47 protein-coding genes are annotated in these 45,168 nt (G+C 42.3%); 22 read left to right on the forward strand and 25 right to left on the reverse strand.

Annotation, left to right across the window (positions count from 1 at the left end; all coding sequences use genetic code 11):
• Positions 1-321: 321 nt before the first annotated feature.
• The gene (locus A9Z07_RS07900) at positions 322-2,310 is read left to right on the forward strand and encodes a hypothetical protein (protein ID WP_069577876.1); all 1,989 of its coding nucleotides are present in this window, start codon (positions 322-324) and stop codon (positions 2,308-2,310) included.
• 231 nt (positions 2,311-2,541) lie between these two features.
• Here A9Z07_RS07900 and A9Z07_RS07905 read toward each other — a convergent pair whose 3' ends face one another.
• On the reverse strand, positions 2,542-2,877 hold the full coding sequence (locus A9Z07_RS07905) for a TIGR01244 family sulfur transferase (RefSeq protein WP_004774417.1): 336 nt from the start codon (positions 2,875-2,877) through the stop codon (positions 2,542-2,544).
• A gap of 122 nt (positions 2,878-2,999) precedes the next feature.
• Here A9Z07_RS07905 and A9Z07_RS07910 point away from each other — a divergent pair, with 122 nt between their 5' ends.
• From A9Z07_RS07910 to A9Z07_RS07925, 4 genes are all read left to right on the forward strand, one after another.
• Complete coding sequence (locus tag A9Z07_RS07910; protein ID WP_004774419.1) at positions 3,000-3,896, forward strand: alpha/beta hydrolase; 897 nt, start codon at positions 3,000-3,002, stop codon at positions 3,894-3,896.
• Positions 3,897-4,334, forward strand: coding sequence for a thioredoxin TrxC (gene trxC, locus A9Z07_RS07915; RefSeq protein WP_005255257.1), 438 nt, complete (start codon positions 3,897-3,899; stop codon positions 4,332-4,334).
• 1 nt (position 4,335) lies between these two features.
• Positions 4,336-4,758, forward strand: coding sequence for an acyl-CoA thioesterase (locus tag A9Z07_RS07920; protein ID WP_004774422.1), 423 nt, complete (start codon positions 4,336-4,338; stop codon positions 4,756-4,758).
• A 76-nt stretch (positions 4,759-4,834) separates the two neighbouring features.
• Positions 4,835-5,314 carry a GAF domain-containing protein gene (locus A9Z07_RS07925; RefSeq protein ID WP_069577877.1) on the forward strand — a complete coding sequence of 160 codons (480 nt, stop codon included), beginning with the start codon at positions 4,835-4,837 and terminating at the stop codon, positions 5,312-5,314.
• A 56-nt stretch (positions 5,315-5,370) separates the two neighbouring features.
• Here A9Z07_RS07925 and A9Z07_RS07930 read toward each other — a convergent pair whose 3' ends face one another.
• Both A9Z07_RS07930 and A9Z07_RS07935 read right to left on the reverse strand, forming a co-directional pair.
• Positions 5,371-5,865, reverse strand: coding sequence for a DUF4442 domain-containing protein (locus A9Z07_RS07930; protein WP_004774425.1), 495 nt, complete (start codon positions 5,863-5,865; stop codon positions 5,371-5,373).
• A 14-nt stretch (positions 5,866-5,879) separates the two neighbouring features.
• Positions 5,880-6,368, reverse strand: a complete 489-nt coding sequence (locus A9Z07_RS07935; RefSeq protein ID WP_004774427.1) for a YajQ family cyclic di-GMP-binding protein — start codon at positions 6,366-6,368, stop codon at positions 5,880-5,882.
• Positions 6,369-6,458: 90 nt separating this feature from the next.
• Between A9Z07_RS07935 and A9Z07_RS07940 the strand changes: the two genes are divergently transcribed.
• Positions 6,459-6,773, forward strand: coding sequence for a rhodanese-like domain-containing protein (locus A9Z07_RS07940; RefSeq protein WP_004774429.1), 315 nt, complete (start codon positions 6,459-6,461; stop codon positions 6,771-6,773).
• 76 nt (positions 6,774-6,849) lie between these two features.
• On the opposite strand, the gene mnmC is transcribed toward A9Z07_RS07940, so the two are convergent.
• The 4 genes from mnmC to A9Z07_RS07960 are packed head-to-tail and all read right to left on the reverse strand — an operon-like array spanning position 6,850 to position 10,181.
• Positions 6,850-8,760, reverse strand: coding sequence for an FAD-dependent 5-carboxymethylaminomethyl-2-thiouridine(34) oxidoreductase MnmC (gene mnmC / locus A9Z07_RS07945; protein ID WP_069577878.1), 1,911 nt, complete (start codon positions 8,758-8,760; stop codon positions 6,850-6,852).
• 17 nt (positions 8,761-8,777) lie between these two features.
• On the reverse strand, positions 8,778-9,239 hold the full coding sequence (locus A9Z07_RS07950) for a hypothetical protein (protein WP_069577879.1): 462 nt from the start codon (positions 9,237-9,239) through the stop codon (positions 8,778-8,780).
• 3 nt (positions 9,240-9,242) lie between these two features.
• Complete coding sequence (locus A9Z07_RS07955) at positions 9,243-9,545, reverse strand: YciI family protein (RefSeq protein ID WP_004774435.1); 303 nt, start codon at positions 9,543-9,545, stop codon at positions 9,243-9,245.
• A gap of 24 nt (positions 9,546-9,569) precedes the next feature.
• Complete coding sequence (locus A9Z07_RS07960; RefSeq protein WP_004774436.1) at positions 9,570-10,181, reverse strand: septation protein IspZ; 612 nt, start codon at positions 10,179-10,181, stop codon at positions 9,570-9,572.
• 45 nt (positions 10,182-10,226) lie between these two features.
• Here A9Z07_RS07960 and A9Z07_RS07965 point away from each other — a divergent pair, with 45 nt between their 5' ends.
• The gene (locus A9Z07_RS07965) at positions 10,227-11,078 is read left to right on the forward strand and encodes a PHP domain-containing protein (protein WP_069577880.1); all 852 of its coding nucleotides are present in this window, start codon (positions 10,227-10,229) and stop codon (positions 11,076-11,078) included.
• A 113-nt stretch (positions 11,079-11,191) separates the two neighbouring features.
• Here A9Z07_RS07965 and A9Z07_RS07970 read toward each other — a convergent pair whose 3' ends face one another.
• On the reverse strand, positions 11,192-12,103 hold the full coding sequence (locus A9Z07_RS07970; RefSeq protein ID WP_069577881.1) for a LysR family transcriptional regulator: 912 nt from the start codon (positions 12,101-12,103) through the stop codon (positions 11,192-11,194).
• Between the two features lie 101 nt (positions 12,104-12,204).
• On the opposite strand from A9Z07_RS07970, the gene A9Z07_RS07975 reads away from it, so the two are divergent.
• Entirely contained in the window at positions 12,205-13,251 is a 1,047-nt protein-coding gene (locus A9Z07_RS07975; protein ID WP_069577882.1) for an aldo/keto reductase, read from the forward strand.
• A 45-nt stretch (positions 13,252-13,296) separates the two neighbouring features.
• Here A9Z07_RS07975 and A9Z07_RS07980 read toward each other — a convergent pair whose 3' ends face one another.
• Together A9Z07_RS07980 and radC are read right to left on the reverse strand one after the other, a co-directional pair.
• Positions 13,297-14,208, reverse strand: coding sequence for a bestrophin family protein (locus tag A9Z07_RS07980; RefSeq protein WP_004774445.1), 912 nt, complete (start codon positions 14,206-14,208; stop codon positions 13,297-13,299).
• Positions 14,209-14,252: 44 nt separating this feature from the next.
• Positions 14,253-14,990 (reverse strand): RadC family protein, encoded by a 738-nt coding sequence (gene radC, locus A9Z07_RS07985; RefSeq protein ID WP_069577883.1) that lies wholly within the window; start codon positions 14,988-14,990, stop codon positions 14,253-14,255.
• Between the two features lie 181 nt (positions 14,991-15,171).
• Between radC and coaBC the strand changes: the two genes are divergently transcribed.
• The 6 genes from coaBC (at position 15,172) to A9Z07_RS08015 (ending at position 19,542) form a co-directional block, all read left to right on the forward strand.
• Positions 15,172-16,428 carry a bifunctional phosphopantothenoylcysteine decarboxylase/phosphopantothenate--cysteine ligase CoaBC gene (coaBC, locus tag A9Z07_RS07990; RefSeq protein WP_069577884.1) on the forward strand — a complete coding sequence of 419 codons (1,257 nt, stop codon included), beginning with the start codon at positions 15,172-15,174 and terminating at the stop codon, positions 16,426-16,428.
• A 155-nt stretch (positions 16,429-16,583) separates the two neighbouring features.
• Positions 16,584-16,961: a cytochrome b562 gene (locus A9Z07_RS07995; RefSeq protein WP_069577885.1), complete on the forward strand. Its 378-nt coding sequence runs from the start codon at positions 16,584-16,586 to the stop codon at positions 16,959-16,961.
• Between the two features lie 166 nt (positions 16,962-17,127).
• Positions 17,128-17,973 (forward strand): methylated-DNA--[protein]-cysteine S-methyltransferase, encoded by an 846-nt coding sequence (locus A9Z07_RS08000; RefSeq protein ID WP_069577898.1) that lies wholly within the window; start codon positions 17,128-17,130, stop codon positions 17,971-17,973.
• Positions 17,960-18,697 carry a 2OG-Fe(II) oxygenase gene (locus A9Z07_RS08005; protein ID WP_069577886.1) on the forward strand — a complete coding sequence of 246 codons (738 nt, stop codon included), beginning with the start codon at positions 17,960-17,962 and terminating at the stop codon, positions 18,695-18,697. Before A9Z07_RS08000 ends, A9Z07_RS08005 begins: the two co-directional genes overlap by 14 nt.
• Before the next feature lie 4 nt (positions 18,698-18,701).
• Positions 18,702-18,947, forward strand: coding sequence for an Ada metal-binding domain-containing protein (locus A9Z07_RS08010; protein ID WP_069577887.1), 246 nt, complete (start codon positions 18,702-18,704; stop codon positions 18,945-18,947).
• Positions 18,934-19,542, forward strand: coding sequence for an alpha-ketoglutarate-dependent dioxygenase AlkB family protein (locus A9Z07_RS08015; protein WP_069577888.1), 609 nt, complete (start codon positions 18,934-18,936; stop codon positions 19,540-19,542). Before A9Z07_RS08010 ends, A9Z07_RS08015 begins: the two co-directional genes overlap by 14 nt.
• 12 nt (positions 19,543-19,554) lie before the next feature.
• Here the strand turns inward: A9Z07_RS08015 and A9Z07_RS08020 are convergent, their stop codons facing one another.
• From A9Z07_RS08020 to rsgA, 5 genes are all read right to left on the reverse strand, one after another.
• Entirely contained in the window at positions 19,555-20,043 is a 489-nt protein-coding gene (locus tag A9Z07_RS08020; protein ID WP_069577889.1) for a hypothetical protein, read from the reverse strand.
• A 92-nt stretch (positions 20,044-20,135) separates the two neighbouring features.
• Positions 20,136-20,594 (reverse strand): protein-export chaperone SecB, encoded by a 459-nt coding sequence (gene secB / locus A9Z07_RS08025; protein WP_004655889.1) that lies wholly within the window; start codon positions 20,592-20,594, stop codon positions 20,136-20,138.
• 28 nt (positions 20,595-20,622) lie between these two features.
• The gene (gene grxC, locus A9Z07_RS08030) at positions 20,623-20,883 is read right to left on the reverse strand and encodes a glutaredoxin 3 (protein WP_004774456.1); all 261 of its coding nucleotides are present in this window, start codon (positions 20,881-20,883) and stop codon (positions 20,623-20,625) included.
• 11 nt (positions 20,884-20,894) lie between these two features.
• Positions 20,895-21,311, reverse strand: a complete 417-nt coding sequence (locus tag A9Z07_RS08035) for a rhodanese-like domain-containing protein (protein ID WP_004655885.1) — start codon at positions 21,309-21,311, stop codon at positions 20,895-20,897.
• Positions 21,312-21,407: 96 nt separating this feature from the next.
• Complete coding sequence (rsgA, locus tag A9Z07_RS08040; RefSeq protein ID WP_004774457.1) at positions 21,408-22,466, reverse strand: ribosome small subunit-dependent GTPase A; 1,059 nt, start codon at positions 22,464-22,466, stop codon at positions 21,408-21,410.
• 124 nt (positions 22,467-22,590) lie between these two features.
• Here rsgA and orn point away from each other — a divergent pair, with 124 nt between their 5' ends.
• From orn to A9Z07_RS08055, 3 genes are all read left to right on the forward strand, one after another.
• Positions 22,591-23,151: an oligoribonuclease gene (orn, locus tag A9Z07_RS08045; RefSeq protein WP_171258961.1), complete on the forward strand. Its 561-nt coding sequence runs from the start codon at positions 22,591-22,593 to the stop codon at positions 23,149-23,151.
• Between the two features lie 126 nt (positions 23,152-23,277).
• Positions 23,278-24,012 carry a Bax inhibitor-1/YccA family membrane protein gene (locus A9Z07_RS08050; protein ID WP_004774461.1) on the forward strand — a complete coding sequence of 245 codons (735 nt, stop codon included), beginning with the start codon at positions 23,278-23,280 and terminating at the stop codon, positions 24,010-24,012.
• Between the two features lie 142 nt (positions 24,013-24,154).
• Positions 24,155-24,958 (forward strand): enoyl-ACP reductase, encoded by an 804-nt coding sequence (locus A9Z07_RS08055; RefSeq protein WP_032810936.1) that lies wholly within the window; start codon positions 24,155-24,157, stop codon positions 24,956-24,958.
• 89 nt (positions 24,959-25,047) lie between these two features.
• On the opposite strand, the gene A9Z07_RS08060 is transcribed toward A9Z07_RS08055, so the two are convergent.
• On the reverse strand, positions 25,048-25,671 hold the full coding sequence (locus tag A9Z07_RS08060) for a hypothetical protein (RefSeq protein ID WP_005255229.1): 624 nt from the start codon (positions 25,669-25,671) through the stop codon (positions 25,048-25,050).
• Between the two features lie 326 nt (positions 25,672-25,997).
• Here A9Z07_RS08060 and A9Z07_RS08065 point away from each other — a divergent pair, with 326 nt between their 5' ends.
• A complete protein-coding gene (locus tag A9Z07_RS08065; RefSeq protein WP_004774468.1) occupies positions 25,998-26,414 on the forward strand; it encodes a hypothetical protein in 417 nt (138 codons plus the stop codon).
• 24 nt (positions 26,415-26,438) lie between these two features.
• Here the strand turns inward: A9Z07_RS08065 and A9Z07_RS08070 are convergent, their stop codons facing one another.
• From A9Z07_RS08070 to A9Z07_RS08105, 8 genes are all read right to left on the reverse strand, one after another.
• Positions 26,439-27,839, reverse strand: a complete 1,401-nt coding sequence (locus tag A9Z07_RS08070; protein WP_069577891.1) for an efflux transporter outer membrane subunit — start codon at positions 27,837-27,839, stop codon at positions 26,439-26,441.
• 11 nt (positions 27,840-27,850) lie between these two features.
• Positions 27,851-29,842, reverse strand: coding sequence for a MacB family efflux pump subunit (locus A9Z07_RS08075; RefSeq protein ID WP_004774472.1), 1,992 nt, complete (start codon positions 29,840-29,842; stop codon positions 27,851-27,853).
• 1 nt (position 29,843) lies between these two features.
• Positions 29,844-31,184 (reverse strand): MacA family efflux pump subunit, encoded by a 1,341-nt coding sequence (locus A9Z07_RS08080; protein WP_069577892.1) that lies wholly within the window; start codon positions 31,182-31,184, stop codon positions 29,844-29,846.
• A 108-nt stretch (positions 31,185-31,292) separates the two neighbouring features.
• Positions 31,293-32,123 carry an SIR2 family NAD-dependent protein deacylase gene (locus A9Z07_RS08085; RefSeq protein WP_069577893.1) on the reverse strand — a complete coding sequence of 277 codons (831 nt, stop codon included), beginning with the start codon at positions 32,121-32,123 and terminating at the stop codon, positions 31,293-31,295.
• A 42-nt stretch (positions 32,124-32,165) separates the two neighbouring features.
• On the reverse strand, positions 32,166-33,161 hold the full coding sequence (holA, locus tag A9Z07_RS08090) for a DNA polymerase III subunit delta (protein ID WP_069577894.1): 996 nt from the start codon (positions 33,159-33,161) through the stop codon (positions 32,166-32,168).
• A 9-nt stretch (positions 33,162-33,170) separates the two neighbouring features.
• Positions 33,171-33,680, reverse strand: coding sequence for an LPS assembly lipoprotein LptE (gene lptE, locus A9Z07_RS08095; RefSeq protein WP_047431615.1), 510 nt, complete (start codon positions 33,678-33,680; stop codon positions 33,171-33,173).
• Positions 33,681-33,773: 93 nt separating this feature from the next.
• Positions 33,774-36,413: a leucine--tRNA ligase gene (leuS, locus tag A9Z07_RS08100; RefSeq protein ID WP_069577895.1), complete on the reverse strand. Its 2,640-nt coding sequence runs from the start codon at positions 36,411-36,413 to the stop codon at positions 33,774-33,776.
• A 142-nt stretch (positions 36,414-36,555) separates the two neighbouring features.
• Complete coding sequence (locus A9Z07_RS08105; RefSeq protein ID WP_004774484.1) at positions 36,556-36,894, reverse strand: DUF4124 domain-containing protein; 339 nt, start codon at positions 36,892-36,894, stop codon at positions 36,556-36,558.
• Positions 36,895-37,402: 508 nt separating this feature from the next.
• Here A9Z07_RS08105 and A9Z07_RS08110 point away from each other — a divergent pair.
• The 4 genes from A9Z07_RS08110 to A9Z07_RS08125 all read left to right on the forward strand — a co-directional run bounded on the left by A9Z07_RS08110 (position 37,403) and on the right by A9Z07_RS08125 (position 43,765).
• Entirely contained in the window at positions 37,403-39,127 is a 1,725-nt protein-coding gene (locus A9Z07_RS08110; RefSeq protein ID WP_069577896.1) for an acetolactate synthase 3 large subunit, read from the forward strand.
• Entirely contained in the window at positions 39,127-39,618 is a 492-nt protein-coding gene (gene ilvN / locus A9Z07_RS08115; protein WP_004655854.1) for an acetolactate synthase small subunit, read from the forward strand. Before A9Z07_RS08110 ends, ilvN begins: the two co-directional genes overlap by 1 nt.
• A gap of 125 nt (positions 39,619-39,743) precedes the next feature.
• Positions 39,744-40,760 carry a ketol-acid reductoisomerase gene (ilvC, locus tag A9Z07_RS08120; protein WP_004774488.1) on the forward strand — a complete coding sequence of 339 codons (1,017 nt, stop codon included), beginning with the start codon at positions 39,744-39,746 and terminating at the stop codon, positions 40,758-40,760.
• A 938-nt stretch (positions 40,761-41,698) separates the two neighbouring features.
• Positions 41,699-43,765: a putative bifunctional diguanylate cyclase/phosphodiesterase gene (locus tag A9Z07_RS08125; RefSeq protein ID WP_005255210.1), complete on the forward strand. Its 2,067-nt coding sequence runs from the start codon at positions 41,699-41,701 to the stop codon at positions 43,763-43,765.
• Between the two features lie 59 nt (positions 43,766-43,824).
• Here A9Z07_RS08125 and A9Z07_RS08130 read toward each other — a convergent pair whose 3' ends face one another.
• The gene (locus A9Z07_RS08130; RefSeq protein WP_069577897.1) at positions 43,825-44,967 is read right to left on the reverse strand and encodes an alpha/beta fold hydrolase; all 1,143 of its coding nucleotides are present in this window, start codon (positions 44,965-44,967) and stop codon (positions 43,825-43,827) included.
• Between the last annotated feature and the right edge of the window lie 201 nt (positions 44,968-45,168).

A 45,168-nucleotide genomic window follows, 5' to 3' on the forward strand; every position in this document is an offset into this window, starting at 1 on the left:
CTTTTAAATTCAAACACCCCTAACCATATGGTTAGGGGTGTTTTTTATTGGTGTTTAAAAAAGTATTATAGATATCATTCTCTATAAATTTAAAATTACTTCTGATCTAACGATTAAATTTTTCTCGTTATTTTAATAGTTAAAAGTTTCAACAAAAATCTCGATTTCTAAGAATAGTTTGATTCGTTTCACTTTAATAATCTTTACTTGAAGATAAACTATATTTACATAAAAACCGTATTATGGTTACATTAGGCATATTTTTATAATGAAAAGTCTAATTCCATTTGGGGATTTGATTGGGGATAAAAAGGAATGATCATGAATAAAAAACAACTTACTTTAAAGTTGTCGGCGATTGCTGTCTCTGTTTTGTTAGCAAGTTGTGGTGGAGGCGGAGGTGGTTATTATGGTTCAAATGATAATAACTCTTCAGGTGGAAATGGCCAAACGCCAGTTACAGCAGTAAATATTACAAATATTACGTTATATGATGCCAATAACACCACGACAAATTCAATTACTGCAGCAGGTGTCACCGCTAAAGTCAAAGTGACTGATTCCTCAGGAAAGGGAATTAGTGGTGCGATTGTTACGTTTGGTGGGGAAGGCGTGACTTTGGGTACGACCAATGGTGCTGTCCTGACGAATGCAGAAGGTGAAGCTAGCATCTCTGTAAAACCGCAAGATTTAAATGCTACAGGTGCGTATCAAATTTCTGCGACGGCGAATTATAATGGTACATCTGCAACAACCAGTCCTTATAGTTTTGTACTCCAAGCTGCAAATATTGTTTTAGTTGGAATGACTGCTGCCACAACTCAATTAGAGTCAGGTGCATCAACCAATATTACTTTAAAGACACAAGATTCAAGTACCAAGGTCAACCAAAACAACGTTACTGTCAGCTTCAATGCTACTTGCGGTACCTTTGAACCAGCAAGTGTTGTGTCTTCGAATCAAGGGGATGTAACAACATCTTATAAAGCAATTGGGGCTGATGGGAAGTTGTGTGAAGGTGAGCAAACGATTCTTGCATCTGGTTCAAATATTCCTGAATCCAAAGTTACTGTGAATATCGCTGCCATTGAAGCCAATTCTTTAAAATATACAACATCAAGTCCAGTGACTTTGGGTATCAGAAGTAGCGGTACTGCTGCATCAGGCCAAATTGAATTTACTTTATATGCGAATGGTACGCCTGCTGCAAATAAAGATGTAAATATTGAATTGGTTCGTGCTCCAGAAGATTTAAGTTTTATCTCGTTAGGTAATCAAAATCCTAAAACTGTGAAAAGTGACCCAAATGGTAAGGTTATCGTAACTTTATATCCAGGAGACAAACCGGGGCCTGTTGAAATCAAAGCAACCTTAGTTTCTAACAGTGCTGTTTCAGCTTTGTCTAAAAATGTTTCTGTATCCACTGGACGCGCAACTCAAGATGGCTTCAGTTTATCTGTAAGTAAAAATGCCTTACAAAATAGGGTTGATGGTGATAGCGCAACGATTAATGTCATGTTAAGAGACCGTACGGGTAATCCTGTACCTAATGGAACCGTGGTGAGTTTTATTAGTGAAGGCGGTGTGGTGACGCCTAACTGTTCGACTAACGCTGGTCGTTGTGCAGTTACTTTATCTGTTCAAGACCCACGACCTTTAGATAATCGTGTTACTGTTTTGGCGTATGTTGAAGGGGATAAGAGTTTTACTGATTTAGATGGTGATAATCTTTACACGAAAGGTGTAGATAAGCTTCTTAGCAATATTGGTAGCTTCTTCCGCGATGATAATGAAAATAATCAATACGATAATGACTATGGTATTGGAGAGTTTCTTTACAATCGAAAAATTGTAGGCAACAAGACTGCATGTGCATCTTCAACCATCAGTCAGCCGAATATTGCTGATACTTGTGACGATAATTTAGATGCCATTCTACGTCAGCAGTTAATATTTGCATTTTCAGAAAATACAGCAACATTTACCAATATTAATGCAAGTGGTGATCTATTATCTTTCAGTTTATATGGAAATAGTATGCAAGGTGTTCCTATGCCTACAGGTTCTACGATAAGTGTTACACCAGAAGATAATACCAAAGATAATAATTTATCTTGTAGCGCTGAATTAGTACAAGGTAGCTCACCTGTAGCCAATGTATTTAATCTTTTAACACCGACAACTTTTAAAAATAGTACACAAGCTTTTTATGGCTATCGTTTGAAAGAATGTGCTAAAGGAGATACCTTTAAAATCTCAGTGGCGGCTCCTGATGGTAAAGTTTCAACAGTTTTTGCTACTTATAAATAAACGAAAATGTTTCCTATAAAACAGCATTTCGGTGCTGTTTTTTTATATCCCTGTTCCTACACTAACTGAGGCAGTCGGACGAACTTGCATTGAGCTACAAGCCGAGATGGCGAAAACACATAACAGGATAATAGCAAGTTTTGGCATGGTTCTTTATCTGATGAAAAAGAACCATCTTCTTATAAATAACAGCATTTAACTATTTTGATCAGGTAATTAAATGTAATGAATTTAATCGTCCAGCAAGTCCATTTGTTTTGCTAACTGATATAAATTATTCGAACGGTTACCTGTACGGCAGAACATTAAAATAGGTTTTGGCAATTCGTTATAATGATTTGCAAAAGTACGGACATCAAGTTCAGTAATCTGACCCGCCACGACAGGTTGATAAACGTAATCTAAACCTGCGCTGCGTGCAGATTCTTCGATTTGTGCACTGGTCGGTTGATCAGGTCCACCTTCCATATCTGGACGATTATTAATAATCGATTTGAAACCTTTTTCGACAACTTGGCCTACATGCTCTGGGCCGATTTGACCTGCAAAACCTATATTTTCTGACATCTTGTCACTCCAAAAACAAACAAAACATTTTATGCTCTATCATAGCATTAAGCTCTATCTTGAGTTTAAATGTCTATATTAAATAAACGATGATAACGAATAAGATACGCAATGGAGCGCGCATGCATACTTATACAGTTGAACCGTTGTATGTTCCTAGTGGTGATGAAACGATCGCTGCCGATTTCTATCTTCCCAAAACCAATATTAAGCCTGCTGTGATTGTCATGGCACATGGTTTTGCTGGATTGCGTCAGTTTAAACTGGTTCAGTATGCGCAGCGGTTTGCCCATGCAGGCTATGCCGTGATTTTATTCGACTATCGTTATTGGGGCGGAAGTACAGGAAAACCACGAGAGCTGGTGTCTTTAAGTGCACAATTGGATGACTGGAAAAGCATTGTTCAATATGCCTCAAACTGTAAATCGATTGATAGCCGCCGAATTATTTTATGGGGCACTTCACTCAGTGGTGGTTATGCCCTCAGTTTGGCAACGGACCTTAAAAATATTCAGGCAGTGATGGTGCAAGTGCCGTATGTGGATGGAGCGGAGACGGCAAAGTTGTATCCACTACAACGCTATCCTGAAGCATTAAAACGTTCTAGTCAGGACTATATGGGTTCCAAGATGGGAATGGCACCTAAGACCTTACCAGTAGTCGATCAATATAAACTTTGTTTCTTACCTACTTCAGATAGTTATTACGGTTATCATTCGATTGTAAATCCTGATTATTACTGGAGTGGTGAAGTTCCTGCGCGGGTATTTTTTAATTTAATGCGTTACCGGCCGATCCAGTTTGTACGTAAGATTAATATTCCCGTTTTATTTATTGCTGCGAAATATGACAGCTTGATTCCGATTGCATCCAGTCGTGAAGCTGCCACCAATATTGCGCCATTTGTGAGCTATCATGAATGGGAAATGAAGCATTTCGATATTTATCACGATTCTTGGTTTGAAAAAGCAGTCACAACCCAATTAGAATTTTTACATCAACATATCGGAGTGATGTAAATGATTATTGTCTGTGCATCATGTGGTGCAAAAAACCGTGTACCTGAAGAAAAATTGGCAGTTCATCCTAACTGTGGTCAATGTCATAAAGCCTTATTGCCTTTAGAACCTATTGAATTAAATGAACAAAACTTTAGCAATTTTATTAGCAATAGTGATTTACCTGTGCTGATTGACCTATGGGCGGAATGGTGTGGTCCATGTAAAATGATGGCACCACATTTTGCTCAGGTCGCAAAGCAAAATCCTTATGTGGTTTTTGCAAAAATTGATACTGAAGCAAATCCTCGTTTAAGTGCAGCTTTTAATGTCCGGAGTATCCCAACCTTGGTTCTTATGAATAAAACCACAGAAGTGGCGAGAATCAGCGGTGCATTACGTGCGCCTGAACTACAGCAGTGGTTAGACCAGCAATTACAGCAACATCAAGGAAATTAACATGAGCGAGCGCCCAAAGCATCCAGAGGGGATTTTATCTTTACAAAACATTGCCATGCCAGCCGATACTAACTGGAGCGGTGATGTTTTTGGAGGTTGGATTGTTTCTCAGATGGATTTAGCTGGAGCGATTCATGTTGAACGTTTTAGTAAAGGCCGTTGCGCCACGATAGCCATTAATCAAATGACTTTCCTTGTTCCTGTGAAGGTAGGGAATGTGATTAGTTGTTATACCAAAATTCTGAAAGTGGGCAGTAGTTCGGTACAGGTTCAAATTGAAGTGTGGAATAGTCACGACGATTCGCGTGAACCTGTGCGTATCACAGAAGGAGTCTTTACTTTTGTAGCGGTGGATGTAAATGGCAATAAACGTTTAATTACAGATGAAATTAAACAGTCCTTTTTAGCCTCACAGTCAGCTTAAGTAATCCTTTTTAAGGTCTACATTTATCAGAACAGGTTGATGTTTTAACACTACTTTTTTAATCGAGAATATACAGATGGCTGAAGAACTGGTTTTACAACAAGGCCATAAAGTTGAGCAATATCAAAATATCCTTCCACAGATTCAGGCCATTGTTGAGGATGAGTCGGATGTGATCGCCAATCTGGCCAATATCTGTGCTGCACTTAAACAGCAATTCGGCTGGTTCTGGATTGGCTTTTATCTGGTGAAAGGGAATGAGCTGGTATTAGGTCCATTTCAGGGTCCAATTGCCTGTACCCGTATTGCCAAAGGTCGTGGTGTGTGTGGTTCAGCATGGCAACAACAGCAAGTGATCGTAGTGCCTGATGTGGATCAGTTTCCAGGGCATATTGCCTGTAGCTCTGATTCTAAATCGGAAATTGTGTTACCCATCATGAAAAATGGTGAATGTGTTGGCGTGCTAGATATTGATAGTGATGAATTAAATCAGTTTGATGAGATTGACGCTGAATATCTCAAGCAGTTGATGAGCGTGATCGAAAAATTTATTTAAGTCAAAACCTAAAAATAAAGCCCAAATCATTTTGGGCTTTATTGTTTGATTCAGAACTATTTTTTGCGTTTCGGCAACCAAGCCCACAGCATTTGGCACTGGATCGGTTCATTGCCTGAATCATCAATAACATTCACAGGAATCAATAACTCGCCTTTTTCATTCTCAGCAATAAACTTCTGCTGATCAGTTGATAAGCTTGCTGTCGCAGTTAAACCACCTTGGGCAACTTTTAAATAATCTACATGGAGTGATTTGATCAACAAGATACGATCATCTGGAACATGTAAACCTGTTAAAAAACCAGTCGCAGTTTCCGCAAGTAATGCCATCGCAGCGGCATGAACCCCTTTAATATGGTTTTGCATATTGCGCTGGTTTTCAATACGAACAGTCACGTGGTCTTTATCCACTTCTAAATAACGGATATTCGCAGTTCCAACCATGGGAACAACACGACCAAAAGCTTTGCTCCAGAGCGTGCTACGAATACCTTTCGGAAATTTAGAGGTGGTTTTAACCAGCTTATAAAGACGGTTATCTTTTGCCATGGTGAACCTATTAATTAATCTTTGAAGTTATTAAATTGGAGTGGCAGACCAAATTGTTGTTCACGTAAAAAGTTCATCACTTGTTGCAAAGTATCGCGCTTTTTGTCCGTGACACGGATTTTGTCTCCTTGGATAGAAGATTGCGCCTTGATGCCACTTTCTTTAATGGCTTTATTAATTTTTTTTGCGGTATCTGAGTCAAGTCCATCTTTGAGCTTGATCACTTGCACGACATTTTTGCCTGAAGCAGTTGCTTTTTGTGGATCGAGGGCTTGAACGTCAACTTTGCGTTTATAGAAATGATTTTCCAGCATGGTATAGACTTGTTCACATTGGAAATCACTTTCAGTTGAGATTTTGATTTCTTTATTTTTTTCATTTAGCTCAATTGAAACATCTTGCCCACGGAAGTCAAAACGTGTAGCAATTTCTTTTTGCGTGTTTTGTACCGCATGATTGACTTCAAATAACTCTAATTCAGAAACAATATCAAAAGAAGGCATAGTTAGACCTTTACAAAGGGAAAGAATATTTGAGATGCTAAGGGGGTTTTCTTCATTTGCCAAGTGTTGTTTACATCAAAGGAGTGCACAATGATCCGTAAACAAGAAATTACAACATTTGAGTTCCCAGAAGGCGCAGTCATCTGGGATGTCCGAGATACCAAAGCGTATACAGAGGCTCATGTCAAAGGGGCGGTGAATCGTCCAATTGCTGAATTAACTGCGGATAGTTTGACTCAAGTGGCAGCGGATCAACCGATTTACATTCTGTGTGGTGGCGGTAGTAAAGCACCGCGTGCAGCAGAGCTTTTAGACGGTATTGATAGTTCTCGTGAGTATGTTGTATTGATGGGTGGCACACGCGCAGCGCGTGATGCAGGCTTAGCTTTGGAACAAGGCGCTTAAAACACTCAAAGAATTAGCCAAAATACTCGGGTATTTTGGCTAATTCAAAATAATAAAGATTCAAAAGTCCAAACACTTAACCTGAATAATACGGTTTTTTAGCTTTCACTTTCTTCTGGAAGCGCTGCGGATTCAATTTATCCAGTAACTGCTGTGGCACTGGACAAAGCTCACCTAAGATCAATGCTGCCAAGATTTCACTACACAGTGGCGCAAACAAAAATCCTTTCGACCCTAAACCTGCAAAGCTATAGTTTTGCTCATGGTTGTGGACTTTGCCGACCAAAGGAAAGTAATCCAGACTCTGCGCACGGACAGCGGCTCGACCTTGCCAATTCTTTACAGCAGGCAACTGTTGTGCATATTCAGGAAAGACACTGTGGATAAGTTCGTAGTTATGCACATGGTCTTCAGTTAGTACATCTGTATCATCCCGATTGGGATAAAAAGATGCGCCGAGAACTAACTGTGAAGCATCCAGTTGCATGCAATAGCCGCCATAACTATAAGCTTGATCCAGTGCCAAAGGCTGCTGGCTATTCTCAACCCAGCTGACTTGTCCCCGAATTGGCTTTAAGACGGGATAGTTTTCAAAGAGTTCAGCACTTTGTTTCGCGCAACAGACGATAACATGATCTGCCGTGGCAATTCGTTGTTGATCTTGCCAAAGTTCAGTTTGTGTTTCGAGCGAATTTAAGCGGGAAATTCTGGCAGTTTTTATCGTGATATTCGGATGTTGTAAAATTTCATCGCGTAATTGGTGTGGAGAAACTGCACCTGCATGATGTAGCGTCAAACTCGGCAAGTCTGTCTTCGGGAATTGTTGCTGTTCTGATTGTGCTGATAAGACACCTTTAGGATACTGCGCTGCTAAAGCCAATAATTCATCTTCATTTTTCAACGCCAACTGTCGTACCTGAATCGGCCTGAATGCATTAAAGCGTGTGTAAAAATTTAAGGCATGTTGCCAACTCAAGGTCATCAGATGTTCGGATGCCTGATCAATCGGGCATAGTTTGGGATTGAGCAGTGCCAGCGGATTACCAGATGCGCCTGAAAGGGGCTCATTTTGCTCGTATACGGTGACTTGATGCCCACGCTGAGCAAATGCCCATGCTGAGCTTAAACCTGCGATTCCAGCGCCAATAATCGCAATTTGGCGTGGTCCAGTATGCTCTATCGTTGTTTTCGTTTCAGGTTGCGAGGTTGCATCGTTCTGTTCTGAATCCGAGCCTGCTTCAGGTGCTACAGTGTCCTGCCAGATCGCTTTGAGCATTTCCCGTTTATGACCAAAACCACGCGGACGGCTAATTTGGATGCCATGTTGTTTAAGCCCGCGTTTCAGTACTCCAGCCACGCTAAAGGATGCGAAGGTGGTTCCAAACTCAGACAAACGTACAATGTGATTCAGCACATTCTCTTGCCACATATCCGGGTTACAAGACGGAGCGAAGCCATCAAGGAACCAGGCATTGACCGCTTGTGTTTTAGGAATAACGGGGAAAATATCCTGAGCATCACCAAGCCATAAATCAATACTAAAGCGTTGCTCTGGAAAACTGAGACGATGACAGCCAGCGATTGGCAGGGGATATTGCTGAATGAGCTGTTCTGCAAGTGGCTGAAGTTCAGGCCAGACATTCAGTGCACGAATCAGATCGGCTTTGCTGAGCGGAAATTTTTCTACACTGATGGCATGCAGATGGCTATGGTTATCTGGACGAACCTGTTGCCAGAGTTGCCATAAGGTCAAAATATTTAACCCTGTGCCAAAACCTGTTTCACCCACACAGAAATACTGATAATCATGTAATTGGGAAAGACGTTCAGTTAAATCATTGCCATTTAAAAACACATGGCGTGTTTCGAGTAAGCCGTTATCTTTGGAAAAGTAGACATCGCCGAATTGTTTAGAAATGGGAACTTCAATACCATCGACGAGTTCCCAGTCTAAATCAGCTGTTTGTAGTTTTGATGAGAGAGACATAAATAAAGGTGTATGTTTTACCACTGACGACGACGTTTAGTGTAGACATAACTTGCAATAAAGAAACCGAGAATAACACCGACAGCAATTGTCATTGCGCCGTATAAAAACATTTGTGCACTACGTTCGCTTTGTAACACCTGAACCTGAACCGTTAAATTATCATTTTTTAACTGTAATTCCTGATTCTGCGCGAGCGCTTCAAGATTGGCATGTTCAAGTTGCTTTAAACGGCTAGCCTGATCCTGAATCATGGCTTTTACTTTTGCATCTTGCTGTTGTTTGGCTTTAACAATCTGTTCTGCTGTAAGTGGTTTTGCAGCAGTAGCGACGGTATTGGCTGGCGTCGTTGTGGTGGTTTTTGCTTGTGTCGCTGGAGCAACTGCTGTTGGGGCAGCAGTTGGTGTTGCAGGTTCTACCGCCCATGCAGTAGAACTGAGTAAACTTAAAACGAAAAAGCTTTTGACTGCAATGTGCATGATTTACCCTTTTGGAAAAGCTTTGTTGAAAGGTCTAACTTCAATATCTGAGTAGATCCCTTCTTTTAAAAATGGCTCTTCCTGAATCCATGCATCCAGTGCTTCGCGACTATCAAATTCAACAATCATGGTACTGCCAAAAAAGCCTGCCTGTGGATCATTGGGATCTTTAGGATGCGCACCAGCAGCAATTAAACGGCCTTCATCATCTAACTTTTGTAGTCGTTCAATATGTTGCGGACGGGTGGCTAAACGTTTTTCCAGAGTACCTTCGCGATCAGTACAGGTCAGCACAAAATATGGCATGGCAGTAGCTCGATGATTTAAAATCTATTCAGTGGTTTTGAAATGTTTTCGTAAGAAAAATAGTATAGCAGCAAGGTAACTGATAGAAACGATAATATCGCCAAAAGCAGTGAATTCGCCCCAATATTTTCCTTGCATATAGACAAAACCAAAGAAGAAATGCAAAGCAGCAAGCAAAAAGAATTGACCACACCAAGCCCAGTTCAATTTGATCCAGCCTCTTGGACTGAGTTCTAACAGTGAACCTAATAATTTCTGGATAATCGGCATGCGTTCTTTATTAAATAAAGGCGTCACTAAAAAGCCGAGACCAATCCCGATATTGATAATAATGGCCTTCATTTTGATATAGGTGACATCGCTAAAAATTAGCGTAATTCCACCAAAAATAACCGACATGACCACGATAAACCACTGCATTTTTTCCAGTTTAAATTTCTGGAAAAAGAACAGGCAACCATAGACGACAAGTGTAGAGATCAGCAGGGCACAGGTTGCAACAAGGATATGGTTCTGGTCGGTATTTCCTGCGCTGCCCACCAACTGCAACAAAGGATGGTGACTATCTTTAGGATCGGTGGTTTTATAAAAATAAAAGAAGATAATAATCGGAAGATAGTCGAGCAACGCTTTCATGTTACAGTACGATGATGAAATAGGTCAGATAGCATAATACAAACCATGTTCGGTGTCGATTTACATACACATACTCTCATTTCCGACGGTACGTTCTCTCCTGAGCAACTGGTACAGGCTGCTGTTGACTTAAAAATACAGGTACTGGCTGTGACTGATCATGACACTATGGATGGACTGGAACGGGCACAGAATTATGCACAAGACCATGATATTCAAATTATTTCTGGTGTAGAAGTTTCTAGCCAGTGGTCGAGACCGAATACAAAAAAAAGCTATGGTGTGCATATTGTGGCTTTAAATATGCAAGATGAAGCACCCATCAAGGCGATGCTGGAAAATCAGAAGAAGATCCGTGCGGAACGGGCAAAAGTGATTTGTCAGTTACTGGAAAAATGTATCAATTTTGATATTTACCCTGATGTCGTTGCTAAAGTTGATGGTTATGCAGATCGGGTCACCCGAACCCATATTGCCAAGACTTTAGTTGAAAAAGAGATTGTCAGTCGTCCGCAGCAGGCATTTGATCGTTTCCTGAAAGAGGGCAAGAAAGCCTTTGTCAAATTTGAAGGCGTGGGACTGAAAGAAACCATCGAGATTATTCATGCCAGTGGCGGTTTGGCTGTTCTGGCTCATCCTACACGTTATGATTTATCAGCAACCAATATTCGTTACCTGATCGAACTGTTCGCTGAATCTGGGGGTGACGCCGTTGAGTTACCGCCGAGTATAGAACCTGCTTCAACACGACAAATGGTCGATCGGATGATTCAGCAATTTGATCTGGCAGTTTCGATTGGCAGCGATTTTCATGGTGACAATATGCCATGGATCAAACTGGGGCAAACGCCACGGGTCAATGAAGGTCAAAGCGGAATTTGGGAACGTTTTAGATAAACAGGTCTATGAAAAAATTAGAACTTTACCTGATTATTTTCTTTTTCCTGATGCTTTTACTGTTATGGGGCATTCAATGGATGTTTCATGGTTTTGCGGGACTTTGAAGAAACTCAATTTTCAGACCGCCAGTGATCATGATGCAGGAAGTAATCTGATAAATAATCTAAAAAGCATTGCACCTTAGGCGGTAGTAATTCTCGATGTGGAAAGACTGCATAAATTACAGTGGCCTCGACTGGATAATCTGGCAAGACCTGTACCAGTTTGCCTGTGTCTAAATCTTCTGCAACATGCCAGAACGAATGATTGGAAATACCTAAACCGTGTAAAGCGGCTTGTCGAACGGCTTCACCCGAATTGGTACTAAAGTAACCCTCTACGCGGATTTGTTCAGTTTCATCTGCTTTATTTAGAAAATACCACTGGTTGGTGAGCCCATTGGCATGCTGTTGCAAAATACAGCGATGAGATTTGAGATCAGATAAGCGTTCTGGAATCCCATATTGTTGCAGATAGGTGGGTGAGGCGCACAATAATCGTGGATTGGAAGCTAATTTTCTGGCAATCAGACTAGAGCTTTTTAATTGTCCAATACGAATCGCAAGATCCATACCTTGTTGAATTAAATCGATGTTCTGATCATTAAGATCGAGATGAATATGTAGCTCAGGATGTAATTTGGAGAACTCGGTAATTAGGGGCATTAAAACCTTGGTACCAAAGATGGCGGATGCGGTTATGCGCAATGTCCCCAAAAGCCTATGATCTTTGACTTTTAACGACTCGTGTAAATTGACAAAATCAGCCATCCAGCCGCGTCCACGCGTCAGTAGCGTGCGGCCTTCTTCGGTTAAGGTCAGCTTACGGGTGGTACGATGAAATAAACGTAGTTGTAGCTGTTGTTCCAGACGCTGCAACTTCTGGCTGGCGACTGAAACCGAAATATTGGCATCCTGTGCGGCTTTGCTGATTGAGCCTAAGTCTGCCACCCGAATAAAAAATTGAAAATCTTCTGTATTCATTATCAATAAAACCAGAAAAGTATTTCCTGATTATCGTGGTTTTTTAAATAAAGCCATAGCGCTATTTTGTCTCTAAACAATCATGTATTGGAGAGAAAATCATGAAATATCATTTTCTAGGAAACTCGGGTTTAAAAGTCTCGGAATTGGGATTTGGTGCTGGCACTTTAGGCGGACAGGGACAAATTTTTTCTGCTTGGGGACAAGCGAGCCAAATGGAAGCCAACCAAATGATTCAGGCGAGTCTGGATGCTGGGATTAATTACTTTGACACCGCGGATGTTTATTCGGATGGAGAGTCTGAACGGATGCTTGGCAAGGCTTTAGCTTCGAAAAGACAGCAAGCGATAATTTCCACCAAAGTTGGTATTCGTAGCTCGGAGCATTTGAACGCTGCGGGATTTAGTCGGGACTATTTAATCTCTGCTGTGGAGCAATCCCTGACACGATTAGGAACCGATTATATTGATGTGTTGCAATTGCACCAGTTTGATAGCTTTACTTCTTTGCATCAATTGATGAAAACATTGGATGAACTGGTGCGAAGCGGTAAAGTCCGTTATATCGGTGTATCCAATTTTGCGGGCTGGCAATTGGTGAAAGCACAGGCCATTGCGGAGCAATATGGCTATGAAAAATTTGTGGTCAATCAGGTTTATTATTCTTTAATTGGGCGCGATTATGAGTGGGAGTTGATGCCTTTAAATGATGACCAACAGATGGGTGCGGTGGTGTGGAGTCCTTTGGGGTGGGGACGCTTAACAGGTAAGTTTGATCGCGAAAATCCAATTCCAGCTGAGAGTCGTTTGCACGATACAGCCCAGTTTGCGCCTCCAGTGAATGAGGAACATCTTTATCGGGTCATTGATGCCTTAAAACAGATTGCACAGGAAACAGGTTATTCCATTCCTCAAATTGCGCTGAACTGGTTGTTACAACGTCCGACGGTTGCAAGTGTCTTGATTGGTGCCCGTAATCAAATGCAACTACAAGAAAATTTAAAAGCAAAAGATATTCAGCTGTCGGCTGAACAAATCATGCAGTTGAATCAGGCCAGTGCGGTTTATCCGCCATATCCTTATTATCCCTATTGGAATGGACAATTTACAGAACGCTTTAAAGCACTGGTGACATCACAGTTTATTTGATGGATGAATCATTTCCCTCATGATGTTTGCTGAGGGAAATGGCAATTACAGCAGGTTGTGATCTTGAGCCTGAATCGGTGGCGGTGTTGGGCGACCTAAAGTTCCCAGTAATTCGATTTCAATTGAACGCACCATGGCATCTAGTGGCAGATCGTTACTTTGTGTGCCAAACGGTTCTTCAATTTCAGTACTGAGTGCATCTAAACCGAGAAAGGTATAGGCCAGAATCCCAACCAGTAATGGGGTAGCCAGACCCAATAAAGAACCTAGGCTGAAAGGCAACATAAAGCAAAAGAAGTACACGGTACGATTCAGCAAAACCGAATAGGCAAATGGAATCGGTGTATTGGCAATACGGTCACAACCGGTTTGCATTTCACTTAAAGCTGCCACGTGACGGTTCATCTGGGTATAAATAATATCCGAGATTTCACCTTCTTTCATGGCTTGCAACAGTTCCCATTGAATCAGGCTTAGAGTGTATTGTGGGGCATTGTGCTGTTGGTAAAGCTGGGTCAAAGCTTGCTGACTGAGGCCACTGGTTTCAGTCAGTTCGGTTGGATTCGCTGTTTGATGACGTAAGCGGTCACGTAGGACATTGGCAAAGATAATCACATTCTGAACGATACGTTCTCGACGTGCTTGTGTGAGAACACGACAGTCACGGTCAAAATGTCGAGCCGTGGCGATCAAAACGCCCCAGAGTTTACGGGCTTCCCACCAGCGGTCATAACAGGCGGTATTCTTGAATCCAAGGAAAATAGACAGTACGACACCAATTAGGGTGAAGCCAACCAGTGGAATTTCAGGGAAGCGATAAAGGCCTACATATTCAACACCACCAATAATGGCGGAGATCAGCATTACGAAGCCGAGAGATGGTAAAATTTTGGGTAAAATCGTCCCACGCCATGAGAATAAAACTTTAAAAATACTCGGCTGGTCACGGACAATCATGTTATATGAATCATTAATTTTATGTGTTGATGTTCATGCCAGATTCAAGCTTTGTCAAGACCAGATTGCTTGATTTTAGTAGGGTTGAGTAGTTGTTGTTCAGAAAATGAAAAATGTCCTTCGGGTGAAATAATAAAGTGATCGATCAGCTGAATTTCTAGCAGTTTACAGGCCTGTTTCAGTTGCTGGGTCAGATAAATATCTTCTGTTGATGGTTGGGCAATGCCATAAGGATGATTATGTGCAACCACGATCTGGCAGGCTTGCTGTTGTAATGCATAACGTAAGGTCTGGTTCAGAGATACACTACAAGAATGATGCGAACCGAAAAATAGTTTCTTAAAATGCAATTTCCGCAGTTCTGCATCCAGACACAGCACCGCAAATACTTCCTGTTTTTCGCCTAGCAACTCATAACGTAAATAGTCGAGTACGAGAGTAGACGTGTCCAGACACAGTCGTTGCTGATGAAAATGATTGTTGAGGTAGCGCCGTCCCAGTTCTTTTACTGCCATGAGCTGGGCATATTTGGTTGAAGCAATACCATTAAATTGTGACAGGTCCTCAAGATTGGCATCAAAGATCAAATTAAGTCCGCCAAAATGTTGAATCAAAATACGGGCAAGTTCGACAGCAGAATGCTGTTTTGAGCCGGAACGGAGAAAAATTGCCAGCAGTTCAGCATCAGATAAGCTCTGTGCGCCTTGTGATAATAAGCGTTCCCGAGGGCGTTCTTGCTCGGGCCATGTTTTTATGGATTGATTCACCTGTTTATTCCCCATTGATTTTATTGCCTTTATTATTTTTATAAGCAAAAATAAATCGTCACATTTTCTCTTTACTGTTTAGGATCCCAATGATATTTTCTGTCGTTTGATCCATTGAAATCTTTATCGTCCCACTTGGGTATGAACTTATTTAATGCTATTGTGAGCGCCACTGCAACAGTAAGGTATCCTGTTTGTGAGCTTCGATCTAAGTGTTATTCCCCATAAAAACATTATATTAGCGGTTACAGGTGGTATTGCTGCCTATAAAAGTGCCATCTTGGTACGCCGTTTAAAAGACTTTGGTTTTGATGTCCGCGTGGTCATGACGCATGGCGCACAAGCATTTATAACCCCTTTAACTTTTCAGGCATTGTCTGGAAATCCCGTACATACCGAATTACTTGATCCAGAAGCGGAAGCTGGAATGGGGCACATCGAATTGGCGCGTTGGGCCGATCTGGTTTTAGTTGCTCCAGCCAGCTGCGACACGATTGCAAAATTTGCCAATGGCTTGGCAGATGATTTGCTCAGTACGTTATATTTGGCAACCAAAGCCCCTGTCTGGGTTGCGCCCGCGATGAATCAGCAAATGTGGGCAGCGAAAGCGACGCAACGTAATTTGCAAACGTTGGTTGAAGATGGCGTGCATGTGATTATGCCTGATGCTGGTGAGCAGGCTTGTGGCGATGTTGGTCTAGGGCGGATGCCTGAACCTGAGGACTTGGCTCGTCAAGTTGCGGCCTATTTCCATAAGGCACAACGCGCGCTTGCTGAAAAGTTTGGTTTATTGGCGGGCAAGCGGGTCACGATTACCGCTGGCCCAACGCGTGAAGCGATTGATCCAGTCCGTTATATTTCTAACCACAGTACGGGCAAAATGGGCTTTGCTTTGGCAGCAGCATGTTATGCCGCAGGTGCGAAAGTTACGCTGGTGGCTGGGCCTGTTAGTCTGGATACACCAAATGGTGTGCAACGTATTAATGTCAGCTCTGCTATGCAAATGCTCGATGTCAGCATGAATCAGCTCAAAGAAGGCTGTGATATCTTTATTGCAACGGCAGCAGTGGCGGATTATCGTGTGGCACAGGTGGCTGAGCATAAAATCAAAAAAGCAGGTGATGAACTTGCAATCGCATTAGTGAAAAACCCAGATATTGTGGCAACGATTGCGCAGCAGGAAGAACGTCCATTTATGGTTGGCTTTGCCGCTGAAACCCAAAACGTTGAAGAATACGCCGCAGGAAAACTGGTGGCGAAGAAACTGGATATGATTGCGTGTAATGATGTATCACGTCCAGATATCGGTTTCGCTTCAGATCAAAATGCCATGACCGTGTTCTTTGCCCAGTCTTATCACATGAAAAAACGTGAACTGGAAAAAGCATCGAAACAAGAGATTTCACAGCAACTGGTTGAGTCAATTGCGGATGCTTTACGCCGTCGTTTATAAACGTTAAACGCGATCTTTTTTATCAAAATGCAACGATTTCGTTGCATTTTTTATGTATGCTAAATCAGCAATTTTCTTTGTATGCTGGCTCCAAGATACAAGGTGTCTTGCCGTTGGAAATAAAGCATAGCCACAGTTTTTGATAGGATATCCTGATGATTAAAAAAACTTTAGCCACCGTTGTCATGTTGTCTGCTTTAGCATTGAGTCATAATGCGAGTGCAGCAGGTTTAGAAGATGATATGAAAACGCTAGGCAAGAATTACAAAGCGTTTAACCAAGCTGATAACTCGCAGGCTGCCACTGCTGCGTTAAATAATATGCGTACTGCTGCGGTACACTCAAAACAATATCATCTGGCTGCAAATACACAGGAAAAAGTACCTGCTTCACCAGCGCTATTTGACCAGATTGTTGGGGAAATTGATAAAGTTAAATTACTGGTACAGGCTGGTAAACTGGATGAAGCGAAAAAGCAGGGTAAAAAGATCGCTGAGTTGCGTGATCAGGGGCATAAATATTATACCCATTAAGAAATGGATGATCGGATTGCAAAGCTGAAGCTGTGCTCCATAGAGTGCAGCTTTTTTTATGGGTATCTAAGAAAATCATCCAGCAACATAAACTGAGCATGATTCAGATTTTCATCAAAATTTAAAGTTGCTACAGTGAAGTCATGAAGGATGAGAGGTGATGGATATGTTCTCACAGCAACGTAATTATAACCGGATTGCACAGGCAATTACTTATATCCAGCAGAATTTTCAGCAGCAACCCCAGCTGGATGAGGTGGCAGCGCATATACATTTAAGTCCTGCCCATTTTCAGCGTTTATTTACTGATTGGGTGGGCACCAGTCCTAAAAAGTTTTTACAGTATATTAGTGTCGAATATGCCAAACAGATTTTGAAGCAAGAGCAGGGCAGTATTTTTGATGCCACCTTTGCAACAGGATTGTCCAGTACCAGCCGCTTGCATGATTTATTTATTCAGATTGAAGGCATGACCCCAGCTGAATATAAAAATGGTGGGCAGAGTTTGACGATTCATTATCAATTTGCAGATACCTTATTTGGTGAAGTGCTGATTGCATCTACACACAAAGGGATCTGTGCACTAAGTTTTGTCGATGATCGGGCAGAAGCTTTCGCCCAGTTAAATGCGCAATTTCCTCAAGCCATGTTTATTGAACAAGCGGATACTTTTCAACAGAGCGCCTTGGCTTTATTTCAGAAAGACCCGCAGCAACTGGCTGAGATTAAACTGCATTTGAAAGGCACCGAATTTCAGCTCAAGGTGTGGCAAAGTCTGCTGAAAATTCCGATGGGACAACTTGCCACCTATGGTGAACTTGCCAGAGCCATTGAACATCCCAAAGCGACGCGTGCGGTAGGCACTGCGATTGGTAGTAATCCTGTGGCATTTCTGATTCCCTGTCATCGGGTGATTCAATCGAGTGGCCTGTTTGGCGGTTATGAATGGGGTAGCGTACGGAAAACAGCGATCATTGGTTGGGAGGGGGTGCAAAGCCATGCCGCAATCTGAACAAGAGCAGATCCAGACGGCAATTGATCAGATCCAGTCAGCCGATTGGGACGGAATCACAGAGCAGATGCATCAGCAGGGTTTCGCCCTGATCAGGCAGGTGCTTTCGCCACAACAATGTGAACAATTACAGCAATTGTATCCACAAGATGCACTTTATCGTAAAACTGTCGAAATGCAGCGTTATCGTTTTGGTCTGGGTGAATATAAATACTTTAATTATCCATTGCCAAATTTGATTGAGCGGATACGACATGAGATCTATCCACGTTTGGCGCCGATTGCTAATGCATGGTTTCGGGTTCTGAAGATAGAGCGAACATTTCCACCTTCGCATCCCGAATTTTTACAGCAGTGCCAACAGTATGGCCAAATGCTGGCAACGCCATTGATCCTGAAATATGGGCAAGGTGGATTTAATACCTTGCATCAGGATTTATATGGAGAAGTCTATTTTCCACTGCAATTGGTGATTGTATTGAGCCAGCCAAACAGCGATTTTAGTGGAGGGGAATTTGTCTTAACCCAACAAAATCCACGGGCACAGTCCAAGGCGGTGGTTATACAGCCACAGCAAGGCGATTTACTGATTTTCACCACACAATTTAAGCCAGAAAAAGGCAGTCAGGGCTATTATCGAGTCAATATCAAGCATGGTGTCAGTCCGATCCTGCAAGGTGAACGTTATAGCCTCGGTATTATTTTCCATGATGCTGTGAGTTAGGCTGATGTGGCGACATCGTGAATTAGAATCTAGCGAACTACACCAGAAGCTGAAACAGCATGAAATTCTGTTTGCAGGCAATGCTCAGCTTAAAATCTATGGCAGATTGACCTGTAGCTCTGGTAAGCGCATGCTAAAAAGCAATCGGGTATTTTTTGTCGATGAGCAGGAGGCAATTGCACAAGGTTATCGGCCTTGTGGACATTGTATGAAGCAGGCCTATAAGAAGTGGAAAGATGCAACTATTTGATATTGAAGCTGATCCAGAACAGAATCATTTGCCTTATGACGGCACGGTGCAGTACTACGGCAAAATCGTGCATGGCACTGCCGCAGATCATTATTTTGAGCAGTTGATGCAGACGATTGCCTGGGAAAATGATCAGGCCTTAATCTTTGGCAAGCTGTTAACCACTAAACGTAAAGTGGCGTGGTATGGGGATCGGCGCTTTGAATATACTTATTCCAATATGAATAAATATGCCTTGCCGTGGACAACGGAGTTGCTGGAATTAAAACAATTAACCGAGCGGCTGACAGGAGAGACCTTTAATTCCTGCTTGCTTAATCTTTATCATAGTGGCGATGAAGGGATGGCATGGCATAGTGATGCTGAAACGGATCTGAAAAAGGATGGTGCAATTGCTTCTTTAAGCTTTGGCGCAGAACGGAAATTTGCATTCAAACATAAACAAAGCAAAGAAAAAGTAGAACTGTATTTAGAGCATGGCAGTTTGTTGGTCATGAAAGATACCACGCAAACTTACTGGTTACACCGCTTGCCGCCCACCAAAAAAGTCAATGCAGCACGGATTAATCTGACCTTTAGAACTATTGTGGAATAACTCGATCCTCGCTTAGACATAGTGATAAAGTTCCACATCAGAAAATGTGCTATTAAATGCTTCAATGAGTTGTTTAATCTGTTCGGCCTGATCTGGAACAAGCATCCAGTAAGGATTTTCATTCGAGATCAGTAATAACGCTAAATCATGCTGTTCTGCAACAGCATAAAGATGGTCAAATAAAATCGCGTAGATATGTTCTGCAAAATCAATTTCGTTTTGCTCATCCTGTGTCGCATCAGCATATTCAGCGAAAAGTTGTTCGACTTCACTTTCAATACGATTATTCAGCTGCTCAATATCGATTTGGGTTTGTTGCAGTTGATAACACTGGTCAGAGCCATTGTCATAATATTCTTTTAATTCTACATACTGGATGTTTGAGTGCAGGGTATTGGCCCAATTGATAAATTGATGAAACTCGTGTGGATGAAGGGGATATGGAACTTGTGTCAGCTCAGGAAAGACCTGTTGGCAAAGTGGATAGAGCGCTGTGGTCATGTCTTATTCTCGTTTTATTCATCGCATGCTTCTTATTATTATAAAAAAACCACAGCAAGTGCTGTGGTTTTTTTGATTCATTCACAAAAGTCTTATGCTTGACCTTGTGCATCAGCATCCGCTTGAAGGCGTTGCATGTTTGCTTCGAATTCAGCATCGAAGTTAATCGGTGTAAGTAACAATTGAGGGAAGCTACCCTTTGTTACTAGATCATTGACTGCTTCACGCAAGAACGGGAACAGGATATTTGGGCAGTATGCACCTAAGATGTATGGAAGACGATCTTCTTCTACACCATCAACCAAGAAGATACCTGATTGAGTGACATCAACGATGAACGCAGTTTCATTTTCGTTGTTCGCTTGAACCACAACTTTCAAAGACACTTCATAGTGTGTTGGATCAATTTTTTCTGCAGCAGAAGATAAATTGATGTTGAGTTCTGGTTGCCATTGTTTAGTAAATACTTGTGCACCAGGAACTTCAAAAGAGATGTCTTTGGTATAAATACGTTCTAACGCGAGTTGTGGTTGAACTTGTTCTTCGCTCATTGTTTTTCCTTAAATCTCGGATGTGTTGTTAAGCTAATAATTGGTCGAGTTTACCTTCACGCTCTAAAGCATAAAGTTGATCAAAACCACCGATAAACTGATCTTTAATAAAAATTTGTGGCACTGTACGGTGATTGGTACGTTGCATCAATTCAATACGAACTTCTGGCGCTTCATTGGAAAGATTAATTTCTTTAAAAGCAACACCTTTACGCTCAAGTAATTGTTTTGCACGAACACAGTACGGGCAAGAAAGGGTTGAATAGATGGTGACGTTTGGCGTTGTCATGTTATCTCTCCTTAAGCTTTGGTTTTGCTTTTAACTAAAGGTAAGCCTTGCGCTTTCCAGTTGCTAATACCACCGTCTAAACGGTAGCTGTCAGCATGACCTACTTTTTGTAGTGCTGAGCCTGCAACTTGCCCTAAGTTACAAATGAAGACCAATGGACGATCACTTGCTTTTAATTCATCAACATGACTGGTGATCTGGCTATATGGAATGTTACGGCTACCGCTAATGTGACCATCACGGAAATCTTTTCCATCACGTAAGTCGATCAAGATGGCATTTTTTGCCTTGACCAAGATACCGAGTGATTGTGGTGAAATTTTACGACCATTGCGTTGTCCTTCTAAAATAAAGAACAACACGATTAACACGCCGAGCGTACCAAATAAGAAGGGGTGATTCCCCATAAACTCTAACCAGCGTTCCACAAGTCACCTAAAAATTAAAATACAAAATTGATCCTGAGTATAACTTATCTCTATGGTGATCAAAAATGTTAGTTCAAGGGGCAAAGTCCAACAAAATTAACTTTTTTGCTGTGCTTCCTGAATTTCATCCATTAAACGGAGATAGCTGTCCAAGCGTCTTGGCAAAATTTCACCAGCCTCAACCGCTTGTTTCAGTGCGCAATTTTTCTCATGGGTATGAGTGCAATTACGGAACTGGCAAAGTCCTAGATGTGTTTCTATCTCGGGAAAACCAGTACGTACCTTTTCCAGACTGAGATGCCATAGACCGAATTCACGGATTCCTGGAGAATCAATGAGTGCACCGTTTGTTCCAAATTTGATCAATCTGGTCGATGTAGTGGTGTGTTGACCGAGTGCCGAGTTTTCTGAAATCACATTGGTTTTCTGTGCGGCATCTGGAACGATGGTATTAATCAGCGAGCTTTTACCGACACCAGACTGTCCAACGAAAGCGACAGTTTCATTGTCCAAACGCGCTGACAGTTCAGAGAGATCACCACGTGAATGGCAAATTAGGGTTTCATAGCCCAATGCTTCATATTCACTGAGCAGGGTCAGAATCGGATCATTTTCAGTCAGCAAGTCGGATTTATTCAGCACCAACAGCGCTGGAATATTAGCATCGGCACAGGCCACCAGATAGCGGTCGATCAATGTTGGCGCGGGCTCTGGTAAAGGTGCAAACACGATGACGATGAGACTGATGTTGGCTGCGACAGGTTTAACCTTGTGATAGCGGTCGGGACGGGTCAGGAGTGATTGTCTTGGATAAATCGCAGTGATAATGCCTAGGCCAGTAATCGGGTCGGCTTGCCATTTCACCCGATCGCCTGTGACCAGTAATTCGAGGTTGGTACGGGTATGGCAACGCCAGATACTGTCCAATTCAATCGGTTTCCAAAATGGTTCTGGTTCACCATCGGCCACTTGTGGTTTTTCAGGATGCTGTTCAGGCACAGACAAGGCTTGTACTTCGAGTTGACGACCATAATGCTGAACAACCAGTCCATCTAAATCTTGTGACGTGTCAATGTCGTCTTGACGCGATTTATGCTGTTTCTCAATACGACGCTGCTGTTGTTCGGTTAAACGACGCTTACGAATTAAAGCCATTCATATCCCAAAAAATCCACACTTTGAAGACCGCAAAAATAGCATGAAGCCGCTATAGAATTACAGCCAAGATGTAATTAATTTGCTACTATTGATGTTTTTAAGCACTTTAGAATTGCCATCCATGAGCAGCACCCCTGATACACGATTAATTTGGATCGATCTGGAAATGACCGGACTTGATACCGATAATGACAAGATCATTGAAATTGCAACAATTATTACAGATGATCATTTAAATATCTTGGCTGAAGGGCCTGTTTTAGCGGTACACCAATCTGATTTGATTCTAAATGCAATGGATGAGTGGAATACCAAGCAACATGGTCAGTCTGGCCTGATCGAGCGTGTTCGCCGTAGTAAACTGACTGCACAAGATGCAGAACAGCAAACTCTCGATTTTTTGAAAAAATGGGTCAATCCAAAATCTTCTCCGATGTGCGGTAACTCAATTTGCCAAGACCGCCGTTTCTTGCATCGTTTGATGCCTGAACTGGAACAATTCTTCCATTATCGTAATCTGGATGTGTCTTCTGTAAAAGAGCTAGCTAAACGCTGGAGACCTGAAATTATGAGCGGTTTAAAGAAAAATGCATCGCATTTGGCAATGGATGACATCCGTGATTCGATCGCAGAATTAAAATATTATCGTGAATACTTTTTTATCATGAATAACGATAAGTAATCGATTTTTGAGTCATACATAAAAGGAGCTTTGGCTCCTTTTTTAATGCGCTAAAAATAGTTGGGATTGATCAAAAAATCGCTTAAACTCGGATTTTAATTGCAAACTATAAAAAAGAGAGCATACATGCAAAGTACTAACCCCATTTTAACGCGGGTAGAAACCTATCAAGATTTGGCTGAGCCAATGACCATTCAGGGTGCGATTCAAAAATCTGTACTTTTAACGGTAATTGCTGCTGTTTTAGGGATGGGCTTATTTTTCTACTGTGCGATGACAGCAAATCTGTCGATTGCTTATGCTGCAACGATTATTGGTGCAGTCGGTGGTCTTATTCTTGCACTCATTACCACATTTAAATCGAATACTGCACCTGCTTTGGCCATTCCTTATGCCTTATTTGAAGGGGCTTTTTTAGGCGGCGTCTCGTTTATTTTCCAGTTAAAATATCCAGGTGTTCCTTTACAGGCATTATTGGCAACATTCGTGACTACTTTGGTGCTGTTTGCTTTATATAAATTTCAGATCATTCGTGCCACTGAAAAATTTAAGGCAATTGTCATTTCTGCTTCCATCGCCATTGCACTGGTGTTTGTGGTGCAGATTATCTTGCGTTTAGCTTTTGGATCGAGCATCCCTTATATCTTTGAAAGTAACTGGTTGGGTATTGGCTTTGCTGCTTTTGTGGCTGTGATTGCCTCATTAAACCTGATTCTGGACTTTGATCTGATTGAAAATGCCGCTGCTCAACGTGCACCAAAAGCATTTGAGTGGATCTGTGCCATTGCCTTATTGGCGACATTGGTGTGGATGTATTACTCATTCCTGCGTTTATTGAGTCTGCTTCGCGGCGATGATTAAGTTCTGATTCAACTAAAAATACAAATCGTCTTCCAGTGAAGGCGATTTTTTTATGCAAGATTGTAAAAAAGGTGGATTATGCAATTCCGCAAGCGCTGGAATCTTGGCATCATGTGGTGAAAATTTTTCGAGTGAGAATAAGATGTCACAAGGACTTTTAGCTGGTAAACGTTTTTTAATTGCCGGTATTGCAAGTAAATTATCAATTGCTTACGGTATTGCCGCAGCGTTACACCGTGAAGGTGCAGAGCTCGCGTTTACTTATCCAAATGAAAAGCTGAAAAAACGTGTTGATGACTTTGCAGCACAGTTTGGTTCAACTTTGGTTTTCCCTTGTGATGTTGCTGTTGATCAAGAAATTGACAATGCCTTTGTCGAGTTGGCAAAACACTGGGATGGTTTGGATGGTGTGGTGCATTCAATTGGTTTTGCGCCAGCGCATACGCTTGATGGTGACTTTACTGACGTGACCGATCGTGACGGTTTTAAAATTGCACATGACATTAGTGCATATAGCTTTATCGCGATGGCTCGTGCGGCTAAACCATTATTACAAGCGCGCCAAGGTTGTTTATTGACTTTGACTTATCAAGGTTCTGAGCGTGTGATGCCGAACTATAACGTGATGGGTATGGCGAAAGCATCGTTAGAAGCAGGCGTTCGTTATTTAGCATCAAGCTTGGGCGTAGACGGTATTCGTGTGAATGCAATTTCTGCGGGCCCAATCCGTACTTTGGCAGCATCAGGCATCAAGTCTTTCCGTAAAATGTTAGATGCCAATGAAAAAATTGCGCCATTAAAACGTAATGTGACCATTGAAGAAGTGGGCAATGCTGCATTGTTCCTGTGCTCGCCATGGGCTTCGGGTATTACGGGTGAAATCATGTATGTTGATGGCGGTTTTAATACGGTTGGTATGAGCCAAAGCATGATGGATGATGAATAATTAGATTGCTCTAAATTATTAAACAAAGCCGCTTTTATAGCGGCTTTGTTTTTTCAAAACTGTGGAAATAACGCCTGCGTTAGGCGATTTCATCTTCCAGCCCACTTTAGCTCATTTTTATAAGTCGCAAACAGCTGGGCGACTATGGATAACATTTCGTTAAAGCATTGCACAATTTCTACCCAACTAGCCTCTGGAAATTTATGGTCCTCCGAGCTTACTTGGAATTGAACCGTTCGCTCCTCATCATTCCCAAAGGATTGAATTGAATCGAAAACCTGCTTTTCAGAGAAATGAACATATCCCGAGGTGTATTTGTATGTATTTTTAACCCAAGGGTGCTTTTCGCTCATCCGCTCTATCAGGTATCCGTCCCTGAGTTGTTTTCCATCACGACACTTGAACTTGTGCAAAGGCTTACCACCAATGACGGCCAATGCCATTCCCGAAGGGTCATCTACATACGTATATGCCAAGAAGCGACTTACCGTATCCAACTGCATTCGAACTATCGCCCGCGAGCAAGTCATGTTTTTAGCATTGACCAAATCGCGCAAACCAGTGGCTAGACTTAAAGATCGTTTAGTGACGCCAATAACTACGATGTCCAAGATATACATAGGCCCGCCTTCTCCACCGAGCGTTTCCATACCAATCTTTGGAAAGTCCTCTATCCACTGATCTAACACTTGAAGTTCTCGACCAAGATTCATAATTACCTAGCTACAGTTACATAGCAAATTTTCCGAATAATCAAAATGAAAATGCCATATAACTAATTTTGTGCTTATCCAACATAATTATATTTTGATCAGCACATAAAACAGCAATATTTACGTCAATAAAAAAACTAGTAAGCCTTATTTCATAATTTTTAACACAACAATAAACGATCAGTTGAAAATATCTCAATGAGTATAACTAATCATTTGTCATCTCATACTTTATATGCTAATTAATGCTGGTTTTTGTTTAATCGAAAATTCTAAAGAGAATGACGATAAATATATTATTTTTAGCTTTCGGGGTAGGTTAAAACGTGAAGAAAATAGCTGTTGTTTTAGGATTAGTCACTCTTCTTTCACTTCAAGGTTGTGCCGCAGTGATGGCAAGTAACCAGCCACATAAAAAGAATATGACTGTTTTAGAAGTGGGGAAGCATCGAAATTATGTGATTTCTGAATTGGGCGCACCTGTCACTTCAGAAACAGTGAATGGTGAACGTAAAGAGATTTATACCTTCCAGCAAGGCTACTCAAAAGCAGCCAGAATCAGCCGTACGCTATGGCACACGACTGCGGATATTGCCACCATTGGTCTATGGGAAGTGATTGGCTCTCCAACCGAGATGTATTTCAATGGTCAGAAACTTTCTTATGAAGTTGTTTTTGATGATCAGGACAAGATTAAACGTATTCAACAGATCCAGAATAATCCAGATCTGGTGAAAGAATAAGCGCGCAAAACAATAGCGCTAAGGCTATTGTTTCGGTAGTTCTTTTACAGGGCTTCCACCAAGTGCCTGCATCAAGGTGACATACGCATTGTATTGATTCTGCTTGGTTTCAACCAAGCTGAGTCGGGCATTACGTGTAGTTTCCTGTGCATCTAGTAAATTCTTTAAGGCAATTGCACCATTGCGATAACGCACTTCGGTTAAGCGTTCAGTTTTATCTGCTAGCTCGACATTACGTTGCTGTAACTGTACTTGCTGATTCAGTTGAGTGCGATTGGATAAGGCATTTTCCACATCAGCAAAGGCTTGATAAAGCGTCTGACGATATTGAGTAATCGCTTTATCATACTCAAGATCACTGATTGCAATATCTTTCTTCATATCATTATATTGCAGGAAAGGTAGGCTTAAGCTCGCACCCAAGGTTAAAGCAGGATTCTTCAATAACTGAGTTAATGATGTGCTTGTAGAGCCGAGACTTCCCGTCAGGTTAATCGACGGATAATAGCTGGCTTTAGTCGCATCTTTAGTGGCTAAGGTTTTACGCAAGCGTAATTCTGAAGCCTGTAAGTCTGGACGGCGCGATAAAATATCAGCAGGTAAGCCTGTAGCGATACTTGGCAAAGCATTGCGCGGTAATTGTGCAGGTTCCTTGATATTCAATTGTTGCACTGGCTCATGTAGTAAAACGGCAAGGGCAGTACGGGTCTCAACACGTTGCTGTTCAATCTGACTTAAACTGGCTTTCTGGCTTTGTACCGATTGCTCTGCCTGAGTGAGATCCAGACCAGAAACTGCACCCGCCTTGTATTGCGACTGCACTAGAGAATAGGTTTTTTGAGTCGAAGCCAAGTTCTGTTGAACAGTTTGATAACGCTCATTCAGATAACCCAGCTGCCAATACAGTTTCGCCGTTGTGCCAACCAGACTTTGTGCAGTGGCTTGCAAGTCTTGTTCACTTGCTAAAGCTTCCCAACGGCTGGCTTCTGTTTGGCTGGCAAGCTTGCCAAATAGATCAAGTTCATAGCTGACCCCCGCGCTGGTGGTTAAACCACGATCAGAGCCATTACCTGAACGTAGGTCATAACTATGACCAGTGGAAACCGTAGAGCTGGTACGCAGGCCTTGTTTATTTTCAGTCAAATCCGCTTGTAAGCGGGCTTGTTTCAGGGTGATGCCTGCGACGCTTAAATCACTATTTTTTGCCAGTACCTGATCGACCAATTGATTCAGTTGGGCATCATTAAACAGTGTCCACCATTGATCAGTTAGATTCACATTCTTATTTTTTTGCGCATCATACTGAAACTGTTGAGGTACTTGTACTGTTGGGGCGTTATAGGGGGTTTTCACCACAGCAGAACAGCCAGCCAAGGAGCCAGTGAGTACCAGTGCAAGTCCTAATTTTGTGAATTGAAAAGACATACTCAAATTCCTTACTCTCTCGCTAAAGCAGCAACTGGGTCGAGTTGTGCCGCATTTCTTGCTGGCAAGAAGCCAAATACAATACCAATCAGACTTGAGCAGACAAAAGCTGCCACAATCGAGGTGGTTGAATAACTCATTTCAATCACACCTTTGGCGAAGTGACCAATAATCTGCCCAATCCCTAAAGACAGCAGTACGCCGAGTACACCACCCAATAAACAGACCAGAATGGCCTCGATCAGGAATTGCTGCAAAATATCACTTTGACGAGCGCCCACTGCCATACGCACCCCAATTTCCTGAGTACGTTCGGTTACAGAAACCAGCATAATATTCATTACCCCAATTCCCCCAACCACGAGCGAAATCACGGCAATTGCAGAAATTAGCAAGGTCATGGTGGCCGTAGTCTGTTGAATGGTTTCACGAATACTGTCAGAGTTTTGGGTAAATACATCCTGTGCGCCGTGACGCTGTTCCAGCAAGGTCAGAATTGCATTTTCAGCAGCACTACTTGGATATTCGTCTTTAATACGCACAATGATGCTGCGAACATTGGACTGACCCAACATACGGCTCATCACCGTCGAGTAGGGCAGGTAAACATTCAGGCTGTCAGAACTTCCCATAAAGCCTTGCTGTGCATCAATCACACCAATAATACGGCTTGGTACACTGCCTAATAACAGCACCTGACCGACAGGATTGGTACCATCAGCAAAGAAGGTCTTTTCTGTGTTGGTATCAATCACTACATCTTGGGCACGTTGTGTCACGCTGGCCTTATCAAAAGGCTGGCCCGACTTAAAGGTCATACCGCGTACATAGAAGAAATCCGAGCTGACGCCATTTACAGTCGCTGCGGCTTCAGTATCTTTATAACGCAGCGTCAGACTGGTATTGGCTGAAGGACTGACCCCATCCACATAAGGCTGTTCTGCCAATGCTTCAGCATCAGCAGGGATCAGCGTTTTGGCTTGTGAGGTACGTGAGTTATCACCAAAACCACGCCCTTGATAAACGGTAATGGTGTTGGTTCCCAGACTACTGATATTTTCCAGAATCTGCTTTTGTGAACCATTCCCCAACGCCACGACCGAGACCACTGAGGCGATCCCGATAATGATTCCGAGCATGGTCAGGAAGGTTCGCATCCGGTGTGCATTCATCGCAAGCAAGGCCATACGGAATGCTTCACCAAGGCGATCAAAGAAAGAACGCCAAGCGGAGGTTTTTTTCTGTGGAGTCCGTTGCAGCGTTTGATGTTCTAAATCGTTATCTTCATTTTCAGGCACATTGGCACGGTCTGAAATAATATTACCGTCACTGATTTCGATAATACGGGTCGCATTTTTCGCAACATTCAGATCGTGTGTGACTAGAATAATGGTATGGCCTTTGGCATTCAGCTCACGCAAAATGCGCATCACTTCAATACCACTATTCTTATCTAGTGCACCTGTCGGCTCATCGGCAAGGATGACATCACCACCGTTCATTAAGGCACGAGCGATGGATACACGTTGTTGCTGACCACCTGAAAGCTGGCTTGGGCGATGATGTAAACGTTCTTCCAGTCCGAGTTCTGATAATAATTTAGCAGAACGTTCCTGACGTAGATGACTGTCGACACCCGCATAAATCGCAGGAACTTCAACGTTACCTGAGGCACTTAAATCCCCAAGTAAATGATAGCGCTGGAAAATAAAACCAAAATATTCACGGCGTAATTGGGCCAGTTCATCAGGCTCTAGCTGACGTGTTTCACGACCATTGACCTGATAGCTGCCCGCAGTAGGTTTGTCCAGACAACCCAGAATATTCATCAGGGTCGACTTACCAGAACCAGACTGCCCGACGATCGCAACCAGTTCACCTGCATAAATCTTGAGGTCGATTCCTTTTAGAATCTGGACAGTACCTTCACCCGCAGGAAACTCACGGGTGAGGTTACTAACCTCAAGCAATGGCTGTGATGAATGTGTTTGATGTTGAGTCATATTACATTCTCATTGCACGTTGGTTGCTACGTTTTGCAGCTTCATTTGAGCTGTCAGAGGCATCGGCAATCACCACTTGATCACCTTGTTTCAAGCCTTTAAGTACTTGTGCAGTAACACGGTTGTTTAAACCAATTAATACAGGTTGTGGTTGTGCTGAACCATCAGCCTGTAAGACACGTACCATACCTGTAGAGGCTTTACCTTGTGCAACAAGCGCTTTTTCTTCTTCACTCAGCTCTAGACGTTTTGGACGTTGCGCTTTGTCACTATCTGATTTTTTCGTTTGTTCTGCTGATCGATTGCCTTGACCGCCCTTAGCACTACGATTACCACGTTGAGTCTGGATTGCTGCTGCTGGAATGGTTAATGCATTTTTGGCATCAGCAAGTACGATGTAAACCTGTGCCGTCATGTCGATACGAAGTTTGCCATCTTCATTTGGTACATCAAATAATGCGTTGTAGTACACCGCTGCATTCGAAGTCGATGAACTGTTACTGCTGGTGGTTTCGGTATTGATCGAGTTTGGTGCTGGTTCAACCTGACGCAATTTCGCGTAATGTTTCTTGTCGCTGTTACCTAGAGTAGTGAAATAAACGGTTTGGCCTTTTTCCACCTTCATGACATCGGCTTCAGAAATCTGTGCCTTGATGGTCATGGTATCGAGCTTTGCCAGTTTCACAATGGTTGGTGCTGTTTGATTGGCGTTTACAGTCTGGCCTTCTTCGGTCACGATTGCCACGATGGTACCGTCCATTGGCGCAACAATACGGGTGTAGCCTAAATCTTCTTTAGCTGTTGCAAGTGTTAAGCGAGATTGTTCAATCTGTGCATTGATCGATGCAATTTGAGCTTGCGCCGTTTTAAAGTTTGCCAAAGCTGCTTCCAGTTCAGCACGAGAGGTTGCATCTTGGTTGTACATGGCCTGTTGGCGCTTATATTCAGCTTCGACTTTGGCTAGATTGGCTTGCTGTACTGCCAATTGCGCTTGTTGGTTTTTAATATTGGCATCGGCTGTTTTCTTTTCGTTTTCCTGACGAATCGAATCAATCTGTGCAATTAGCTGACCTTGTTTAACTTGGTCGCCTAACTGGACATACATCTTTTTCACCTGACCTGATACCTGCGCACCCACACTCACCATTTTGGTGGCTTCGAGTACACCTGTTGCCAATACCGAGTCTTCAATATCTCCGCGAGAAACTTCAGCACTGATATATTGCGGTGCTTGGGCTTTAGGCTTAAAGAACATCCATCCGAGCGCTGCGATGATAAGCACACCGAGAGCAATCATGATGAGTTTGCGAGGTTGGATTTTTTTAGTGGTTGTTTTTGGCATGGCAGCAGGTCAAAAGTGAGAAACTGAACGTAGTATAAAATTGAAATAAGGATAAAGCGTGAATATTTTTAATCTAGAATGAGAATTATTTTCTATTTTCCTGCTCAGTTATTCTATAAAAATCTGATAAATACTGCGTGCGCCTTGTTCGGCACAGGTGGGAAGGGCCATGCCACCTTTTGATGGAAGTGCAAATTCCCGCGGGTTAATCCGAATCAGATTAGGGGCAAAACGCTCGCTAAAATAACGCACGGTTGGTATCGCCGTACCTGCGCCCAATTCGATGACAATAGGTTGATAATGGTCTTCTAAAAAAGTCGTGAGACGATGCATCTGTTGTTTTTGACGCTGACTGAGCCACGTATAATCATCAAACATCAAGATATTTGGGCGAGCAAGATTGCCGCAGTGAGAACATCGTGGAAGTTGTCCTTGCCATTGGCAATGCTGATGATCAATTGCTGGTGTTAATTCATCTGCTGGCCAGATATCGGATTCACAGGCTGTAAGACATTGTAGATGGTGAATAGAACCATGACATTCATAAATGGATTGTGGATCAAAGCCTGCTTTTTGAAATTGTCCGTCTACATTGGACGTAAATACAAAATAGGGCAGTTTCAAGTATTCAGCCAATTGCCTTAGTGCATGAAATCCAGTATGTGGAAGGGTTTGCCGATACAATGCCAAGCGATGTCCATAAAATCCCCAAGCCAGATCTGGTTGTTGTTTAAAAGCGGCTGGATTTGCGATTTCGGTAAAATCAAGGCGCTGTTTGCCGAGTTCAGGATAAGCTTGCCACATGCCCTGATTACCGCGAAAGTCGGGTAGACCAGAATCGACACCCATGCCTGCACCAGCGCTGATGATCAGGCTATCCGCGGATTTAAACAGATTTTTTATTTGCTCAGTTTGATGGGGATCTAGATGAAAAGACATGTGAATGCCTGTTGTTATTATGAGGAGATGGATTATCTGGTTTTAAGCGGGTTGGGCAAATAGCGTGGTTCCACATAATTCACTCAATGCCTGTAACATCAAGTGTTCAGCATTCTCTTTCGACATACCTTTAATCGATGCATCAATTCGCAATAATAAATCAGGCCAGTTTAAGAACTGTCTTGGATTCAAGCGGCGTAAGGCCTGTTGATATTGCGAAACTTTGGTTTTCCAGATGCCGAGCTGAATCGCATTGTGTGGTTGCTCGAATAGTTGCATTAATAAGCGCATTTCTTTGCTCAGTGTCCACAAAATCAGACTATCTGGTTCACCAGCAGCAATCAGGTACTGATAAATCTTCACGGATTGGGCCAGATTTCCTGCAAGTACCGCATCACTTAAATCATAAGTGGTATAGCGGGACTGATCTTGTAAGCAGGCATAAAGCTGTTCAATCTGAATCTGTTGAATGTCTGGGAACGTATCTGCGACTCGCATCAAGCTGTTTTTGGCAGCCAGCAAGTTATGTTCATGATGCTGCATGAGCCATTGCCAAGCATCATTATTGAGCTGGATATTTAACTTTTCTGCTTCGATGGCGAGGATACGCTGTCGATCTTGCGGATAGGTTGCAGTCAGTGGCACAACCACGCCGTTGGCTTCAACCACCTGAAAAAAAGCTGACTTTAAACTGCTACTGTCTTGTTTCGGCAGAACGATCAATAGCAAGTTATGTTCATTATGTTGAATATAACTTTTCAGTTGTTTCAAGCCATTGGCATCAGGCTTGATATTGCCATGTACTTCAATCGCAAGTTGTTGAGAAAACAGGGACAGGCTATTCAGCGCATTAAAGACATTTTTCCAGTCATTTACGCTACTAATATCGTAGCGCTGGCGTTCAACTTCTTGTTGTTGCCAGCTTTTACGAAATGCATCAAGCAAGTTTTGTTCAAGCAGCGGCTCTTGTCCATGCATGATCCATGCACCGCGAGCTTCATTGACACGTTTTAAGGCTTGAACATAATCCAGTTTCATAATACGTGATTATGGCTGAGCTTTAGGTAAACGGTTGGCAGCAATTTGACGTGTGATCTGCTGTGCCACATCATCAATCACAATACGGTTCAGATACGCTTCTTGTTGATTATCCGTGTTGACTGTTGCCACATCGTATTGGTAAGTGCGAGAAGCGGTGAGTGTACGCGGTTCAGTAATCTTACGGCCCTGACGATCTTCGATCTGGAACGTCACGGTTAAGCGTAATAATACTTCGGTTAATTTACCGTTGAGGAGCTGACGGCGAGGGGTGTAATCTAGAATGCGAAGCACATAGGCATCATTGGCATTGCTGAGTTGTACGCCCGTTGCACTGAGGTAAATGCTGAGTCGGTTTTCAAGCTCGCCCGTGTTGCCAGGCAAGGCTAAAGATAGCTTGTTATACACCAATGGTGCTGCTGTTGGGTTACTTCCTTTCAAATGAAAGCCGCAGCCGACTAAGCCTGCACTTAGGCCTAAAGTGAGAACGATAGCAGCTGCACGTTGCGCTAAGTGCATATTTATTCCTCTATTTATTCATCTTCCCCAAGCCCTCTTTATTCAATTGAGGGGACCTCTCTTTTTTAGTGAAAGAGAGGTTGAAAGGGATTATCAAACAACTAAATTAACGAGTTTATTTGGTACCACAATTTCTTTCTTGGTCGGGCCAGTCAAGAATTGTTGAACTTCTGGTAAAGCTTTTGCCAGAGCCAATAAGTCATCTTTAGACATATCAACTGCGACGTCTAACTTACCACGAAGTTTACCATTCACTTGTACAACAATCGTTTGTGTATTACGTGTTAATGCAGACTCATCGACTTGCGGGAATTCAACTGTAGTGAGTTCCAGACCAAACTGAGTCAATAAAGTTTGACTTAAATGTGGTGCAAATGGTGCAAGCAAGGTAAGAAGCGTCGTGATCGCTTCACGTGCGACAGCAGCATCATTATCATCTTTCGCTTCAAACTTGTTGCTGGCATTGAGTAATTCCATCAATGCTGCAATGGCGGTGTTGAAGGCATGACGACGCTCGATGTCATCACCCACTTTCTGGATGGTTTCATGCGTTTTACGACGTAAATCTTGCGCATCTTTAGAAAGATTTGCAGTATCAATCGCAGTCGCTTGATTGCCTTTTTCAAGGAAGCCTGCCGCTAAACGCCATACACGTTTCAAGAAACGGTTTGCGCCTTCTACGCCGGCATCTGACCATTCCAATGATTGATCTGGTGGTGCAGCAAACATCATGAATACACGTGCTGTATCTGCACCGTATTGATCAATAATCGCTTGTGGATCAATACCATTGTTTTTCGACTTAGACATTTTTTCTTGTCCGCCGATCACAACTTCCTGACCATCACCTGAATATTTTGCAGACAGGATGCGACCTTTCTCATCGCGTTCTAATTCGATGTCAGCAGGGTTGAACCAAGTTTTCTTACCGTTTTCTGCTTCACGATAGAAAGTATCAGCCAAAACCATGCCTTGTGTTAACAAGTTAGTAAATGGTTCATTACCTTGTACCACGCCTTCATCACGCATCAATTTATGGAAGAAACGTGCATAAAGTAAGTGCAGAATTGCGTGCTCTACACCACCGATATATTGGTTCACAGGAAGCCAGTTTTGTGCAGCTTCAGGTTTTACCATACCGCTAGTAAAGTCTGGAGAAGCATAGCGTGCATAGTACCAAGATGATTCTACGAAAGTATCCAATGTATCTGTTTCACGACGTGCATCGCCGCCACAGCTTGGACATTTGGTTTCATAGAACTCAGGCATTTTATTCAATGGGTTACCAGAACCATCTGGAACGACATTAGTCGGTAATACCACTGGCAATTGATCTTCTGGAACTGGCACCTGACCACAACTGTTACAGTTGATCATCGGGATTGGACAACCCCAGTAACGTTGACGAGAAACACCCCAGTCACGTAAACGGAATTGAACTTTAGCGTTTGCCAAAGCTTGTGGTTCTAATTTTGCGAGGAATGCATCGAAAGCCGCTTGGAATGCTAAACCGTCAAACTCACCAGAGTTAACCAGTTTGCCTTCTTTCGAGCCATACCATTCTTGCCATTCAGTTGCAGAATAATCTGCATCATCAGCACCTTTGGCATCAATCACTTGCTTGATGGTCAAATTGAACTTGTTAGCAAATTCAAAATCACGTTCGTCATGTGCTGGTACAGCCATTACTGCGCCAGAACCATAAGACATTAATACGTAGTTTGCGATCCAGACTGGAAGCTCTTCACCAGTTACAGGGTGTTTTACGAACAAACCTGTTGCCATGCCTTTCTTTTCAGCAGTGGCTAAATCCGCTTCTGCTACCGAACCCATGCGGCATTCTTCAATAAATGCAGCCAATTCAGGGTTGCCTGCTTCTGATTGGAGGGCAGCAGCTTTAAGCGCTAGCGGGTGCTCTGCTGCAACCGCAACGTATGTCACACCCATAAGTGTGTCAGCACGCGTGGTATAAACAGTTAAGCCATCAGCATAGATTGCTGAATTGGCAGAAGGGAAGGTGATTTCCATGCCTGTTGAACGACCGATCCAGTTACGTTGCATGGTCAACACTTGTTGAGGCCAGCCGTCTTGTAAGGTATCTAGGTCATCTAATAATTCTTGTGCATAGTCCGTGATGCGGAAGTAGTACATTGGAATATCGCGTTTTTCGACCAATGCACCTGAACGCCAGCCACGACCATTTTCAACCTGTTCATTGGCTAAAACAGTCTGGTCTACAGGATCCCAGTTCACTGTTGAAAGCTTACGATAGATCAAGCCTTTTTTATAAAGCTGTACGAATAACCATTGTTCCCAGTGATAATACTCTGGTGTACAGGTTGCGAATTCACGATCCCAATCGACAGACAAGCCCAATTTTTTTAATTGGTCACGCATATAAGCGATGTTTTCAAATGTCCATTTGGCAGGTGCAACCTGATGTGCAATCGCTGCATTTTCAGCTGGTAAACCGAAAGCATCCCAACCCATTGGCTGTAGGACAGTCTCGCCTTTTAAACGATAAAAGCGGCTGATGACGTCGCCAATTGTATAGTTACGCACATGCCCCATGTGCAGCTTGCCACTTGGGTAAGGGAACATCGACAGGATATAGCGATGTTTACCCTCTACAGTGTCTGCAACTTTAAAAACTTTGCGATTGTCCCAGTCTTGTTGAACTTGAGGCTCAATGGCACTTGCTTGATATTCGGAGTCAATGTGAGAAGTCGTCATAGGGATATGCGATACAACAAAAAAGTAAAGTTAAGATTGCTGCACAGCATAGCGCAAAATTGCAGGAAATGTCAGTTTTTAGATCGGGATTTTATCTGCAAGCTCACCTGTCTTAAAAGTCGCTTGCAGATCAGTACACGCTTTAATGAACAGATTGTGGTGTGTTTGCAGGTGGAGTTTGTGGTTTGACCGTATTTGCTGGCACTTCAGGTTCAGCTTGAGGTACTTGGGGTGCAGTATTCGGGCTAGTCGCTGCATTATCCTGCTGAGGTGGATTCTGTTTCACTTGATGACTGCTGCCATAAGTCGAAACTTTATCCAGTCTTTTTGCACCTTTCGGTGGCGGTGTCGTGGTGTAATGGGTCGAGCCATTGGCATCCATCCATTTATAATATTGCTGTGCATGGTTCTGGCTTGAACACAATAATATTGCTGTTGTTACTAATGTGTATAAGCTTGATTTTAAATAAGATGATTTCATATTTGATCTCCCCAAGAGAATGCTGTTTATATTCGATCAAAATGCTGAATTGAGTCGTTTACAATGCCTATTTTTACTTAAAAAGAAAACAGTTTTTTGACAAAAGGACATTTAAAAAGACCAAATTATTCTGTGAAATATGTTTAAAAAAACAACAGCTAAAAAATATTCGTTAAAAACCTTTTCTTTGTTCTTGACTTTGCTTATGAAAGAAACAAGAATGCTTTCTTAAGTTTTATATGCGCTTATTTGATCACCCTTCGAATAAATGTCATGGCTTGTAATGGACATTCTTTCTAGCCGAGAGAATGATTTTTTGAAATTTGCTTATCCCAGCATATTTTGATTCGAGATGTCATCAAGTTTATACGGCTGATGAGTCTCAGAAAATTTTTCCTATTACAGCAAAAACGAGTAGAATACGCACACTTATAAGAAGTGCAAAAGTTAATGAATAACACACAATTTATGTCTCCCATAAATTGTGCTAACACTAGGGTGAATCACGTTGGAACTTTTATCTGGTGGTGAAATGCTCGTTCGTGCCCTCGCGGACGAAGGCGTAGAGCATGTTTTTGGGTATCCAGGCGGCGCTGTATTACATATTTACGATGCGCTATTTCAACAAGACAAAATTAACCATTACCTCGTGCGTCATGAGCAAGCTGCTGGTCATATGGCAGATGCGTACTCACGCGTAACGGGTAAAACTGGTGTAGTACTGGTCACCTCAGGACCAGGCGCGACCAATACCGTCACTCCAATTGCTACAGCCTACATGGACTCAATCCCAATGGTGATTTTGTCTGGTCAGGTTGCAAGCCATCTGATTGGTGAAGATGCGTTCCAAGAAACAGATATGGTTGGTATTTCTCGTCCAATCGTAAAACATAGTTTCCAGGTGCGTCACGCTAGCGAAATTCCTGCAATTATCAAGAAAGCATTCTATATTGCTGCATCTGGCCGTCCAGGTCCGGTTGTGGTTGATATTCCAAAGGATGCAACCAATCCGGCAGAAAAATTTGCCTACGAATATCCTGAAAAAGTGAAGATGCGCTCATATCAGCCGCCTTCACGTGGTCATTCAGGCCAAATTCGTAAAGCGATTGATGAACTGATTTCTGCAAAACGCCCGATCATTTATACCGGTGGTGGTGTTGTTCAGGGCAATGCTTCTGGCTTATTGACTGAGCTGGCGCATTTACTTGGCTATCCAGTAACAAATACTTTGATGGGCCTAGGTGCTTTCCCGGGCAATGATCCACAGTTCGTGGGCATGTTGGGAATGCATGGTACCTATGAAGCCAATATGGCGATGCATAATGCAGATGTGATTCTGGCAATTGGCGCACGTTTCGATGACCGTGTAACTAATAATCCTGCAAAATTCTGTACCAATGCAAAAGTCATTCATATTGATGTAGACCCAGCAGCAATTTCGAAAACCATTATGGCGCACATCCCGATCGTGGGTGCAGTAGAGCCAGTGCTTCAAGAAATGTTAGCGCAGCTGAAACAGATGAATGTATCGAAGCCAAACTCTGAAGCAATTGCGGAATGGTGGTCTCAGATTAATGAGTGGCGCAAAGTACATGGTTTACGTTACGAAGCAGGTCAGAATGGTGTGATGAAGCCGCAACAAGTGGTTGAAGCACTTGATCGTGTGACCAATGGTGAAGCGATTATTACCTCTGACGTAGGCCAGCATCAAATGTTTGGTGCCAACTACTACAAATACAAACGTCCACGCCAATGGATCAACTCTGGTGGCTTGGGCACCATGGGTGTTGGTTTACCGTATGCGATGGCTGCAAAGCTTGCATTCCCTGACCAGCAAGTGGTTTGTATTACAGGTGAAGCATCAATCCAGATGTGTATTCAAGAATTATCAACATGTAAGCAATATGGCTTGAATGTGAAAATTCTCTGCTTGAATAACCAAGCGCTGGGCATGGTGAAACAGTGGCAGGACATGAACTATGAAGGACGTCATTCAAGTTCTTATGTAGATTCATTACCTGACTTTGCCAAGTTAATGGAAGCTTATGGTCACGTTGGCATTCAGATTAACCACGCAGATGAGCTGGAATCTAAATTAGCTGAAGCGATGGCAATTAATGATAAATGTGTATTCATTAATGTCATGGTTGACCGTACTGAACATGTATACCCAATGCTGGTTGCTGGTCAGTCCATGAAGGATATGTGGTTAGGTAAAGGGGAGCGTACATAATGAGACATATTATTTCTGTACTCGTTGAAAACGAGGCTGGTGCGCTTTCTCGTCTTGTTGGTCTTTTCAGCCAACGTGGCTACAACATTGAAACCCTCAATGTTGCGCCAACTGAAGATGAAACTTTATCTCGTCTGACTTTAACCACTTATGGTGACGATCATAAAATTGAGCAAATCACCAAACAACTCAACAAACTGGTTGAAGTTGTAAAAGTGGTTGACCTTTCAGAAGGTTCACACATTGAACGTGAATTGATGCTGATTAAGGTCAAGGCATTAGGTGCAGCGCGTGCGGAAATCAAACGTACTGCTGACATCTTCCGTGCGCAAATCGTAGATGTTACACCGACGACCTATACGATTCAGATTGCGGGTACGACTGAAAAGATTGATGGTTTTATTGATGCGCTCGCAGAAAATACCATTCTTGAAGTGGTTCGCTCTGGTGTATCAGGTATCGCACGCGGCGAAAAAGTTTTAACAATTTAAAAATCTCCCCCAACCCCTCTTTGTAAAGAGGGGGGATCATCCAGAACGGTAATCCTGGGGGAACCAACAAAAGATCTGTCCTTGCAGAACAAGGGAAATGACAACAATTTTAGCGGAGTAAACAGATGCAAATTTTTTACGATAAAGACTGTGACTTATCTATCATCCAAGGCAAGAAAGTTGCAATCATTGGTTATGGTTCACAAGGTCATGCACATGCACTTAACTTGAAAGACTCTGGCGTAGACGTAACTGTTGGTTTACGTGCTGGTTCAGCATCTTGGAAAAAAGCTGAAAATTCTGGTCTTAAAGTATCTGAAGTTCCAGCTGCTGTAGCGCAAGCTGACTTAGTCATGATCTTGACTCCAGATGAATTCCAATCTCAACTTTATCGTGACGTTATTGAACCGAACATCAAAGAAGGTGCAACTTTAGCATTTGCTCATGGTTTCTCTATTCTTTATAACCAAGTTGTTCCACGTAAAGATCTAGATGTGATCATGGTTGCACCGAAAGCACCAGGTCATACAGTTCGTTCAGAATACCAACGTGGTTCAGGTGTTCCTGATCTTATCGCAATCCATCAAGATGCTTCTGGTAATGCACGTAACGTTGCTCTTTCTTATGCTTCTGGCGTAGGTGGCGGCCGTACCGGTATTATCGAAACTTCTTTCCGTGAAGAAACTGAAACTGACTTATTTGGTGAGCAAGCAGTTCTTTGTGGTGGTGCTGTTGAATTGGTTAAAATGGGCTTCGAAACTTTGGTTGAAGCTGGTTATGCACCAGAAATGGCTTACTTCGAATGCTTACACGAACTTAAATTAATCGTTGACTTGATGTTCGAAGGCGGTATCGCTGACATGAACTATTCAGTATCGAACAATGCTGAATATGGCGAATACGTAACTGGCGTTGAAGTCATCAACGAACAGTCTCGTGAAGCAATGCGTAATGCATTGAAACGTATCCAGTCTGGTGAATATGCGAAGATGTTCATTCAGGAAGGCGCATTGAACTATCCATCAATGACTGCTCGTCGTCGTCAAAACGCAGCGCATGGCATCGAAGTAACTGGTGCTAAATTACGTGCGATGATGCCTTGGATTCAAGCAAACAAGATTGTTGATAAAGAGAAAAACTAATTTCTCGAATCAATTGATTTGAATGCGGAGACCCACTCTATTTGAGTGGGTTTTTTATATTTATCTTTACGTGCCTCAAAAAGATGAAAGCAGTGCTTTTATCTTTTTTCGTACCTTGGATTCAAGCGAACAAAATCGTAGACAAAGAGAAAAACTAAGTTTTTTCTTTAGCTTGAAACGTGCGTTAGCGAAGTAAGACTTCGCTCTTGCACTCGGGCAGAGCGGTGCTCTGCTAGTCCTCGTTCATACCTTGGATTCAAGCGAACAAGATTGTTGATAAAGAGAAAAACTAATTTCTCGAATCAATTGATTTGAATGCGAAGACCCACTCTATTTGAGTGGGTTTTTTATGTTTATCTTTACGTGCCTCAAAAAGATGAAAGTAGTGCTTTCATCTTTTTTCGTACCTTGGATTCATGCAAACAAAATCGTAGATAAAGAGAAGAACTAAGTTTTAGTTTAATCTTTAGAAAGCCCTTGTTTATGCAAGGGCTTTTTTATGTGAGCAGATACAGAGTTATAACAATATGGGCAAAAAAATCAGATTAGTATTGTTTAAGTTTTAAGCTTTTTTTATGAGAGATTGATCACTGATTGAGAATAACAATGCGCTATGATTTTTTCGTAGAGATACGATTCAAAACAAATTAAAAGCAATAAAGTGAAAATTAAATAAACGCTGATAAAGATAAATGGGTCTCTAGGAAATAGTTGAAATAAAAAAATAAGGTTTTTCATCGGCTTGAATTTAACATTTGCTTTTATTCTATTGATTTATAAAGTGAAAAGGACTTGACCTTATGTGAGATGATGCTATTGTTAAGGAAAGTTTATGAATCACAGATTCATTGCTTTTTGGGGTGTGGAAGGTCGTTCGGATTTCGAGCATTTTTGCTCATCAAATAAAAAAAAGTACTGAATAATCATGGAAGTCCTTTATGGTTCACGTTGATTACGATAGCACATTGGTCATCGTTTCCATTTTGGTTGCAATAGCGACATGCTATGCTGCAGTTTCAATGGAAGAACTCGTTTTTAAAGTTGCTTATAAAAAATTTGAAAAAAGCATTTTAGTGGCGAGTGGGCTAATCTTGGGATTAGCGATATGGTCAATGCACTTTGTGGGAATGCTGGCTAGCCATTTGCCAGAAGGGTATCATTTTGATGTTAATTTAACTGTACTGTCCTATTTAGTGGGTGCGGTGGCTTCCATTTTTGCAGTATGGTTAACCTCACGACCCACGTTACCGTTGCCCCGTTTGATTCTCGGTGCCGTTTTTATGGGCCTTGGAATATCGGGTATGCATTACACCGGCATGCTGGCGTTAACGGTTGAACACCACCGCATGCATTATGATCCACTGTTGGTGATTTGCTCGGTACTGATTGCGATTAGTGGTTCTGGTTTAAGTTTCTTTTTCATTTTCAAATATAAAAGCGCTGTCAAATATCGAACTTTACTTAAAGCAATCATCGCTGTCCTGATGGCATTTAGTATTGTTGGCATGCATTATACGGGCATGGCAGCCACCTATTTTGATGAAAGTCTGGCTCAAATCCTGACCTCGGATCAGACCGAACAAAGCGTTTTACTCTTTACTATTATTTTTATTACTAGTCTGGTTTTCGTTGCAGGTTTTGCAGTTGCGGTGTTGGAAGCCCGTCTGGAAGAACGCAATGAACAGCTCACAAAAATTAATAAAGAGTTGGCTACACAGTCCTTACACGATGCACTGACAAAATTACCCAATCGTTTATTTCTGACCGATTATGCTGAAGTCGTATTTAGTCACCATCGTCTGCATGAACAAAAAGCGGCTTTTTTATATATCGATCTAGACCGTTTCAAGTCGGTGAATGATGCTTTTGGGCATCATATTGGTGATCAGCTTCTGATTCAAATGGCGAACCGTTTGCATAATAAATTAGACAATAGCCGCCATAAGCTGTTTCGGATTGGTGGTGATGAGTTTGTCTTAATTGCCGAAAATACGGATATTAATGAAGCGATGCAGCTTGCAGAAAATATTCTGCATTACATTCAGGAAACCTATTTAATTGCGACCAAAGATATCAATATCTCTGCCAGTGTCGGGATTGCCATGTATCCTGAACATGCCACAAATGTGCAGGACATTTTAATTAATGCTGATGTCGCGATGCTGATCTCCAAAGAGCAGGGCCGCAATACCTATACCATGTTCCATTCAATGTCTGACCAGCACGATGTCCGCAGTCAGTCCAAGTTGATTAATGATTTATATAAAGCGGTCGATGAGCAGCAATTTGTTTTATTTTACCAGCCTAAATTTACGGCTAACTACGAAGTCTGTGGTGTCGAAGCCTTGATTCGCTGGAAACATCCAAGTCTAGGATTGTTAACGCCGCAAATGTTTATCGAAGGGGCAGAAAAAACCGGTTTGATTATTCCAATGGGATACTGGGCACTCGAGCAAGCCTGTCAGCAGATCCAGAAATGGGAACGAAATAACAGTGCGTTTTACCCGATTGCAGTCAATCTGTCGGCTCTTCAGTTTGAAAATAAAAAGTTATTTAGCGTACTGGAACAACTGCTCGAGCAGTATCAAATCCAGCCACATCATTTGATCCTTGAAATTACCGAATCAACAGCGATGCATCATATCGATTCCAGTATCCGTACTTTGGAACGCTTGCGGAAGTTAGGGATTCGTATTGCCATTGATGATTTTGGGACAGGTTATTCGAGTTTCCTGTATTTAAAAGACTTACCTGTGGATGAGCTTAAAATTGATCGGGGCTTTTTGATTGACTTGCAGCCGAATTCAAAAGAAGAAGCGATTTTGGAAAGCATTATCCATTTAGCAGCAAAGCTGGGTTTGACTGTGACCGCGGAAGGCGTAGAAACACAACAACAGGCCGATATTTTGACCAGTTTAGGCTGCAATCAGTTGCAAGGCTATCTGTTGGGAACACCTGTAAATGTTGAAAGTCTGGTGCTACATCGCCAGCAGCATTTTGCCTGAGTTATTTATATAGGCTGCTCGGTTTATTAAACCTTACAGCCTGATCTTGCTGAAAATAATTAGTCAGAACGTTGTGCCAGCCACTTGGTGACTACGGGCCAAACGGAATGGGGAGCCTGATTACCTGAGACAAGTCCCATATGTCCGCCCGGGACGATTTCAAATTGTTTATCGGTACTGCTAATTAAATCCATCAGCGGACGTACCGCCTCAGCAGTCACAATAATATCGGTGCTTCCACCTACTGCCAGTACTGAACAATCAATATCTTTTAGATTCGCGGTTTGCTCACCGAATTTCACCATTCCTGTGGAAAGTTCATTATCAATCCAGAAACGTAAAATGATATCGCGCATGACGCCCCCTGGGTAAGCCAGCATATTGTCGACAAAAGAGCTGGAAGTCGCGTGATTAATCACAAACTGACGGTCATTCAGATTTTTAACCAGTTCCCAGTAATTCTTAAAGTTTCCAATCGGATCGGTCAGTTTAAATCCCAAGGTATTTTGCCAGCCGTGGATATGGAAGACGCGACTAGGCACCTGATAGATACGGAACTTGGTATTGCTACGAATCCATTGCGCGGGTGCAGTCAGTTTTTGATAAAACTTGCCCATATAACCTGAATTATGCGTATTAATGGGTGATGCCAGAATCACGATATTTTGAATATTCTTATCTTTAAAGAGAGAGGTGTAGCAAAGCGAAAGTGCGCCACCTAAACTCCATCCATAGAATGAAAGTTGTTGTTGACCGCTATGCTGGCGGATCTGTTCAATAAAATCTGGCATAAAGGTTTTGACATAAGTACCGAGATTATATTTTGCCTGTCGCAGACTCGGTGTACCCCAATCAATTAAATAAACATCAAAACCTTGTGCAAGAAAATAACGGACTAAACTACGATTTGGAAATAAATCATAGATCAGCATGTTGGCTGCAAGGGGAGGCACAATGACTAGAGGAATTCGATGTTTTGCTGTCGTATGATCCGTGGTGTAGTGACGCAAGCTGATAATTTCACGTTGATAGACGATGTCAAAAGGTGTCTTGCCTGAAAGGGCAAGCTGTTGTCCACGAAAGACACGATCTACAGCATTGGCAAAGATATGACGTGCTTGGTGGCTTTTACGGCTATGCAAAATTCTTTTCGCCGTTTGTGTACTCAACAAAGTACGTTTCGCTTTTGGCAATTGAGTCATTGTGAACCTAAAACGTTAAGCTATTACTATTCAGTAGCGGCATATTAGAAGAAAAAGTGCGGCAGCTCAGTGACTCATTTGCTTAACTTATATTCCAAAATGATCAATTTTCTATAAAGTATCTGGCCCAAAAAGGTAAGGATGATTGATTTGATTAGAAATAATCGAATTTAATATATATGAAATTGCATATATATGGAT

It is taken from the genome of Acinetobacter sp. YK3, from assembly GCF_001729365.1.
GTDB lineage: Bacteria > Pseudomonadota > Gammaproteobacteria > Pseudomonadales > Moraxellaceae > Acinetobacter > Acinetobacter vivianii.

Coding starts and splice junctions, on each gene's coding strand:
- A9Z07_RS07900 (WP_069577876.1), top strand. CDS start 322: ATGAATAAAAAACAACTTACTTTAAAGTTGTCGGCGATTGCTGTCTCT.
- A9Z07_RS07905 (WP_004774417.1), bottom strand. CDS start 2,877: ATGTCAGAAAATATAGGTTTTGCAGGTCAAATCGGCCCAGAGCATGTA.
- A9Z07_RS07910 (WP_004774419.1), top strand. CDS start 3,000: ATGCATACTTATACAGTTGAACCGTTGTATGTTCCTAGTGGTGATGAA.
- trxC (WP_005255257.1), top strand. CDS start 3,897: ATGATTATTGTCTGTGCATCATGTGGTGCAAAAAACCGTGTACCTGAA.
- A9Z07_RS07920 (WP_004774422.1), top strand. CDS start 4,336: ATGAGCGAGCGCCCAAAGCATCCAGAGGGGATTTTATCTTTACAAAAC.
- A9Z07_RS07925 (WP_069577877.1), top strand. CDS start 4,835: ATGGCTGAAGAACTGGTTTTACAACAAGGCCATAAAGTTGAGCAATAT.
- A9Z07_RS07930 (WP_004774425.1), bottom strand. CDS start 5,865: ATGGCAAAAGATAACCGTCTTTATAAGCTGGTTAAAACCACCTCTAAA.
- A9Z07_RS07935 (WP_004774427.1), bottom strand. CDS start 6,368: ATGCCTTCTTTTGATATTGTTTCTGAATTAGAGTTATTTGAAGTCAAT.
- A9Z07_RS07940 (WP_004774429.1), top strand. CDS start 6,459: ATGATCCGTAAACAAGAAATTACAACATTTGAGTTCCCAGAAGGCGCA.
- mnmC (WP_069577878.1), bottom strand. CDS start 8,760: ATGTCTCTCTCATCAAAACTACAAACAGCTGATTTAGACTGGGAACTC.
- A9Z07_RS07950 (WP_069577879.1), bottom strand. CDS start 9,239: ATGCACATTGCAGTCAAAAGCTTTTTCGTTTTAAGTTTACTCAGTTCT.
- A9Z07_RS07955 (WP_004774435.1), bottom strand. CDS start 9,545: ATGCCATATTTTGTGCTGACCTGTACTGATCGCGAAGGTACTCTGGAA.
- A9Z07_RS07960 (WP_004774436.1), bottom strand. CDS start 10,181: ATGAAAGCGTTGCTCGACTATCTTCCGATTATTATCTTCTTTTATTTT.
- A9Z07_RS07965 (WP_069577880.1), top strand. CDS start 10,227: ATGTTCGGTGTCGATTTACATACACATACTCTCATTTCCGACGGTACG.
- A9Z07_RS07970 (WP_069577881.1), bottom strand. CDS start 12,103: ATGAATACAGAAGATTTTCAATTTTTTATTCGGGTGGCAGACTTAGGC.
- A9Z07_RS07975 (WP_069577882.1), top strand. CDS start 12,205: ATGAAATATCATTTTCTAGGAAACTCGGGTTTAAAAGTCTCGGAATTG.
- A9Z07_RS07980 (WP_004774445.1), bottom strand. CDS start 14,208: ATGATTGTCCGTGACCAGCCGAGTATTTTTAAAGTTTTATTCTCATGG.
- radC (WP_069577883.1), bottom strand. CDS start 14,990: ATGGGGAATAAACAGGTGAATCAATCCATAAAAACATGGCCCGAGCAA.
- A9Z07_RS07995 (WP_069577885.1), top strand. CDS start 16,584: ATGATTAAAAAAACTTTAGCCACCGTTGTCATGTTGTCTGCTTTAGCA.
- A9Z07_RS08000 (WP_069577898.1), top strand. CDS start 17,128: ATGTTCTCACAGCAACGTAATTATAACCGGATTGCACAGGCAATTACT.
- A9Z07_RS08005 (WP_069577886.1), top strand. CDS start 17,960: ATGCCGCAATCTGAACAAGAGCAGATCCAGACGGCAATTGATCAGATC.
- A9Z07_RS08010 (WP_069577887.1), top strand. CDS start 18,702: ATGTGGCGACATCGTGAATTAGAATCTAGCGAACTACACCAGAAGCTG.
- A9Z07_RS08015 (WP_069577888.1), top strand. CDS start 18,934: ATGCAACTATTTGATATTGAAGCTGATCCAGAACAGAATCATTTGCCT.
- A9Z07_RS08020 (WP_069577889.1), bottom strand. CDS start 20,043: ATGACCACAGCGCTCTATCCACTTTGCCAACAGGTCTTTCCTGAGCTG.
- secB (WP_004655889.1), bottom strand. CDS start 20,594: ATGAGCGAAGAACAAGTTCAACCACAACTCGCGTTAGAACGTATTTAT.
- grxC (WP_004774456.1), bottom strand. CDS start 20,883: ATGACAACGCCAAACGTCACCATCTATTCAACCCTTTCTTGCCCGTAC.
- rsgA (WP_004774457.1), bottom strand. CDS start 22,466: ATGGCTTTAATTCGTAAGCGTCGTTTAACCGAACAACAGCAGCGTCGT.
- orn (WP_171258961.1), top strand. CDS start 22,591: ATGAGCAGCACCCCTGATACACGATTAATTTGGATCGATCTGGAAATG.
- A9Z07_RS08050 (WP_004774461.1), top strand. CDS start 23,278: ATGCAAAGTACTAACCCCATTTTAACGCGGGTAGAAACCTATCAAGAT.
- A9Z07_RS08055 (WP_032810936.1), top strand. CDS start 24,155: ATGTCACAAGGACTTTTAGCTGGTAAACGTTTTTTAATTGCCGGTATT.
- A9Z07_RS08060 (WP_005255229.1), bottom strand. CDS start 25,671: ATGAATCTTGGTCGAGAACTTCAAGTGTTAGATCAGTGGATAGAGGAC.
- A9Z07_RS08070 (WP_069577891.1), bottom strand. CDS start 27,839: ATGTCTTTTCAATTCACAAAATTAGGACTTGCACTGGTACTCACTGGC.
- A9Z07_RS08075 (WP_004774472.1), bottom strand. CDS start 29,842: ATGACTCAACATCAAACACATTCATCACAGCCATTGCTTGAGGTTAGT.
- A9Z07_RS08080 (WP_069577892.1), bottom strand. CDS start 31,184: ATGCCAAAAACAACCACTAAAAAAATCCAACCTCGCAAACTCATCATG.
- A9Z07_RS08085 (WP_069577893.1), bottom strand. CDS start 32,123: ATGTCTTTTCATCTAGATCCCCATCAAACTGAGCAAATAAAAAATCTG.
- holA (WP_069577894.1), bottom strand. CDS start 33,161: ATGAAACTGGATTATGTTCAAGCCTTAAAACGTGTCAATGAAGCTCGC.
- lptE (WP_047431615.1), bottom strand. CDS start 33,680: ATGCACTTAGCGCAACGTGCAGCTGCTATCGTTCTCACTTTAGGCCTA.
- leuS (WP_069577895.1), bottom strand. CDS start 36,413: ATGACGACTTCTCACATTGACTCCGAATATCAAGCAAGTGCCATTGAG.
- A9Z07_RS08105 (WP_004774484.1), bottom strand. CDS start 36,894: ATGAAATCATCTTATTTAAAATCAAGCTTATACACATTAGTAACAACA.
- ilvN (WP_004655854.1), top strand. CDS start 39,127: ATGAGACATATTATTTCTGTACTCGTTGAAAACGAGGCTGGTGCGCTT.
- ilvC (WP_004774488.1), top strand. CDS start 39,744: ATGCAAATTTTTTACGATAAAGACTGTGACTTATCTATCATCCAAGGC.
- A9Z07_RS08125 (WP_005255210.1), top strand. CDS start 41,699: ATGGTTCACGTTGATTACGATAGCACATTGGTCATCGTTTCCATTTTG.
- A9Z07_RS08130 (WP_069577897.1), bottom strand. CDS start 44,967: ATGACTCAATTGCCAAAAGCGAAACGTACTTTGTTGAGTACACAAACG.